This is a genomic window from Cohnella mopanensis, assembly GCF_022352055.1.
Lineage (GTDB): Bacteria > Bacillota > Bacilli > Paenibacillales > Paenibacillaceae > Cohnella > Cohnella mopanensis.
This window is the reverse complement of sequence record NZ_JAKRWM010000012.1, coordinates 1-57,671: the sequence shown is the minus strand read 5'-3', so window position 1 is coordinate 57,671 and position 57,671 is coordinate 1. Positions and strand designations below refer to the sequence as shown.

At 47.7% G+C, this 57,671-nt stretch carries 55 protein-coding genes and 1 pseudogene (1 of these 56 running past the window's edge); 10 read left to right on the top strand and 46 right to left on the bottom strand.

Features of this window, described 5'->3' with window-relative positions; all coding sequences use genetic code 11:
• The 14 genes and pseudogenes from L3D05_RS18170 to L3D05_RS18105 all read right to left on the bottom strand — a co-directional run.
• Positions 1-656: the 5' portion of a cell wall hydrolase gene (locus L3D05_RS18170; protein WP_239617734.1), read on the bottom strand. Its footprint begins 337 nt before the window's first position; only the first 656 of its 993 coding nucleotides appear in the window; its start codon is at positions 654-656; its stop codon lies beyond the left edge, outside the window.
• A 128-nt stretch (positions 657-784) separates the two neighbouring features.
• The gene (spoIIP, locus tag L3D05_RS18165; protein ID WP_239617733.1) at positions 785-1,963 is read right to left on the bottom strand and encodes a stage II sporulation protein P; all 1,179 of its coding nucleotides are present in this window, start codon (positions 1,961-1,963) and stop codon (positions 785-787) included.
• Positions 1,964-2,127: 164 nt separating this feature from the next.
• Positions 2,128-3,009, bottom strand: a pseudogene (gene rpoD, locus L3D05_RS18160) (RNA polymerase sigma factor RpoD); the annotation flags it as partial.
• Between the two features lie 546 nt (positions 3,010-3,555).
• Positions 3,556-4,677, bottom strand: coding sequence for a hypothetical protein (locus tag L3D05_RS18155; protein WP_239617732.1), 1,122 nt, complete (start codon positions 4,675-4,677; stop codon positions 3,556-3,558).
• Between the two features lie 157 nt (positions 4,678-4,834).
• Positions 4,835-5,176 (bottom strand): DUF1801 domain-containing protein, encoded by a 342-nt coding sequence (locus L3D05_RS18150; RefSeq protein WP_239617731.1) that lies wholly within the window; start codon positions 5,174-5,176, stop codon positions 4,835-4,837.
• A 28-nt stretch (positions 5,177-5,204) separates the two neighbouring features.
• Positions 5,205-5,582 (bottom strand): YciI family protein, encoded by a 378-nt coding sequence (locus L3D05_RS18145; RefSeq protein WP_239617730.1) that lies wholly within the window; start codon positions 5,580-5,582, stop codon positions 5,205-5,207.
• A gap of 1 nt (position 5,583) precedes the next feature.
• A complete protein-coding gene (locus tag L3D05_RS18140; RefSeq protein WP_239617807.1) occupies positions 5,584-6,807 on the bottom strand; it encodes an RNA polymerase sigma factor in 1,224 nt (407 codons plus the stop codon).
• Positions 6,808-6,851: 44 nt separating this feature from the next.
• Positions 6,852-7,286, bottom strand: a complete 435-nt coding sequence (locus L3D05_RS18135) for a YciI family protein (RefSeq protein ID WP_239617729.1) — start codon at positions 7,284-7,286, stop codon at positions 6,852-6,854.
• A 92-nt stretch (positions 7,287-7,378) separates the two neighbouring features.
• Positions 7,379-8,194, bottom strand: coding sequence for an alpha/beta fold hydrolase (locus L3D05_RS18130; RefSeq protein ID WP_239617728.1), 816 nt, complete (start codon positions 8,192-8,194; stop codon positions 7,379-7,381).
• A gap of 104 nt (positions 8,195-8,298) precedes the next feature.
• Positions 8,299-9,267, bottom strand: coding sequence for a 5-oxoprolinase subunit C family protein (locus tag L3D05_RS18125; protein ID WP_239617727.1), 969 nt, complete (start codon positions 9,265-9,267; stop codon positions 8,299-8,301).
• Positions 9,255-9,992 (bottom strand): 5-oxoprolinase subunit PxpB, encoded by a 738-nt coding sequence (pxpB, locus tag L3D05_RS18120; protein ID WP_239617726.1) that lies wholly within the window; start codon positions 9,990-9,992, stop codon positions 9,255-9,257. Before pxpB ends, L3D05_RS18125 begins: the two co-directional genes overlap by 13 nt.
• A 215-nt stretch (positions 9,993-10,207) precedes the next feature.
• Positions 10,208-10,417 (bottom strand): DUF6199 family natural product biosynthesis protein, encoded by a 210-nt coding sequence (locus L3D05_RS18115; RefSeq protein ID WP_239617725.1) that lies wholly within the window; start codon positions 10,415-10,417, stop codon positions 10,208-10,210.
• Positions 10,418-10,464: 47 nt separating this feature from the next.
• Positions 10,465-10,992 carry a hypothetical protein gene (locus L3D05_RS18110; protein ID WP_239617724.1) on the bottom strand — a complete coding sequence of 176 codons (528 nt, stop codon included), beginning with the start codon at positions 10,990-10,992 and terminating at the stop codon, positions 10,465-10,467.
• 107 nt (positions 10,993-11,099) lie between these two features.
• A complete protein-coding gene (locus tag L3D05_RS18105; protein ID WP_239617723.1) occupies positions 11,100-11,681 on the bottom strand; it encodes an LOG family protein in 582 nt (193 codons plus the stop codon).
• A gap of 83 nt (positions 11,682-11,764) precedes the next feature.
• Between L3D05_RS18105 and L3D05_RS18100 the strand changes: the two genes are divergently transcribed.
• Entirely contained in the window at positions 11,765-12,082 is a 318-nt protein-coding gene (locus L3D05_RS18100; RefSeq protein ID WP_239617722.1) for a MazG nucleotide pyrophosphohydrolase domain-containing protein, read from the top strand.
• A gap of 71 nt (positions 12,083-12,153) precedes the next feature.
• Positions 12,154-13,020 (top strand): immunoglobulin-like domain-containing protein, encoded by an 867-nt coding sequence (locus tag L3D05_RS18095; RefSeq protein ID WP_239617721.1) that lies wholly within the window; start codon positions 12,154-12,156, stop codon positions 13,018-13,020.
• An 18-nt stretch (positions 13,021-13,038) separates the two neighbouring features.
• Here L3D05_RS18095 and L3D05_RS18090 read toward each other — a convergent pair whose 3' ends face one another.
• From L3D05_RS18090 to L3D05_RS18030, 13 genes are read right to left on the bottom strand one after another with little or no spacing between them, the layout of a single operon-like run.
• Positions 13,039-14,022, bottom strand: a complete 984-nt coding sequence (locus L3D05_RS18090; RefSeq protein WP_239617720.1) for a DUF6005 family protein — start codon at positions 14,020-14,022, stop codon at positions 13,039-13,041.
• A 2-nt stretch (positions 14,023-14,024) separates the two neighbouring features.
• Entirely contained in the window at positions 14,025-15,182 is a 1,158-nt protein-coding gene (locus L3D05_RS18085; protein WP_239617719.1) for an aminoacyl--tRNA ligase-related protein, read from the bottom strand.
• 19 nt (positions 15,183-15,201) lie between these two features.
• Positions 15,202-16,056 (bottom strand): sugar phosphate isomerase/epimerase family protein, encoded by an 855-nt coding sequence (locus L3D05_RS18080; protein ID WP_239617718.1) that lies wholly within the window; start codon positions 16,054-16,056, stop codon positions 15,202-15,204.
• 19 nt (positions 16,057-16,075) lie between these two features.
• Entirely contained in the window at positions 16,076-17,416 is a 1,341-nt protein-coding gene (locus L3D05_RS18075) for an ANL family adenylate-forming protein (protein ID WP_239617717.1), read from the bottom strand.
• 30 nt (positions 17,417-17,446) lie between these two features.
• On the bottom strand, positions 17,447-17,707 hold the full coding sequence (locus tag L3D05_RS18070; RefSeq protein WP_239617716.1) for a phosphopantetheine-binding protein: 261 nt from the start codon (positions 17,705-17,707) through the stop codon (positions 17,447-17,449).
• 1 nt (position 17,708) lies between these two features.
• The gene (locus L3D05_RS18065) at positions 17,709-18,773 is read right to left on the bottom strand and encodes a hypothetical protein (protein WP_239617715.1); all 1,065 of its coding nucleotides are present in this window, start codon (positions 18,771-18,773) and stop codon (positions 17,709-17,711) included.
• A gap of 53 nt (positions 18,774-18,826) precedes the next feature.
• Complete coding sequence (locus L3D05_RS18060) at positions 18,827-20,638, bottom strand: ABC transporter ATP-binding protein (RefSeq protein WP_239617714.1); 1,812 nt, start codon at positions 20,636-20,638, stop codon at positions 18,827-18,829.
• On the bottom strand, positions 20,635-21,612 hold the full coding sequence (locus L3D05_RS18055; RefSeq protein WP_239617713.1) for a DUF6005 family protein: 978 nt from the start codon (positions 21,610-21,612) through the stop codon (positions 20,635-20,637). Before L3D05_RS18055 ends, L3D05_RS18060 begins: the two co-directional genes overlap by 4 nt.
• The gene (locus L3D05_RS18050; protein ID WP_239617712.1) at positions 21,609-21,878 is read right to left on the bottom strand and encodes a phosphopantetheine-binding protein; all 270 of its coding nucleotides are present in this window, start codon (positions 21,876-21,878) and stop codon (positions 21,609-21,611) included. Before L3D05_RS18050 ends, L3D05_RS18055 begins: the two co-directional genes overlap by 4 nt.
• A gap of 24 nt (positions 21,879-21,902) precedes the next feature.
• On the bottom strand, positions 21,903-23,009 hold the full coding sequence (locus tag L3D05_RS18045) for a DegT/DnrJ/EryC1/StrS family aminotransferase (RefSeq protein ID WP_239617711.1): 1,107 nt from the start codon (positions 23,007-23,009) through the stop codon (positions 21,903-21,905).
• Positions 22,978-24,006, bottom strand: a complete 1,029-nt coding sequence (locus L3D05_RS18040) for a Gfo/Idh/MocA family protein (protein WP_239617710.1) — start codon at positions 24,004-24,006, stop codon at positions 22,978-22,980. Before L3D05_RS18040 ends, L3D05_RS18045 begins: the two co-directional genes overlap by 32 nt.
• Before the next feature lie 5 nt (positions 24,007-24,011).
• Positions 24,012-24,281 carry a phosphopantetheine-binding protein gene (locus L3D05_RS18035; RefSeq protein ID WP_239617709.1) on the bottom strand — a complete coding sequence of 90 codons (270 nt, stop codon included), beginning with the start codon at positions 24,279-24,281 and terminating at the stop codon, positions 24,012-24,014.
• Entirely contained in the window at positions 24,282-25,538 is a 1,257-nt protein-coding gene (locus tag L3D05_RS18030; protein WP_239617708.1) for an AMP-binding protein, read from the bottom strand.
• Between the two features lie 160 nt (positions 25,539-25,698).
• Here L3D05_RS18030 and L3D05_RS18025 point away from each other — a divergent pair, with 160 nt between their 5' ends.
• Genes L3D05_RS18025 through L3D05_RS18015 form a run of 3 tightly spaced genes read left to right on the top strand, consistent with a single transcriptional unit; the run spans position 25,699 to position 28,805 of the window.
• Positions 25,699-26,538, top strand: a complete 840-nt coding sequence (locus L3D05_RS18025) for a helix-turn-helix domain-containing protein (protein WP_239617707.1) — start codon at positions 25,699-25,701, stop codon at positions 26,536-26,538.
• Positions 26,504-27,733, top strand: a complete 1,230-nt coding sequence (locus tag L3D05_RS18020) for a macrolide family glycosyltransferase (RefSeq protein ID WP_239617706.1) — start codon at positions 26,504-26,506, stop codon at positions 27,731-27,733. The genes L3D05_RS18025 and L3D05_RS18020 overlap by 35 nt, the downstream gene beginning before the upstream one ends.
• Complete coding sequence (locus tag L3D05_RS18015; protein ID WP_239617705.1) at positions 27,726-28,805, top strand: hypothetical protein; 1,080 nt, start codon at positions 27,726-27,728, stop codon at positions 28,803-28,805. The genes L3D05_RS18020 and L3D05_RS18015 overlap by 8 nt, the downstream gene beginning before the upstream one ends.
• Positions 28,806-28,933: 128 nt before the next feature.
• Here the strand turns inward: L3D05_RS18015 and L3D05_RS18010 are convergent, their stop codons facing one another.
• The 5 genes from L3D05_RS18010 to L3D05_RS17990 form a co-directional block, all read right to left on the bottom strand.
• A complete protein-coding gene (locus L3D05_RS18010; RefSeq protein ID WP_239617704.1) occupies positions 28,934-29,590 on the bottom strand; it encodes a CatB-related O-acetyltransferase in 657 nt (218 codons plus the stop codon).
• A 261-nt stretch (positions 29,591-29,851) separates the two neighbouring features.
• Positions 29,852-30,370 carry a DUF3231 family protein gene (locus tag L3D05_RS18005; protein ID WP_239617703.1) on the bottom strand — a complete coding sequence of 173 codons (519 nt, stop codon included), beginning with the start codon at positions 30,368-30,370 and terminating at the stop codon, positions 29,852-29,854.
• 353 nt (positions 30,371-30,723) lie between these two features.
• Positions 30,724-31,722: a Gfo/Idh/MocA family protein gene (locus L3D05_RS18000; protein WP_239617702.1), complete on the bottom strand. Its 999-nt coding sequence runs from the start codon at positions 31,720-31,722 to the stop codon at positions 30,724-30,726.
• Positions 31,723-31,870: 148 nt separating this feature from the next.
• Positions 31,871-32,716: a class I fructose-bisphosphate aldolase gene (locus L3D05_RS17995; RefSeq protein ID WP_239617701.1), complete on the bottom strand. Its 846-nt coding sequence runs from the start codon at positions 32,714-32,716 to the stop codon at positions 31,871-31,873.
• A 45-nt stretch (positions 32,717-32,761) separates the two neighbouring features.
• Complete coding sequence (locus tag L3D05_RS17990) at positions 32,762-33,958, bottom strand: carbohydrate kinase family protein (protein WP_239617700.1); 1,197 nt, start codon at positions 33,956-33,958, stop codon at positions 32,762-32,764.
• A gap of 69 nt (positions 33,959-34,027) precedes the next feature.
• On the opposite strand from L3D05_RS17990, the gene L3D05_RS17985 reads away from it, so the two are divergent.
• Entirely contained in the window at positions 34,028-34,975 is a 948-nt protein-coding gene (locus L3D05_RS17985; RefSeq protein ID WP_239617699.1) for a helix-turn-helix transcriptional regulator, read from the top strand.
• A 6-nt stretch (positions 34,976-34,981) separates the two neighbouring features.
• Here L3D05_RS17985 and L3D05_RS17980 read toward each other — a convergent pair whose 3' ends face one another.
• Both L3D05_RS17980 and L3D05_RS17975 read right to left on the bottom strand, forming a co-directional pair.
• Positions 34,982-36,016, bottom strand: a complete 1,035-nt coding sequence (locus tag L3D05_RS17980; protein ID WP_239617698.1) for a TIM barrel protein — start codon at positions 36,014-36,016, stop codon at positions 34,982-34,984.
• 250 nt (positions 36,017-36,266) lie between these two features.
• The gene (locus tag L3D05_RS17975; protein ID WP_239617697.1) at positions 36,267-36,770 is read right to left on the bottom strand and encodes a MerR family transcriptional regulator; all 504 of its coding nucleotides are present in this window, start codon (positions 36,768-36,770) and stop codon (positions 36,267-36,269) included.
• Between the two features lie 175 nt (positions 36,771-36,945).
• On the opposite strand from L3D05_RS17975, the gene L3D05_RS17970 reads away from it, so the two are divergent.
• Positions 36,946-37,803 (top strand): SDR family NAD(P)-dependent oxidoreductase, encoded by an 858-nt coding sequence (locus L3D05_RS17970; protein ID WP_239617696.1) that lies wholly within the window; start codon positions 36,946-36,948, stop codon positions 37,801-37,803.
• Between the two features lie 481 nt (positions 37,804-38,284).
• On the opposite strand, the gene L3D05_RS17965 is transcribed toward L3D05_RS17970, so the two are convergent.
• Positions 38,285-38,953 (bottom strand): hypothetical protein, encoded by a 669-nt coding sequence (locus L3D05_RS17965; protein WP_239617695.1) that lies wholly within the window; start codon positions 38,951-38,953, stop codon positions 38,285-38,287.
• Positions 38,954-39,046: 93 nt separating this feature from the next.
• On the opposite strand from L3D05_RS17965, the gene L3D05_RS17960 reads away from it, so the two are divergent.
• Complete coding sequence (locus L3D05_RS17960; protein ID WP_239617694.1) at positions 39,047-39,571, top strand: RNA polymerase sigma factor; 525 nt, start codon at positions 39,047-39,049, stop codon at positions 39,569-39,571.
• Position 39,572: 1 nt separating this feature from the next.
• Positions 39,573-40,325 (top strand): hypothetical protein, encoded by a 753-nt coding sequence (locus L3D05_RS17955; RefSeq protein WP_239617693.1) that lies wholly within the window; start codon positions 39,573-39,575, stop codon positions 40,323-40,325.
• Positions 40,326-40,772: 447 nt separating this feature from the next.
• Here L3D05_RS17955 and L3D05_RS17950 read toward each other — a convergent pair whose 3' ends face one another.
• The 4 genes from L3D05_RS17950 to glmS all read right to left on the bottom strand — a co-directional run bounded on the left by L3D05_RS17950 (position 40,773) and on the right by glmS (position 46,730).
• Positions 40,773-42,467 (bottom strand): KAP family P-loop NTPase fold protein, encoded by a 1,695-nt coding sequence (locus L3D05_RS17950; RefSeq protein WP_239617692.1) that lies wholly within the window; start codon positions 42,465-42,467, stop codon positions 40,773-40,775.
• A gap of 633 nt (positions 42,468-43,100) precedes the next feature.
• Positions 43,101-43,739, bottom strand: a complete 639-nt coding sequence (locus L3D05_RS17945; RefSeq protein WP_239617691.1) for a hypothetical protein — start codon at positions 43,737-43,739, stop codon at positions 43,101-43,103.
• Between the two features lie 797 nt (positions 43,740-44,536).
• Positions 44,537-44,716 carry a helix-turn-helix domain-containing protein gene (locus L3D05_RS26785; RefSeq protein ID WP_369417992.1) on the bottom strand — a complete coding sequence of 60 codons (180 nt, stop codon included), beginning with the start codon at positions 44,714-44,716 and terminating at the stop codon, positions 44,537-44,539.
• A gap of 181 nt (positions 44,717-44,897) precedes the next feature.
• Positions 44,898-46,730: a glutamine--fructose-6-phosphate transaminase (isomerizing) gene (gene glmS / locus L3D05_RS17935; protein WP_239617690.1), complete on the bottom strand. Its 1,833-nt coding sequence runs from the start codon at positions 46,728-46,730 to the stop codon at positions 44,898-44,900.
• Positions 46,731-47,397: 667 nt separating this feature from the next.
• On the opposite strand from glmS, the gene L3D05_RS17930 reads away from it, so the two are divergent.
• A complete protein-coding gene (locus tag L3D05_RS17930) occupies positions 47,398-48,327 on the top strand; it encodes a macrolide 2'-phosphotransferase (protein WP_239617689.1) in 930 nt (309 codons plus the stop codon).
• 139 nt (positions 48,328-48,466) lie between these two features.
• Here L3D05_RS17930 and glmM read toward each other — a convergent pair whose 3' ends face one another.
• From glmM to ppc, 7 genes are all read right to left on the bottom strand, one after another.
• The gene (glmM, locus tag L3D05_RS17925; protein WP_239617688.1) at positions 48,467-49,807 is read right to left on the bottom strand and encodes a phosphoglucosamine mutase; all 1,341 of its coding nucleotides are present in this window, start codon (positions 49,805-49,807) and stop codon (positions 48,467-48,469) included.
• Between the two features lie 25 nt (positions 49,808-49,832).
• Positions 49,833-51,152, bottom strand: a complete 1,320-nt coding sequence (locus tag L3D05_RS17920; RefSeq protein WP_239617687.1) for a CdaR family protein — start codon at positions 51,150-51,152, stop codon at positions 49,833-49,835.
• Entirely contained in the window at positions 51,145-51,975 is an 831-nt protein-coding gene (cdaA, locus tag L3D05_RS17915) for a diadenylate cyclase CdaA (RefSeq protein ID WP_239617686.1), read from the bottom strand. Before cdaA ends, L3D05_RS17920 begins: the two co-directional genes overlap by 8 nt.
• Positions 51,976-52,174: 199 nt before the next feature.
• Positions 52,175-52,789, bottom strand: coding sequence for a zf-HC2 domain-containing protein (locus L3D05_RS17910; RefSeq protein WP_239617685.1), 615 nt, complete (start codon positions 52,787-52,789; stop codon positions 52,175-52,177).
• Positions 52,790-52,891: 102 nt separating this feature from the next.
• On the bottom strand, positions 52,892-53,458 hold the full coding sequence (sigW, locus tag L3D05_RS17905) for an RNA polymerase sigma factor SigW (RefSeq protein WP_239617684.1): 567 nt from the start codon (positions 53,456-53,458) through the stop codon (positions 52,892-52,894).
• Between the two features lie 2 nt (positions 53,459-53,460).
• Positions 53,461-54,390, bottom strand: coding sequence for an EamA family transporter (locus tag L3D05_RS17900; protein WP_239617683.1), 930 nt, complete (start codon positions 54,388-54,390; stop codon positions 53,461-53,463).
• Positions 54,391-54,456: 66 nt separating this feature from the next.
• Positions 54,457-57,249, bottom strand: a complete 2,793-nt coding sequence (ppc, locus tag L3D05_RS17895; RefSeq protein WP_239617682.1) for a phosphoenolpyruvate carboxylase — start codon at positions 57,247-57,249, stop codon at positions 54,457-54,459.
• Between the last annotated feature and the right edge of the window lie 422 nt (positions 57,250-57,671).

Below are 57,671 nucleotides of genomic sequence, written 5' to 3'. Positions count from 1 at the left end.
AGCATGTAATCTTCCTTCGTATACGGTTCTGCTTCGTTATCGAGAATAGAAGGAATGACGACGCGCAGCGATGTTCCAACCTTAATGTCGTCCGCATTGCTCAGCTTGTTGCGCTTTAACAGCGCCTTCAGGCTTATGCCGTGCTGCTCGGTGATCTCCGGCACTCCGTAATCTTCCGTCACGACAGCAGGCTCAACCGTCTCCAGTTCGGCCAACTGCGCTTCCCCATCCCATTTCACTGTTGCATGCAGCAGTTCAGCGACATGGCGAAGCGGAATATAGATTCTGCCTTCCGCCACGAACGGAGCCACGTCCATTCGATAACGGGATTCATTGAAGTATACAACCGGCACTCCGTTGCTCAGGACGATCTTGTCTTTGTTCACGGTCTGGATCGTCACTGCTTCATTATCCTGATCCCACTTGGTCTTCGCGTTCAACAGCTCCGCCAAGTTCGCAATGGGCAGGAACAGCCTCCCATCCGACACCTGAACCGGATCGGCCAGCTTGACCTTTACGTTATTAATTTTAATGGTTACGTTATTTGCCGTCGCAGCTTCCGCTTTGTCTGCGGCAACTACCGGCAATGCGATGCAAAGCAGGAGAAGCATAATGATGAGCATTCGCCCGCGGGTTTGCATACTTCTACAAAGCATAATAACCTCCCGAAAATCGTTCTGCATAATAAATCCACTTTTGAAACCACTGTAAAAATATATCACAACTTTAAGCGCTTGCAGGATTAACATTTTCACACAATTAGGACATCCATCGATAAAACGCCTTATTTTAACGAACTATAATACTCCGCGAACACGTCCGAGAATGCCTCCGCCGCAAGCAAGTTTTCTTCCAGCGTATTGTTCACGCCGCCGAATTCCAACAACAAGCTGCCCGGGGAAATGGATTGGTTATACTCTCCATTTCCTTGATGGGCGCTTTTGGATAGCACGCCGCGAGACAATCCGGGATATTTTTGGTTTAGCCGCTTGTTCAATGCTTCGGCCAACTTTTTGTTTTCCGCATAATTAGGATGAGCGGTTCCGATGACGAACAAAATTCTCGCATAGGCTTTACCGTTGATCGTAACCGTCGTAGTTTTACGGGGCACGTCGGCATCGCGATGAATGTCGAAAAAGTAAGAAAGGCTAGGCTGATCCTCTATCGCCTTTTTGACGCTTTTGCGAGATTCCGAGTAAGAGAGGGAGTAGCTGAGCTTCTGTGCTTTCAGCTTCTCGGTATAGTCTATCTTACTGACGATCGACATAATTCCTCTCTTCTGCAGAACCTCTCCCATATACGTGCCTACCATCGTTATATTCACTGTTGGGTCGTCGTAAGAGGTCCCTTTCTTACTAGCAACGTTTTTCCAAGATTCGCGATTGTGAGTATGGTAGATGTACACTTTCGGCTTCGAGATTTGATCGCCAAGATCGGTTTTGACGACCCAACCGGCTACGTATACGATCTCGCCGCTCGCAAGCGAGACTTGATACCAATCTCCTTCCGTAGCGAGAATCTGGAACGAATCGCCCAGCTTGGCCTTCGCGACAATCTTATTCTCGATCCCAGGCCCGCTTCGCAAATTCGTGTTCTCAACGATGTTAACGAAATGTATGGGATTTTCGATTTTCACGACCCAACTGGCGACATATGCGGTGTCTCCGTTCGAAAGCGATACTTGATGCCAGTCTCCCTCCAAGCCAATGACGGGAAATGTATCGCCTGGCATGGCCTTGCCGACAATCTCATACTCTAGCCCGGGCCCGCTTCGCAGATTCGTAACGTCTACGATATTCACGACGGAATCCGGAAAAACCGAAGTTTTCCGTTCCGTCTGTTCGCTCTGTATATTAACGTCCTGATTAGAAGATTCGATTGGAGCTCCATAGGTAGAACTAAACGCAACGAATAGAAGCGATGCTGAAGCGACTCCGCTCAGCATTATTTTACGTAGGTACAAAGCTGACTCTCTCCCATAACGATAGTGTTTCTTAACATTGTTCGACAGGATTTGAGAGAAAACCTTCTATTCGCCCGAAATTCGTCAGAGGCCGGACAATCGAATGAGTGTCCTTGCATAAGAAAAGAGACGAACCCGAAGGCTCGTCCCCTGTTCCCTGTTCCCTATTCCATAAAGTCCTTTAACTGTTTGCTGCGACTCGGATGCCTTAATTTACGAAGCGCTTTAGCCTCGATTTGCCGGATCCGCTCGCGGGTGACTCCGAATTCCTTGCCTACTTCTTCGAGCGTACGGGAACGGCCGTCATCTAGTCCGAAGCGCAAACGCAGCACGCTCTCTTCCCGATCCGTCAGCGTATCGAGCACGTCCTCCAATTGTTCCTTCAACAGCTCGAACGCTGCGGCATCGGCTGGCGCTAAGGCATCCTGATCCTCGATGAATTCTCCCAGCTTCGAATCGCTTTCTTCCCCGACGGGCGTCTCCAGCGAGATCGGTTCTTGCGAGATCTTCATAATCTCCCGTACTTTATCTAAGCTGAGCTCCATTTCCTTCGCAATTTCTTCCGGTGAAGGCTCGCGGCCAAGAACTTGCAACATTTGTCTGGAAATTCGAATATACTTATTGATCGTCTCCACCATATGAACCGGAATTCGAATCGTTCTGCTTTGATCCGCAATGCTTCGGGTAATCGCCTGACGGATCCACCACGTTGCGTAAGTGCTGAACTTAAATCCTTTCCGGTAATCGAACTTATCTACGGCTTTGATTAAACCCATATTCCCCTCTTGAATAAGATCAAGGAACAACATGCCGCGTCCGACATACCTTCTCGCAATGCTGACGACAAGGCGGAGATTCGCCTCCGTTAATCTCTGCTTGGCCTGCTCATCGCCTTGTTCGATTCTTTGGGCTAAATCGACTTCCTCCTCCGTGGAAAGCAATTGAACGCGCCCGATTTCCTTCAAGTACATGCGAACCGGATCATCCACCTTCACGCCTGGCGGCAAAATGAGATGGTCGTCGTTATAGTGCTCAGTCTGTTGATCATCCGTCATCGCAATTCCTCCTTCCACGTCCTGGGCGAACAATTTGAGACTACAACCCAAGACTACAACCCAAGACTACAACCCATTCCAAATCCATATTGACAATACAATCGGTATGTGGTATATTAAATTTATCTATGCACTTTGTGAATAAAATACCGTATTAGTCATTTTACCAAACCGATCAGCAAAGATCAACCCCTATTTTTTTACGTACAACTAAACATTTTCACTAACGGCACCGATGTGCCTTTTTTTTATGAAAATAGAGCTTCTTTCGTTGGGTTTTCTTGCAAATAAGAACATGACAACGTATTAAGGCTTCGCACCCAAACGGACCCAGGAGCCCTTATTTGTGAGTTTTAGGTCGAAATTGCTTTGTAACGGACACAGATGACCTTATTTGCTCGAAATGGCCCTAAAACGCATGGAAATGTGTGAAATAAAGTCTCTGGTGTCCGTTCATTCTAATGTTGTTTAAAAAAGACTCACGATCGCTCGGTCAATAACCGACGTCATCGTGAGTCTTTTCTTCCAACTTAGCTTTTATCGCCCTACTTTAACGGGATTCTCGGGATCCGACAAATCGTAGACGACCGGTCTGGCGTAAACGTATTGTTTCGTCATGGGATCATAGGCATACACCGTGAACGTAAGCTCCGCTTCCGGCAGTCCGCCGGATATGGTAATGGAGCGCTTGCCCGTCGTCATTTCCGTATAATCGAAAGTTTCTTCCCCATCATCCTCATAGGTCCAATAAACGCTATATTGCAGTCGCTGAGCGACAGTCGTATTCGCGGACGCCGCTTCATAAGTCAGCTTATAGTCGAATCCCCCGTCGTCGGACTCAACAGCCTGTATCTTATTCAGCTTAGGCTCCTTGAACACTAATGGCACCGGATCCTTAAGACCGCTGAGCTTCAGCCAGTAGCTTCGAACGGACTCTAGAGTCATCGCCGAAGGAATAGCCTCGTTCTCTATCTCTCCATAGAATCCTTTTCCGTCATCCGTTCGGAGCGAATTCACCATGCTCAACTTGGCGTTCGGAGAACCGAACAAGGCCATGTAATCATCCGCCATAATCTCTGCTGAATCCCAATAATGCGTATACTCGGGTTCCGACGAATCTTCCGAGAATAGGACGGGATATCCCTCAATTCCCCGTATGGACGCCCATTTCGCATTAGAATCGCTAGGCAGCTTATGTTCTTTCGCGATTAGCCAATAGTAAGTAAAATGATGGCCGTATTCATGGCTTAAAGTCGAGGACATACTCTCGACCGTCTTATTGCTGTTGGCGCCATATAGCGTGATTTCCGTCGGCTCGTCCATGACGATATCGGACAGATCATCCTCCGTCCAGGAATAGCTCATATTCGCAATGCCCAGCTCGCCTTCCTTATCTTCCGATGAAAGAATGACTTTACCTAAATAATTAAGCTCCTTGCCGTGCAAGTTCTTCATCAACTCGGCATATAACGCCTTCAGTTTGGACTGATTCCAGTACTTACTGTAGCTTATAAATTCGATTTTCTCGGGAGACACGTACGTGGCTATCGGTTTACCGGAGGCCGCCCATGCCGAAGAACTCGACAATCCGCTGACTAATCCGAAGATCATAGCGGCTAACGCCAACATCATTGTATTTCGATAAATATTCCGTTTCAAAAAAATCCACCTCACACTCAGTGCATAATTGTTTGTCTAGCATTTTATCGACAACAAACATTCGATTAATGATATTTAAGCTAAGAGTAATGAAGCGAAAAGAGAGACGAGCCCATCGGCTCGTCTCTCGGTTCCTGCGTATCCTCGGACACAAAAATTAAAGTGAGCTAGAGGCTTGGCTCACTAATGACGCTATAAGCTCTGAGTCCAACGAGTCCCCTTTACGTAACTTCAGCGTTTTTCTCTCCGCGGGGCCCTCGAACATGCCCTCCGGCAGCTCCAGATTAGCGGCATTAAAGATCGTAAAGCTCACGGCTTCTTTCGATGTCGAGATGACCGCGGCGTATTTGCCGTTTTTCAAGAAATGGGGCTTCTTGTACTGAATACGTTCAAGCACATCCGGTATGGCCTGATGGACAACCTTACGCAAATTAGTGGACAGCTCTATCTGCCATGGTTCATTTAAAGCTTCAATAAAATCGATAACTTCCTGATTCATCACGTATCTCTCCTTTTCGATTTAAATACTAGGATCTAGTAAGGTTATCTAAGTTCTCTTCGAGCCTACGTAATTCGATCTCAAACTCGCCGCGGCCCGCTGGAACCGGCATTTGGAGCGCCCAATTTAGAGCGTCTTCCTCCGTCTTCGCATCGATCAAGGTATATTCTGCAACGAGCTTTTGGTCTACCGGGAAAGGGCCGGCCAAAATCTCCGGATTTTCACCGTACGCTGGATACGATATCCTTATCCCAGCCGAGCTAGGCTGAAGCTCTTCTGTAGCAAGGAGCGCACCGGCTTTGGCCAAAGTCTTCTTGTAAGCAATCATGGCTTCGTTGTATTCTCGGCTGTGATTGACTCTAGCTTCCGAGTAACCCGTCGCCTTGACCATCAACATATATCGCATGTCAATTCCCCTCCTTCTCAACACCCGATTCCGCCGCGCGGTTCAGTAGAAGCGTCCGTTCACGCTCATTCCGGGTCATGGCTGCGGCTCGTTCAAATTCCGTACGCGCCTCATCGTAACGTCCCAGCTTTACCAGAAGATCGCCGCGAACGCTCGGCAGCAGATAATAACCATCTAATGAAGGTTCTGCATTCAGTTCATCGATAAGCTGTAGCCCGAAGGCCGGACCGAACGCCATGGATATGGCGACCGCCCGGTTTAATTCGACGATGGGCGAAGGCGTTACCCTCGATAGCGCTTCGTAAAGAGCAGCTATTCGGATCCAATCCGTCTCCTCTGCTGTCGGCGCCTGTGCATGGCATGATGAAATCGCAGCCTGCAGGGAATACGGACCGAGCGAACGTCCAAGTTTCCTACTTCGCTCTAATGCTGCCAAACCGCGGCGGATCAGCAGTCGATCCCATTGCGACCGGTTCTGATCCATAAGAAGAATGGGTTCTCCCTTGTTGTTTACTCGCGTCTTAAACCGAGAAGATTGAATCTCCATCAAGGCTACCAGACCGTGAACTTCCGGTTCTTGCGAGGCGATCTCGGCAAGAACGCGCCCCAGTCTCAACGCCTCTTGGCATAGCAACGGTCGGATCCAGTCATTACCCGATGTTGCCGAGTATCCTTCATTAAACATAAGATAAATGACCTCTAGCACAGTAGACAGGCGGTCTTGAAGCTCTTCCCCTTCCGGCACCTCGAAAGGAACCTTGTTGGCGCTAAGGGTTTTCTTGGCCCGAACGATCCGCTGCGCAATCGTTGCTTCGGCGGCGAGAAAAGAACGAGCGATCTCATCCGTCGTTAACCCGCATAACAGGCGAAGCGTCAGAGCCACTCTAGCCTCCTGCGACAATACCGGATGGCAGGTCATGAAGATCAGACGGAGAAGATCGTCGCCGATCTCCCCGTCTAATGATTGATCTATTTCTTCCTCTGTATATAAGTAAGTACTATGGGCAACTTCTACGTACTTCTGATCACGCAGCTTGTTCCTTCGCATGAGATCGATCGCGCGTCGCTTCGCCGTTGTCATCAACCAGGCTCCGGGGTTATCTGGAATGCCGGTCTCCGGCCATCGGTCAAGGGCGATTACCAAAGCATCCTGGGCCAGATCCTCAGCGATACCCACGTCTCGTACCATCCGAGTTAATCCCCCTATAAGCTTTGCCGACTCCATTCGCCATATGGCATCAATGGTTCGATGGGTGTGGGATGGCGAACTCACGCTTTTTTCTGCTCTTCAAGCTGTTTGCGAAGATTCACTTCCTTCTCCAGCGATTCCGGATTTTCCATTAGATCCTCTGCCTCAAACACCTGTCTAAGCTCAATCTCTCCCTGACCGAATCCATGGGGGTCAGGCATGCGCAAAGCCCATTCAATGGCTTCTTCCCTGGATTTGACTTCAATCAGCGTATATCCCGCTATCATTTCTTTAGCCTCCGTGAACGGACCGTCGATCACTTTCGGTTTGCCTCCCGGTTCCGGGTATGAAATCCGGATTCCTTTGGAGCTTGGCTGAAGTCCATCGGCAGCGAGCAATACGCCGGCTTTCACTAATTCTTCGTTATACTTCTGCATGGCATCAATAAGCTCCTGGCTTGGTAAATTCCCTGCCTCTGAATCCGTTGTTGCCTTAACGATCATCATAAATCTCATAAAAGGTACCTCCTATTTGTTAATGAAGCTGAGTGCTTCTATTCATACGACGAATCAACTTTGACATAATCGACAACAACCCTAGTTATTTTTTAACGTTTTCCCGAAAAGAAAGATACAAGCTCTTTGGAAATTAGTTTCGTATTAAGTTGCTTCGTATGGCCGAGTCCCTTCTTGCTCATCAATTGCGAATTCGGAAGCGCATTGGACAAAGCTTGAGTACCACGACGCAACGCAATCGGGCTTTCAATACCTTCGAGCACCAACGTTGGCATGTCGACAGTTCTCCACAATTCGGAAGGAAGCGGCTTGCCACCGTTATATCCATCCAGTAAAGCCGCGTCATAAAGGAGCGTATGCGCAACGGCCATAAGCCTGGACCATACGCCTGGCATAATGCGCATCAAGCCGACAACAAAGGAGGGAGCACCCATGCCCTTCGTCATAAAGTACTTGATCGCCTCGGCCCGGCGATTGTCCGCAATCAGCGCCGTTACTTGCTTGAAGAAATTTGCGGGCGGCATGTGCCCCTCCGCATCGACAACGAAAGGCGGCTCGTGCAAAGCCAATTTCGTAATCTTCTTTAACCCCCTTGCCGCTGCCTGTAAGGCAAGAACCGCCCCGGATGACAATCCCCACACATAAGCGGAGCCACCTGCTTCGTCCATAATAGCCTGAAGATCTTCAATTTCCCTTGTTATGTCATAGGGCTGAGTGTCTCCGCTATCTCCCCGTCCGCGACGATCGTAGTTGTATACCGTGAAACGTTCCGACAACAGATTAGCCAGCTGAACTTGTCCAGGAAATTTCCGGTAACTGAATGCGCCCGCTACCAGTATGAGCGCGGGCCCTTGACCAACCTTGTCGTAGGCGATCTTAGTGCCATCTTTTGAAATGGCTGTGTACATTGCAAGTCTCCTTTTGTAGTGATAATAGAAAACCGAGCCTCTATTAAGTCGACGAACGGCAAACGGCAAAATCGACACATCCACAAAAAAAATTTAAAGCACTCCTAACGCAATGCAGGCAGCATTCGATTAAGCAGCTTCAAGCCTGTGATCATTTTCTCCCGCTTCCTATATAGATCTTGCGCATAAGTCACATCCACCGCTTCGAATCGAATTTGATCTCTAGGCTTTTTCTGGGCGACGTAAGGGAGATCCACGCTGATCACGACCCCGATCTTGGTATAGCCACCCGTCGTCTGGCAATCCGCCATCAGGATAATCGGCTGCCCATTCGCTGGAACTTGGATGGAACCGACTGCGATAAAATCGGAAATGATGTCTGCCCCATTCACATGGTTCAATTGTTGTCCCTGTAATCGGTAGCCCATTCTGTCGGATTCATTGGCAACAACATATGGCGTAGAAGTAAATTGATCAAGCGATTGTTCGATAAATGCTTCCGCTTGCGGTCCTGGAATGAATCGTATAGCTCGGTCCTTCCCATAATCGGGAATGGCGTCAGGCCGTAATCTTCTTCCCTCGATATCGTTAAGCTTGAAAAGACAATTGCCAATCGGAACTTCATCGCCACTCTTTAAGGCCCTGCCCTCAACCCCTCCATAATGGCCACGGCTAAACGTCGAACGGCTTCCCATAATCCGAGGCACATTCACTCCGCCGGCAATTGCAACGTAGGCTCTGCATCCCGCAACACAATTACCGAAGCTAAGCTCGTCATCCTTGCCAACGGGAATAGATGTCCACATCTGAACCGGAATGCCATTCAGCGCGGGAGACAAATCCCCGCCAGTAATGGCGATCGCCCCATCTCCAGCAAATCTTAGTTTGGGGCCGATCAATGTAACCTCCAGCGCTGCGTCTTCTTCCTCATTTCCGACCAATAAATTGGCTAAGCGCAAAGACAGAGCGTCCATCGCTCCCGCGGTGGATATGCCAATATTCTGATATCGGTGACGCCCCAAATCTTGGACGGTAGTAAAAAAACCGGGTTTGATTACTTTTACGGATTCCATTCCCGATCCCACTCTCTCTGTCTTTGTTCATCCCAACTTTCAGATTCATCGGCTGAGATGGGCACATATTGAACATAATCCCCCGCCACAAGGACACACGGCTTTTCCCGATAAGGATTAAACATTTCCATCGGAGTCCAACCCAAGAGGTGCCACCCTCCCGGCGAATCGACGGTGTAGATCGTCGTCTGGCTCGTTGCGATTGCTACAGAACCTTTCCTCACCTTAACCCGTGGATTGGAGCGTCTGGGAAGCGCCAACCTCTCGTCAATATCGCCGCAATAAGGCGTCCCGTCTACAAACCCAACCATATAGACGTAATACGGTTTGGATATTAAGGCTTCGATCAATTGTTCCGAGCTTACTCCGGTTCTGGCGGACACCTCTTCCAAATCGGGACTGTACTCTCCTCCGATAACGACGGGGACATGAACCGTTTTGCCTGGCATGGCGTGAGCTTCGGACATCTGATCTTCTAATCCGTGAAGGGTGTCCGCAAGTTTATGGAAAGTGATCCTGAGCGGATCATAACAGATAGCTAAACTATTAAAGGTAACAATCATCTGGACGATCCCCGGAATTTTCCGGCTGCCGATCAGATTCGCAAAGGCTTGTACGCCTCGATTAACCTGAATCGAGATCTTATTCTCGAATTGCACCACCAGCGTACAGTCTCCTAGCGGAACATATCTCAAGTCTTTATGAGAAATAAGCAGCTCAGTCACAGCCGTCACCTCCGGATCATTCCATGTTATTAAACTCGTTAAGTATCTTGATTACATATACGCCATTCAGCGTCATAAATCCCGCTCATTCATTTTTGATTTTCTAGAAGTCCGCCCTGTTTCCTGATTCAGAATGGATACGAAATACAAAAAGACTACCCTCATGTAATAAGGGCAGCCGCCGACGTTGAAGTGAATGAGCTTGTTACGACAAATCAACCAGGAAAAATACCGGAAGTAAGAAGGAAAACACCTGCAACAATAGCAAAGATGCCACCTATTCGAGCCGAAATGAGGGCGGCCGTGCTTGGTTCAGCATTCTTGAATTGCCAACCAACACCCATATACCAAGATATTCTTGGAAAGAATACTCCGACTGCTCCCAATATAATAAATAGAACAGGAATCAACTTGAAGATGAACATGCGCATCAACCTCCTTTAAAATCGCTTTATTGCACTAGCGTTTTCCCTTAGTTATGCGGGTTTAAATCTACAAATACGGATGAATATTCCCGATTATTTATGTTGCGGTACCCCACCAAATATTCAGGTTCGCTTAAAGGAAGGTAAATTGTTTTGATAAGGGTATTGTTCAACTTATTAAAGATTAGACCGTATGTTTTATTTCCCGTGTTGTATCTGATTTCGATGTCCGTATCGCTCGCCTCCATCAAAACAGGATTCGAATTTTCGGGAAATAACTTTAATACCTCCTTGTTGTCGGTGGGTATACGAAGTAGTTCAACGTTTCCGACGGAATCTGGCACACCATATCCATCAAACATTATATTCCATTCCTTTAATTGAAGACGCTCTGCATCTGTGATGTATACATCTTCTTTTAACAAGGTTTCAGTCGTTTGGTTGATTACGTTCATTAACCGTGTCTCATTGTCTGCATAAGCGTTTTTATTTTGTTGCGCCGTGAAGTATTGATATACATTAAAGGCTATCAATACCGTCCCAACAACTAGGATGGCAATACTACCTTTTTTCACATTTTCCCTCCTTGGATAGGAACCCTACTTAATAATACACAAAAAATGGCAACCATGGACGAGAAAACAAAGTCCTTGATTGCCGCTTTTTTTGGGTGTTGCCTAACTTATGTCTGTTGCCTTGTAATATAGGTTTTGATCGCTGGAGGTTCGTAAGAATGAAACATTTGTAACAGATCACTTATATCCTCTGCAGATAATGCCATCCTTCGATATTTCTCCTGTAGAAATCCCTCTTTAACCATATGATCGAAAAGGGCTAACAGCGGATTGAAATATTGATTAACATTTAGGAAACCGCATGGTTTTTGATGAAGTCCTAATTGAGCCCATGTAAAAATTTCAAAAAACTCTTCTAAAGTTCCGGGTCCGCCAGGCAACATTAGGAAGCCATCCGCTAATTCAGCCATTTTTGCTTTTCTTTCATGCATGGATTCCACAACAATCAGTTCCGTTAAACCTTTGTGGGAAATCTCTCTTCCTTCTAAAAATCTAGGCATAACGCCTGTAACATGCCCACCGTTCTTTAAGACCGCATCCGCTACTGCCCCCATGATGCCAACACTAGCTCCACCATAAACAAGACCAATTTTGAGTCTCGCTAATTCTTCACCTAAGCGATTAGCCACCTGCTTATACATGATATTTGACCCTTCGCTCGATCCACAAAATACAGCCAATTTCCTCACTTATTAATCCCCCTTCATACTATATATTGTATCAAACGAATTGATGTATGTTAAACTAAACCGTATAGAAAGGATGAGTAAATGTGGATGTTCGAGAGTTTCAAGAGTGGGTTCGGCAGTACTATGAACAACGGGGATGGTCTGAGCTAGATATCTTCATTCGGATTGGTTTTTTGGCGGAAGAAACGGGCGAGGTGGCTCGTGCTATAAGAGATTTGGAAATCGGCAGAGATCGTCCCGATGAAATATCAGGTTCATATCTGGATAAGAAGCAAGAGTTAACGGAGGAATTAGGCGATGTTCTAGGCAATTTAATTGTTATAGCAAATAAATACAATATTCCACTTGAAGATATTTTTCTTTCTCATCGGAATAAGCTTTCCCATCGGTACTCCGATTAATCGTAACTATTCCCTTAATGAATCGTCTATAGAGTAAGGGGGGATTTGATTTGCGAAAGCTTCTAGTCATTATGGCATTCGGATTTGTTTTGTTAGGATGCGAAAATAAATCAAGCCCACATTTGGAGAGCACTCCTACTGAATTCATAGATACGACTGTCGCTCATTTAACGGATACTGTAGGCAATCTGGATAAGGTATTTTATTCTGACAAGCTCACGCGGGAACAAGCATTATCCGCCGCTCAAGATTACCAACCCATGACAGGAAAATGGTTCGAAGGGGAAAACGGCTTCAATCTCATTACTTCCTACACTTCCGAAGATACGGAGGCAGGAAGTCAGGTAGGAGCGGGTTTAGGCAAGATTCCTGAAGGGCGGTCCGTGCGATTTCAATTGACAAGCCGGGACAAAGACGGACAACGGCTTCAATTGATTACAGAGTACGTGGCTGACAATAAAAACACGATCGATGGACGGCTTGATTTTTCATATATGATCCCAGATCAGCCGAACACAAACTATCTCCTCAGCATAGAAATTGTTTCTCCTGAAGGCGTTGTAGAGGACACAATGATAACTCCCATTTTTGTACCGCCGAATGAGCTCAACGCTCGCCTAACCGTAAAAAAACCGGTTGACGGATCCGGCCAAACAGAGCTAACCCTTTATAATGCCGGTCCAACCGAGCTGTATTTGGGTTATGGCTATGGGATTTATCAAAAAGTGTCTGATGGATGGAAGCTGGTACCCGACGATAGTGCCGTACCGGCAATTGGATTCCGCATGCAACCCGGTGGATCGCACCGGGAGGAAGTGAGGTTTCCCCGGAAGCTTGAGGCCGGAGATTATCTGATCGTAAAACAGTTCGAAGGATACATGACCGACTTATCCGTAAAATTGGCTGCACAATTTAGGATTACGGAGGATGATTCTTAACAACTACGCGGCATCATCTTATTCCGCAGTTGCCGGGTTTCGAAAGGAGGGGCGTTCGCCGCCAAGATTGAATTGCTCCCAGCGTTGATAACGCCGCCACAGCTCACGCTTGATGTGCAATTCCAATTCGCCGATATCGCTCAGATTATCGATCGATAGCGCCAGTCTGCTTCGATTGCCTGAAAAAGCCGTTCGAACGACCGATAAAATAAAAGTATTGAACCTTTTTACCAATAGGGCGACTTGATTGGTGAACTCCTCGTCATCGTCGTCAAACCCTTCGCCAAAATAGCTAAGCGCCTTTCCGTATCCGTTCCATCTTTTGCCGATTACCCCTGCCTGCTCGATTGCCAGATGAAGCGTTTGAAGAGGGTATTCCGCTTCGTTCTGTATCGCCTTGCAAAGGAAAGCTTGCATTTCCGTTATCAAAGCGCTGGCAGCCAAGTTAAACGGCTCGGCGAAATAAGCGGATGCCCTTCTCCTCTCGGGTTCATGCAAGATGAGCGTGTCCACCGAGACGCCCATATTCGACCTCAAGCAATAATAACACTGATAAAGCACCTCTCTTGAAATGGAGCCCTCCCACTGAAAAAAAGAATCGCGCAGATAGATTTGCCCTTCCTGGTCTTGTTCCACGACAACGATATGGGGGCGGTGACGCACCTGATAGCACTGATTCGGATAGTTCAGGTAAAACAAGTCCACCAAAATTATGACGATCCGGGAAGGGCATGCCAACTCCCGTTCCAATGCCGCAAAATTTTCTTTCTTGCTCTTCCCGTGATCGTTCCATTCTATGAGGGCTTTACCGTATAGCTGCTCGAACTGAACGAGCAAGTGATCCGCGTTGACGACATCGGAATAATAATAAATGCCTTTATCGCCAACCTCGAAAGGCGTATCCCAAATACCGAAATACAAAGGCCGATCATCGTAACCGCGCTGCCGAACCGCGTACGACAAACAATCCAACATGCAGTGAATCGGTTGAGCCGTCGTCATGGCTATATCCCTACCGAATTCATACGGTCTTCTAGCGGCCGCTCCAGAAGTTCCTTCGTTTTATTCGGCCATTTCGTATATTCGCCGCCGTAACGGCTCAACAGCGCATAGATCCAACGATCGATTCCGAATGCGACGCAACCCGAGTGCATCGGCTTATCCGCATCGTTCAACACCTCGAAAGGCTTGCACAACGAATCCTCCATATTATTGAACGAGGCAATCGAGAAGGATCCGTTATCTTCGGTATCGACGATCAATTCATACTTCATTTTCCCCATGAGCTGAATCTGTCCTTTTCCCGATTCCTCCGAGAAATAGAACGGATCGCTCGCCGTCTCTATTCGCCCGCGCAAACCGAGCGCTTCGAACAGCGCCCATGCGCTCTCCATGAGTTGCTTCCGCTTCTCTTCGATAAAAGTGGAATCGCCGAATAGAACGATCTCTCTCATACTGAATTCGTTCATCCGGTGTTTGCCTACTCTCCAGACCGCCTCGTGCCGGTAGCAGGTGCCGCGAGCCGTTAACAACAGCGGATTGGATAAACGCTTGTTCGACAACTCCGCGTAGCAATGAAAGCATACGGCAGGGGAAAGCGCGTAGGAGCTAAGCCTGGATACCGCTTCCAAGTCCCCTGTCTCCCGAACCTTGTTTAAGTCTTGCAAGCGATGGGGAAACTCCGACACCATGTGAATATTCTGGGGAAACGTAGGGATATAACTGCATTTCTGTAGCGTTGCCAGCGGGATCATCGACGGATAACTGCGCAATTGCGCATCATGCCGGATCGCCAATTGTTGCAAAATGCGATCGAGCTGCTGGAACAGCGTAACGGCAAGGCCTCTTCGCACGGAGCCGTCGGCGGCGAACAATTCTTCGATCGGCTGCTTCTCCACAATCCGCGGCAAAGCCTTCCCTTCGCTCTGGGTGTATATGCGACTGCCAATGATACGGTTGTAACTTTCTTTCTCCATCAGGTCGTTTATCGTCTCGTCGATGGTCGCTTCATCGGCTTCCGGAAGCAGATCGACGACGATATCCTGCGTATGCGTATCGAGCCGGCAATCCGCGATCCCCTCTATGCTGTACATGAGCTTCGAAAGTAACGATTGTGCTTGCTTCGCGTTAAGCTTGCTTTCGGTCGGATACGATTTAATCATCGCGCATGCTCCTTTTCGGTTATGAATTGATGGAGACGTCTCGCAGAGACTCTTGTTTTTTGAGCCACGCGAGCTCACTCTCCAGGTACCGGAACGGCTGCTCCCCGAACCACTCGATAGAAGCCGTATACGGGCTGTCGTCGCGAACCAATTGCTCGATAATCGCCGAGTAATCGACGACGCCGTCGGAAAGCGCCGTCAGACCGATTCGATCCCCGCTTGGCGAATAGACGTTATTCGGTGCGAATACGTCCAGCCGATTCCGTCCGGATATATTTTTCAGATGATAGTTGACCGTCCATGACTTCAACTCCCGGTAAGCGTCGATCGGGTCGCTGCCCCACTCCCACGCGTGCAGAAAATCGAGGTTGACGCGAAGATGGGCATGGTTCGTTTCCCGCAGCAGGCGCAGCGTGGACGAGAGCGTATCCGCCAACGTATCCGGATGCGTCTCGATGACCAGATAGCTGTCGTGCTCGGAAGCCATTCGGGCAAGCTCCCGCAGTCTTATTATGCATTGCGTCCAAGTTTCGGAATCAGCCATGGCGCTCGGTCGGTTCCCCGCGAAAATCCGAACTTTGCGCGTGCGGAAGGTTTTTGCGAGCGCGAATAACTCGCGCCCCCGCTTAAGCGCGACTTGATCGTCCTCGGAGTAAAGATCGATATAATCGCTGATCATCGAAATCCGAACGCCATCGGCTTCCATTCTATCCAATAGGGACGGAACCTCGTGCTCGCAACGGCGCAAGACGGCCCTCGCATGAATTCCCCACAGTTCGATTCCGGCAAACTCCTGCTCGCGGGCGAATCTAACCAGATCGTGAAAAGAAACGAGCTCGTGCCGGAAGGAGATGGAACATAATGAATATTTCAAACCCGCACCTCCCAACCTTTTAAGCTTGCCGCATTTTTTTATAGCGTTCCGAGAATAGCTCCTTCTCTTGCGTGTAGACCTTCACCGGAATTTGATACTGCTCCAGCTTGCCTTGGCAGAACGCTCTCACTCTTTGCTTCAGCTCTTGGGCGCCGATCGGCAAGTCGGTACGAATGACGGCCGTCACCACGTGACCCAGCAAGGAATTAGGCTCTCCCTTAACGGTGACGTCCCGCACTTCGGGCATCTGAAGCAAAACTCCTTCCACCTCGACCGGATACACTTTCCTTCCGCCTACGTTGATCAATTCGGAGCGCCGGCCGTAGATCCGCAAATATTCTCCTTCAATGCCGACTTGGTCCTGCGTATTAAACCAACCATCTTCATCGAAAGGGTCGGGCGCGTTCAAATAGCCGACCATTGCCGCCTTGGAGCGGATATGAAGGATACCGTCCACGATCTTCGTCTCGACCCCTTCTCCTCCGATCTTCAGCCAAGTCGAGCCTGATTCCTTGGACTTGGCCCGCAAGATGCCGAGCTCCGACAATCCATACGTTTGTCTTAGCTGAACGTCGGGAAACCGAAGGCGCAATTGTTCCAGCGTGTAGTCCGGCATGACCTCGGTGCCATACGTAATGATCTTAAGCGAAGACATATCGTAGGGCTCATAAGCTCCCGTCATCAACAGCAAATTCAGAAAACTCGGCGAAGTAGGCAATAGCTCTACCCTATGCTTCTCGATTAAGGCGCAGATTTCGGAGGGCGACCGGCTGGGCGGCACGATGATGGTGCCTCCGTTAGCCATCGTATGGAACAATGTGTTGATTCCGCCGATGTGGTCGAAAAGCAGGAACGATAGTGTGCGAAAGGTGTCCCTTGGTACTTTATACCGATCGATGAAAGGCGCGAAACGATGTAGAATCGCCTTGGGAGCGCCAGTCGTTCCCGAAGTAAAAAGGATCATGCCGGCCTGCCCCTCCGAGAGGAACCGTTCCAGAAATCCCGTATGGCCGCCCCGCTCGTGCGACTCGATCCGATACTCGTCTCCGTCGAAATGAATCGACCTGTCGACCTGGGCGATATCACCGAACTCCCGAAGCCGATGACGCACGCTTGGCGAAACGGGAACGATCGTATTTCCGTTCCCTGTCAACGCCAGGATCGCGCCGCAGACGGCGGGAGAATAATCTCCTTCTAACAGAACCACTTCTTCGGGTCGGATTCGGAATTGCTCGATGTTGGCTTTCCATCTCTCGTAATCCTTCAATATTGTGCCGAACGTTACGGATTCACCCGAGTAAACCATGGCTTCCCGCTCCGCAAAGCCCGCGATTTTATCAAGAAGCCACTCGATCGTCACCCATCTTTCCTCCTTCGCCAAGGCGGCAGGTTACTGCGATTCTTGTAGAACCATCCGCTCTTGCACGTATTCCCGAAGCAGCCGATACTCGCTTAAGATCGGCTTATTAATTTCATGAACTAGAATCGTAATGTTGAATTCCTCTTCCAAATCGGCAAAGAGGTTGACAATGAGAATGGAATCCAGCGCCAATTCGTTGACAAGGTCGGTATCGGAGACGATTTCTTCCGCCGATATCGTCTTCCTTGTGCTTCGAATCAAAATTTCTTTAAGCCGATCGTCCATACTCATGCTAACGCTCCCCTCTTTCCCTAACCGCATTATGCAGCCATTCCAGAAACTGCAGTTCCACCTTTTTGAGCTCCTCCGTGCGTTGCCTAATCGCAGCGATCGCAGCAGTTGCATCCTGCCCAATCTTGTATTTCAGCAGCAGGAGATTAACCGTGTTCCAAGCTGACAGAATACCATCGATTTGTCGTTGTCCCTCCGCCACCTGGTCGTCGCTCAAGCCGGCCGTGTCCCGATAAGCATTCCAAACCTGCGCACGGAGTCGCCGAATCGAGGATATCGTCTTCGTATTGATGACGATCCAGTCGTTTCTTCGGCGGGGGGTCCACTCCTGAGATCGCGACAAGTCATCTTGAAAGTGCTCCAACGCCCGTATGCCGCCATGGCGATTATTGAACCAGGCCTGCCAAGCTTTCGCCTTCTCCGCTCCGGAGCTATTCTCCGCAAGGATCGGACTCGGCTTGTCCAATCTCCGGTTCCGATAATACGTCAAGTTCCGATCGGTGCAGTAAGCCAAGCAAGATTTCAAATCCGGTTCCGAGAACGGAATCTCCGACTCTTCCAATACGAAATAGTGTATCTCGCCGCTCCCTTGGCGGATGGCGCATGCATGGGCCGCTTCATCCGGACTCAATGAGGCGACCGCGTCGACGACCGGGTCTGTCACGAGATAACGATTCTGCCGTTCGTCCCATCCGTAGAGCAATATCGAGTGCTGGAAGCCGGTCTCCTCCATGCCCAAGTAGGCGGGAGGAAAGAAGGCGAGCCTGGACGCCAAACATAAGCAGATCGCGCTGCGTCCCTGGCGGATAATGCTCCGTAGCGACTCTTCGTCGCCTTTGACGAACGTCATGGTCAGTCCGTAGAAATACTCCAGCGGCAACTGATTGGCCTCTTTGCCGGATAGAAGCGTTTTAAATTGATAGCTTAAGTTCCAATAATCTAGCAAGATCTTGCGATAGTCTTTTCCCCTAATATTCAAATAAGTCAGAACGCAGGAAGTGAAGCATTCCATAAACGCCAAGTTAATATTGTGCTCGTTCCTGACTTCCACGACATGCTGTGCCAATGCTTATCCTCCCTTCTGATCCGCTCCGGCATAGAGCGGTTTACCTGCCATGGCTACAAGCTCCGCAACAATTCCTGCCGCTTCAACAATTCCTTGTAGATCTCGCAGCGAGTTTCCAGCTCTTCATGGGTACCGGAATCGACGATCGTTCCCTGTTCCATCACATAGATGATCCCGGCGGACATGATCGATTCCAACCTGTGCGTGGCGATCAGCACGGTTTTGCCCTTCATGATCCGGAATACCGTAGCGAGCACCTGCTCTTCCGTGTTTCGATCCAGCGCCGATGTCGGTTCGTCGAGGATGAGAATGTCGGGTTTCTTGATGATCGCCCTAGCGATCGCTACTCGCTGTCTTTGTCCGCCGGATAATTGAAAGCCTTGATTATCCAGCCTCGTATATATCCCGTCGGGCAGCCGATCTACGAATGATTTCAAATCCACTTCGCACAGAGCCCCGTACACCTCTTCCTCCGTCGCGTCGAGCTTGCCGAACGCCACGTTATCGAACAACGTCCCTTTGAACAGGAACGACTCCTGCGACACGAAACTGATCTGACGAGAGATCGCTTGACGCGACAGTCCGGACAACGAGCTTCGGCCTATCCGAACATCTCCGGACTCAATCTCCATAAAACCCTGCAAGGTTTTGAACAACGTGGATTTCCCGGAACCGCTCCTTCCGACAAAGGCGGCGATTTGGCCTTTGGCGACTTCGATCGTAACTCCCTTCAAGATGGAGCTCTCTTCATAGGAGACATACAAATCTCGGCACGACACGAAAGGCTGGCGCTCATCGGTCTTTAGTCCATCATTCCCAACTTCCAAGGACGTCGCGGTTTGCGCCGCGGCATCGCGCATCGAATCCTCGCAGGGGACGCTTTCATCTACGCTAACTTGCGACTCGGTCGGGGTTTGAAGAAATTCCTCGATGCGGGACATGGCCGCTTCGCTTCCTAGCAAATCGCTGATCAAGTAATTCATATGCTGAATAGGATTCAATACCGCTTGGATGTACTGAACGGCCGCTACCATCATCCCGACGGTAAATAAGCCATTCATCACTTGCCCGCTGCCGAATCCGTACAACAGAACGACCGTCAGAGCGATGACCAAAGCCCCGCTATTCCCGGACAGTTGTCGGAACAACCCTTCCCGGATGCTTACCTTTACGAGGTCCTTATACATCTTTTCATTGCGCCGTTCCTCCCATGATTCCAATCCGTACGTCCGGATTTCGCGGGAGCCTTGAACGCTTTCGAACAAATAAGAGCCGATCTCCTCGTTGTGATGACGGAGCTTGTTGACGGCGTCCTTCATTGGCCTTCGATATAAACGGGGGACTCCGATCACGAAAGGGATGCTGATCAGGGCTACGATGCCCAAGCGCCATTCCATCACGAAAATAATCGCCAGCGACACGAGCATTTGCAGCCACTGCCCAACCAGCTCCACAGCCAGGACATTGATGAACCTGGACGTCGCCGAGGTGTCCATCCCCATTAGCGCCATATACTTCCCTACGCCGTTCTTCTCGATCTCCGTCAAAGGGATTCGGCGAATGTGCCGCAGTACCGTGCTTCGCAAATCCAGCGTGTTCCGTGCCTCCAAGTAGCGAAATATGCTGAAGCCTGCGACGGTTAGGACCGCGGATAGGATGCTGATCCCGAAAGATGAGCCCAGCAAAGGAAATACCCACTCCGCTTGTCGGCCGATTAACACCTGATCGATAAACCGGGAAATCAGGTACGGCTGCGTTAAATTCAAGAGCAGACACAGCATCGTCAACAGGAAAGCTGCGCTCGTTAACCGCCAACGGGGGTTAATATATCGGATCAGGCGAATGTACATCTTCACGCTGCTCACGGATTCGACACCTCGCCTAACGCCGCTTCGGGTAGCTGGCTTCGCCATTTCGAGAACATTTGAAATAACGATTCCCGCACGCTTATCTCCAACTGGCGAAGATGCCCGGTTTTCACCGAAAACGATGCCAAATCGACAGGCTTATTCTGCATTTGGTAACGTACCAACGTCAGCATTAGATTCTCCCATCCCTTAATCATCTCCGTAATGGCTGAGGTCGTCACGTTGTCCTCGATTCCCAAGCGTTCGCAAAGATATTGGAGGATATATTGGCACCCGCCGAATCGTTTGGCTATAACTCCCGCTTCCTGAACGGAAGCGAACAACGTCTTCGGCGCATGCCCGCCGTTCCCCTCGATCGAAGAGTGAACGAAGCGTTCGACCTCGGCCAATAGCAGTCCGGGCGATAAGTGAAGCTCGGATTCGAATAACCGAATGATCGCGCGTTCATCCGCTTGCCGGAAAGCCCCTGTATCGATCGTCAACCCTCTGCCGAATCCGTCGAAGCCGAACGCCTCCCATAGCTCCCCATTCGACAGGCTGCCGTTCCAATCGAAATAGGGATCTATGACCTGCCATTCCAACCATTGACGCTGCTTCACGATCACGAAATGCGGAGCGTGTTTGGCGCGGTACTGGTAAGAGTACGGCAGATAGAATACATCAACCATAATAATCGAAACTTTCCCGGTAAGCCCGTCTCGCATCCGATTCGTCAAGGCGGAGAAGTTCCCGCGCTTTCCGACAGCCGTATCGTACCAGGACTCCACCGCGTTCCCGTAGAGCATAGAGAATTTGCTATTCCAATCCATCGGATCCACCGAATCGCTGTAATAGGAAATCCCGTTTTCATTTGCCTCGAAGTAAGCATCCCATACTCCAATGTAGAGAGGCCGGAAATCCAATCGGTCGTCTTCCTCTATAACCGAAGCAAAGCAGTCCAACAAGCAGTGGACTTGACTGAACTTCTTCACTTAATCACGCCCAGCTTGTGCATGATTTGTTCTCCGATAACCTTAAGCGTCGCGAAGTTCTCGATCTGCAACTCTTCGTCATCGAAAGCGATATCGTAGTTCAGCTCGATCTGAACGATCATATTAATGATTCGGATCGAATCCATGCCCGCCCCCTGAATAAGTTGATCATCCTTCAGGAGCTGCTCCAGCGCGGGATCTTCGGTTAGCTTTGCGATCGTATGACGCAAAAAGGCGTTGATTTCTTGCTCTTTCGATAAGGACATCGGATTCGCCTCCTATGTGGGTTTTCAAGCAAAAAACGATTTAATTTCGTTCGAAACCAAGGCGACCTCATCCTCCGTCAGCCCTATATGCATAGGCAACGACAGAATCTCGTTCGCGTAACCTTCCGCATTCGGGAAAGAGCCGGCAGCGTAACCAAGAAACGAGTAAGCCGGCGTCAGATGAACGGGAACCGGATATTGCACCGCTGTTAAAATACCCTTTTTCTGCAAGTGCTTCTTCAGCGCCTCGCGTCGCCCGTCGACCAGCCGAATCACATAGAGATGATAGACGTGGCGACTGTCCCGCGATGCTTCAGGAACCGCGACATAATCGAGTCCTTGCAGTCGGATCGCGTATCCGGCCGCGATGTCGCGCCGCTTGGCGGACCATTCGTCCAGATAAGACAGCTTGATTTGCAATGCGCATGCTTGAAGCGAATCCAAGCGGCTGTTAAAACCGGGGATCTCATGCTGGTAACGAATTTCCCCGCCGTGATTTCTAAGTTTGCGCAGCCTGGACAACCATTCGGGGGAGGAGGAGACAACCGCTCCCCCGTCCCCTAAGGCTCCCAAATTTTTATCCGGGTAAAAACTGAAACATCCCATTGTTCCCCAGCTTCCGGCCGCTTTCCCCTCCAAGCTCGCTCCCGCGGCCTGCGCGCAATCCTCGATAATCGCAATGCCTTTCTCCTCTGCCCAAGGCAGCCATTCGCGAAGATCGACCATTCGGCCGTAGAGGTGTACGGGAATAACCGCTTTCGTCCGAGGGGTCGCGCTGGCTTTCACCTGCTCGAAGTCGATGAGATAGGAGTCGTCGCAATCGACGAGCACCGGCCTCGCTCCCGTCTGATGGATGGCGCCGACGGTAGCGATAAACGTGTTCGCCACCGTAATAACCTCATCTCCGGGCCCGATATTAAGCGCTTTCAGAGCCAAGAACAAAGCATCCGTCCCATTGCCGACTCCGACCGCTCCCTCCGTCCCCAGATAAGCCGCGAAAGAGGACTCGAATTGCGCGACGGAGGGTCCGCCGACAAACTGGCCTCCGCGGGCAATCTGCGATACCGATTGAAGCCACTGCTCGCGGATCGTTTCGAATTCAACCTGGGGAGCCGAGAACAAGATTCCCATGTGCCACCTCCTTACTTTGCTGCGCGCAATCACGGATTCGATCCATAACTTCCATCGTCTTAATGGCTTCCTCCAGCGTGACGGCCAGCTTGCCGTCGTTCAGTACGTGATCGGCGAAAGAAGCATAAATGGCAAGCGCCCCCGACTTCGACCGCTCTTCCGGCTTCAACTCGCGGACAACCTTGCCTTTCTCGAATAATAAGGCCTCCCGATCGGATAGGATCTGCAACGTGGCCTGAGAACCACCGATAATCCAGAGCGGCGAAGCCACATTGGAAGCGAAGTTAATGTCCATAGACATGACGACCTGTCGTTCGGTACTCATCACGACATGCACATAATCGTCGACTTCGCCTTGCCGCCAGCGCAAATTTTTCATGCTTGCCTGGACCTCCTCGCACGCTCCGAGTTCCAAATTCAGCAATTGATCGATCAGATGGACGCCCCAATCCAGCAAAGCGCCTCCCCCGTACGCAATCTCGTTTCGCCATTCCGGGCGGAAGGACTTCACGCCGAATACAGCACCTGAACCGAACGTATGGTACCGCCGTTCCACGAACAGAATCTCTCCCAGACTGCCATCTTCGATCGTACTCTTGGCAAGAAGATAGTCGCTGTCGAATCGTCGGTTGTGAAACACGGTCACGCTTTTTCCTTCTTGATCGGCAATGGCCTTCAATTGAATCGCTTCCGCAGCGTCGAGCGTTACCGGCTTCTCTATTAACACATGCTTGCCACGGCGCAAGGCTTGCGCGGCAATCCGATAATGGCTGTTCGGGGGCGTCGCGACTAGGATCGCGTCAACCTCGGAATCCAGCAGGTGCTCCAGTTCGGAAAACACGGAGAACCCTCGCCTAGCCGCTAGTTCCAGACGCTTGGGCGTGACGTCGAAGATCCCGCGGACTTCGAACTCGGGCATATTCTTCAGCAGGGGAAGATGAACCAACTCGACGATTCGGCCGAATCCGACGATCCCTAACTTTACAGTATCCGCCATCTCGCCTATACCGCCGCTTGCCGAAGACCCATAATGAACCCGACTAAAGAGTCGACCGTCAGGAAGGTTTCCGGCTCGACGCCGACTTCGGGCACGACGACATCAAACGCTTCTTCGATATAGACCACCAGCTGAAGAACCATAATCGAATCGATGCACAAGTCTTCGTACAGCCTGTCCGATTGTTGCAGTTGGGGCGGCAGTCCCTCAAGCTCCAAATTTTCTTCCATCACCGTTCTCAGCATGTTCATAATTTCCAAGCGCTGTTGCTCCATTCATGATCTCTCCTTTTCCTGCAATAATTTCCGGCTTACTTTGCCGGAAGGCAACTTCGGTATTTCGCTCACCAGCTCGATGACGCTTGGCACTTTATAAGCCGGGAGTCGCCGCACGCACCATGAACGTACGTCTTGCTCCCCGATAGATGAAGCCGCGACGACAAGCGCCCTGACGGCTTCTCCCCAAACTTTGTGAGCCGTCTTCACGACGACGGTCTCGGAAACGCCGGGCATGGATCCGATCACAGCCTCCACCTCGGAAGGAATGACCTTCAAGCCGGATACATTAATCAGATCGTCCAGCCTTCCAAGCACATGCAAACGGTCGGTCTCCGGGTCTAAATATCCCAGATCTTTCGAACCGATGACGTCCGAGCCGACTATGCTCACCCTAATCTCTCCTTGCCTTTCCACTTCGCGATCGTCAGAACGAATCGACACCGTAAGATGTCCTAGAGGCTTGCCTACGTCCGTATTCGCGGATGGATGCTTGCCTACGGAGATGCAGCCGACTTCCGTACAGCCGTATTGCTGCCATACCTCATCCGTTTGGGCCTTCATGCGGGTCAGCAGCGCCTCCGATGGGGGAGAACCCGAGATGACCACCTTATGGCAGCGAAACTCCTCTTTTCCCAACGTATCCAACACGTGGTATAGAAAAGGCGCCGCGTAGACGATAGGGTCTTTGGCCGTTCGGATCGTATGCAGGGCGAACTTCGGATTTTTGTCCTGCACGATCGTGGGCTGCACTCCCCTAGCCCATGAGGCAAGCGTTCCCGTGATCAGGCCGAACGAATGCGATACGGGGACCAGAATAATCGGCTGCTCATAGGGCGTTTCGCCGAACAAACGATTGTAGTGCTCAACCTCGTCATCGACCCGCTTCCAGGAACGGGCAATCAGCTTGGGAACTCCCGTCGTACCCGAACTGTATTGCAGAACCGAAGGTTCATAGGGGACGGTTGAGACGCTCACAACGATAACCGTCTCCAAATTCCCGTACAGCAGATACGAGCAATCGCCGTTCCTGGCCAATTCGCCGGCTGTTTCTAACGGAGTATCCGCATGAATCAGCAACGCGGAACCTCCGCGATCGCGAAGATAAATCACGGCACCCAACAGTTCAAAGGCATTCTTCAGACAGAGCGCATACCGTTTTCCTTCCGGATTTCGATAAGGCTCCGCTTGTCCCATTCGATCGAACAATAAGCGAAATTCGTTCCCGTCATACTTTCGGTTGTCAATTTCAAGCATAGGAGGTACCTCTTATCAAATAAAACAGAGTATGGTACATTAGTTACTATCCAACAATCCACTCACCTAAAATTTTACTTGGTAGGGTTTTCAAGAACAATCGTCGATTCTTCAGAAATTAGAGGTTTCTTGAGATGTTTGTCATAGGGAGAGATCGATTATGATGCCGCAATTCGAGAAAGCGCTTCCTGCACATTTCATAGACTTTCGTTCCTCTATCAAGGAAGACGCCAGTTCGAACTATCGATTGATCTGGCATACGGACGCAAACGACCAAGCCGTAATTTGCGTTACCCTCGTTGCGCCCCATATTCGCCTTAGAGCAGAGGAACTTCCCCGTCCGCATTGCTGTATTGACTTTTATTCTTCGTTCCTGACATCCATGCAGGGCACCATGCCACAGAAGAGGACGCTGCGAATTTCTGTTTCCTCCTATGCCCACGATATCCTAACCATGCTGTCCTCCCTCGCCCATCAGCCTGCCTTTCGGCAGCGGCAAGTCAGATTTTCCATCGCGATTACTTCATTGCTTGCCGAACTGCTCGACGATCTGCGCAATGAACAGAAACCGGATCCGGCCATACCCAAGAAAGGCCACTCCGAGGGGTTAAGAGGCGCGCGCGCTATACTCTACGCAACCCGATATATGAAAAAGCATATGAGCGATCCTCAGCTATCTTTGCAGGATATCGCAGGTGCCATCGGGTACAATTCCAATTATTTCTGCCGGGAATTCAGCAAAATCTTCTCGGTATCGCCTATTCGGTTCTTAAATCAATTGCGAGTCTATCATACGTTACGGCTTCTGGAGCAGTCGGATATGGGCGTGGGAGCAATCTGCCTATTGGTCGGATTTACGAATCCAAGCCGGTTGTCCAGCATGGTCAAGGCCGCTTCCGGCATGACTCCATTACAGTTCAGGCGTTCCAAAAAAATGCAATCCCTTGCAGAGAAGGAGCCGAGTAATGTCGACCGTATTGTTCCTAAATGGACCGGCTAGCGGCCACGTCTATCCCACTCTGGGCATTGTGGAGGAACTCATCGCGGAAGGGGAACATGTTGTTTACGTATCCAGCGAGGAGTATCGCGAACAGCTTGAGCGGATAGGCGCGACGTTCGTCGCTTATGAAAATTTTCTCCGTCGAGAAGATCCTTTTCTTAGCAATCAAAACTATTTGTCGCTCGTGCTCACCATCCTATCGTCTTATGATATTCTTCTTCCCTGTATCCGAGATTTAGCCCGGCAATATCGTTTCGATTATGTGATCCACGATTCCATGTACGGATGCGGGACGGTAGCAGCCGATTGGCTCGGCATCCCTAATATCGCGACTTGCACTTCGTTTATTCTCGCCGAACGGTTACTAGCGGACAACTCGAGAGAGCAAACGAGGCTACAAGAAAATCTCTTGCTCATGAAAGAGTTCTCTCGTCTATCAAAGAGAATTTGGACTGCCTACTCCATCGATCGAAAAATAGAAATTAACCGTATTTTTTTTAATGAAGGCCAGTTGAATCTCGTATTCACGTCCGAATATTTCCAGCCCCAAAGCGAAACCTTGGCAGCGCATTATCGATTCGTCGGACCTATTCTCTCCGAGCGCCATGAACGATCCCTTCTCCCATTGAAGCAAAGGGAAAAACGGCAGTTGATCTATATTTCAATGGGTACTATGTTCAATAATGTACACGCGTTCTTTCGGATGTGTTTGGAAGCATTAGCTTCCTTGGATATCCTCGCCGTTCTATCCGTTGGCCATCGAATCGACATTAAAGCGCTTGGAAGCATTCCGGATAACATCACGGTAATCCCGTTCATTCCGCAATTGCAGATTCTGAGGGAGGCCGATCTGTTTATCACCCATGGAGGCATGAACAGCGTGAACGAAGCGCTATACAACGGGGTTCCCTTACTGGTCATCCCCATGGCCGCCGATCAGCCGATCGTAGCCGATCGCGTTGCCGCGCTGGGTGCGGGCAAGCAGTTGAACAAAGAGACCTTAACGGCCGAAGAACTGCGGGAGGCCGTTACGGAGCTGCTGCGCGATGAATCCTATCGGATCAACAGCGCCAGAATCGGTACCACCTTGCGGGAGGCCGGAGGGCAGAAGAAAGCGATGGAGCATATTCGGGAGTTCAAAAGGGCTCATGGGATTGGACAACATCCTGTAGATGGAGATGAGGGCATTGGATAAAAAAACGTTGAAAATTCAACCGTACAATGATATCTGGCTCGATTGCATCAATAACAATTTGGTTGCCATGTTGATAGCCGAAGAGGAATCCTTCAAACGAATCACGCTCTACTTGCAAGTGAAATATATCAAAATGGTTTTTGACCAGTACTACAACTCCGCGGAAGCCAAGGAAAAAATGATAACCGAAGGATTCATGACGCCAGGGACCGATTACTCCTTCGACATCATGAACGAGTTGATCGAGATGGAGAAAAGGCATTTTAAGCTCATTCGTTTCCAAGAGTTCATGCAGTTTATCAAAAACGCACTTCGCGAAGATTTCTACATCTTCCTTCAAATTGATCGTTACTTCTATCCGAGCGGCAGGGAATCCGGGGTTACGCATATGGTTCATCCCGTGTTCATCCACGGTTATAATGATGAAGAAGACTACTTCTACGCGATCGAGGACTGCGTAAATCCCGGAATCAACGAATATTACGCTCTCCCCTATAGCGCTGTCAAAAGATCCTTCGAACATTTCGTCCGAAACGACGAAGAAATTGCGGTCACCTTATGCAAAACCCGAAATCGGGACGTATTGGTCAACTTCTTCGAAAATAAAACCATTCCGTTAACGGAAGCCAAGCAAATGGCGACCAGTCTTCTGGAAGATCGGACGATCTATAAGGAAGAGCATGATTTATACTACCATTCCGGATTATCGTCTTTTGATCATTTCGGGAGCGAGTTGGATGAAATCTATAATCGCATTCAAGACAAAAGTATTTTCGGAATACAGCTTTTATCCTTACAGCAAGTCCATAAAAGAAATCAAGAGTTAATACGATTTTTGCAAGAGAACCATTTAGTAGAGACCGGGGATTCGGATAAGCTTATTTCGCTATATACTCAGATTCAAAAAGAATGGGGCATTTTCAAAGGAAAAAGCTACTATATGCTAGAAATGCGGGATGCTTCCGGTCAATCTATTCATCCGGATAATCTCAATGCACTAAAAGATCGACTAAAGGCCATTCGATCCTTAGAAGAAACCGCCGCGCATAACCTGCTGACCCTTTGTCAATAGCAGGCTAAACCAAGGGTTTTCCGCAGCCGGAAGTCGTCTTGCATAAGTATAGAAACAGCGGTAGCCTGGACGAGAAAATAAAGTCCTAGACTACCGCTGCTTTTTATTCAATGAGGTGATTATATGGTTTATGGTTTTATTTCCCTTACATAAAAGTCATATAATTGATTAATAGAAGAACTTGAGAGGATAGGACTGGCTCGTTCAATTTTCTCGCGTTCCCAATCGTACCAACGCATTTCCTTTAACTTTTCGATCTCTTCGTCTGTAAAGCGTTTCTTTATCTCTTTAGCAGGGTTGCCGCCAACTATCGTATAGGCCGGGACATCTTTTACAACAACCGATCCTGCCGCAACAATGGCACCTTCACCTATTTTCACGCCGGGCATAATCATTGCATTCATGCCAATCCAAGCATCACTTTCGATGATTGTATCCCCTTTTGGTTCGTAAGAGGTTTCAATCTGCTCCACAAACGGATACACGGTAATCCATTCAGGATGATGATTGTGATTTCCGCCCATTAAAATAATTACTCCGCTTGCAATGCATACGTAATTTCCTATAACCAATTTATCTAAATGCCAACCATAGTCTTCGATGGGGTTAAATAACTTTCTTGATTTTTCATCTCCCCAAAGGTATCTGACGCACCCGTCTTCAAAATCGTGATTATCGTAATAACCAGAGTAGTAGGAGTAGTCCCCTACTTCAATCATTGGGTTGGTGACAATATCCTTTAGATACTTAATTTCAGACCAGTGGTTAAATCGTTGTTGTTTCATTCTTTTCCCTCGCTTCTAAGTAATAGATATCATTTTCTACTTAGAAGCTTAATGCAGTAGCAACATTCTTAAACCTTTTCAAACGACGAACCATCGTCCTCATCCTTTTCCTTTTGGATGGGGACATTGTAACAATCGAATCATTTGTTCGTCAAATCATACCCCTAATAATTCAAATAACCCGCTAGCACTAAGCTAAGCGAGTTACTTTTGTAAGTTTTACATCGACCCGATCTTAAGTTGTTTTGCCATTTTCATCGTTTAAACTGTAACTGTTTCTGGTCTCTTGACAAGTAATGGAGGAGGAACTAACCAACCTTTATCCTTAAGCATTCTAAGGGTTTTACCACCAAGTACCGTTTTTGCGGCAGCATATTTTGCAAACAATGCGCCGATATCTTCGCGAATGCACATTGCCATTGCTTGTGTGCAAGCAACAAGACCCATTGCTGTGTCGGCAGATATCGCAGCAGCAATTTCCTGATCAGCTAAACGAGCACCCACAGGAATATCTTCGAGATTGGCTTTTGGTCTGTCAGCCATTATTGGAGCAGGAGCTATTCCATTCGCATTAAGTATCTCATCCAGTTCTTTTACTTCTTGTTTTGCTTGATCAATGTAGTCTTCAATCAATTCCCTTAGGTCCTTGTCACCGGTGTGATTTAAATAGGCTTGATAAAAAGAAATCGCTCCTTTAGCTGCAGTAGAAGCTGTCCATACACTGGATACTTCACCGAAATGCATTGGCTCATCTTTTGGGTTACCGCTTAGAATTCCCATGAAAAAGTTGCCCCCTTTGTTGTAGAATCAAGTGTATTTTGTCCATCATTTAGCCCCTTATCCTATTTGCGCGATCACTTTTTATTCCAGATGAGGTCAGCTCGAATCAGTGCAGGACTCTGTCTTGATCCACTTAAATCATGTATATTTTATCCCCAAAAATGCCAGTAAGATCACAGATCAACAATTACGTTTTGTGCCGGCTTCTTGTTTCGGAGAAGGACGGGGTATAGACTGCAAGGAGAGCTTCTGGGAAAGTTTGAATGGGAATAAACTATCTTGCTTATTAGTTGCGAACAGCCAAGGACTTAAAGATAAGTCCTTGGCTGCCACCGCGCAGATCGCATGATAATCTACCAATTCATCGAAATGGTTTGTCCGGTTCGCTCCGATTCGAGCGCGGCCGTGAAGAGACGATGACTGTCGGCCGCCTCTTCAGGCAAGGCGCAATGGAAGGATTGTGTCATCGCTTTGCCATTCGCCACTTCGTCACAGAATGCAGCCCACATTTGAAGAATGGAATCGGAAAAACCGAATTCGAAAATGCCTCCTGTGATCGTTTCGTAAGATGACCTGTAAGGAATATCCACGACATGCCAGGCCTGCTGACCGCCCGGTACATACGGCAGAGAGGCTACCTGTTTCGGGTTCTTGGTCGAGAATTCAGCAGAAAACTCGGTACCTTGAATTCGAATAAACCATGTGTTGGCATGTCCGGGCGCGATCCGTTTCATGGATAGCAGCATCGGAAAACTCGAGTCTTCTTGTTTAACGTTGCATGCGAGTATCGCGTTATCCCACGTTTCGCAAGGAGCCGTCCCTCCTTTTCCATCCGGTCGTTCGTTCACGATCTTGGACAACAATGCCCTTACGCTGGTCGGCTTCCAGCCGAATCGAAGCGGGAGATGCAGCACGTGCAATCCCAAGTCGCCCATGCATCCGTACTCGCCGTTCGTTGCGACCCGCCGCTTCCAGTTAATCGGTTTCGTCGGATCCAAATCGCTCGAATGCCAGAAGCCAGCCTCTACTTCGATGATCTTGCCAAAACGCCCTTCCTTCACCCACTGAACGATCTGTTGAGCTCCAGGGTAAAACGGGAACTCTGAGGAACTGCGCACAATGACCTCCGGATGAGCGTCGATAACCGCTTGAATGGCACGGTTGGCTTCAAGATCAATGCCGAACGGCTTCTCGCCAAGCAAATGCTTGCCTGACTTAATGATATCGATGTAGATCTGGGCATGCAGGTTATGAGGAACCGCGCAATATACGGCATCAACGGACCCCTCCGCGAGCATATCTTGATAATCGGTAAATGCGCGCTCGACGGAAGGCAATGATCCTTGAACCACTGTGTAGCCGCCGGATTGGCATCACATACCGCAACGATGCGCGGCTCGAAGTCTACATTCGTAAGATGGCACCACCGGGCTGCCGCGCTGGCGAACTCCTTGCCCATCAAACCGCAACCGATCACCCCGAAACGAATCGCCTTTCTGCTCATTGCGCCAGTTCTCCCTTCAGAATGCTAAGCGCTTGCTCTGCCGTAGCGCCGTAATGGACAATTTGCATCAATGCTGAAGTCATCCTCGCCGGGGTCGGATGCTGGATGACATTCCGTCCATATACGATTCCGGATGCTCCCTGATTCATCAGTTCTACCGTTCGGTTAATGATTTCCTCGTCGCTCGCTCTTCCGCCCCCGCGTACAAGAACAGGAATACCTGAAGCAACTTCAATGACCTTGTGGTATTCCTGAACGTTGTCGCACGGGTCGGCTTTAATGACATCGGCGCCGAGTTCGACGGCTTGACGGACCAAAGGTACGATTTTCTGAATATCGCCATCCACCATATATCCGCCCTTCACTTCGTTCGGAAGCATGACGAGCGGCTCAACCATGAGTGTCATGCCGTACTTGTCGCATTCCGTCTTGAGCAGCGCGATATTGCGAACGCATTGATGATGAAGCTCAGGTTGGCCTGGAAGAAGAAGCAAGTTCACGCACACGGCGACTGCGTCGAGGACGACAGCTTGTTCGACAGCATTGCTCACCAATTCGCTGAACAAGAATTGCGGCAACTCCGTTCCATAGATATTGGCGGCATCGGTCCGCAGTACAAGTCCGGGTTTTTGTTTACCAGGGATCTCTTGCAGCAAGCGCGCTTGGCCGGAACTGAGTTGAACGCAATCCGGATTTGCCGCAACGATGGTTTGAACCGCTTTCTTCATATCTTCGATACTCGAAAGAAACGAATACTCATTGAAAAATCCATGGTCGATGGCAACATCGAAACACTTTCCTTGCTCGCTAAACATCCGATTTTGACGCGGTTTACGATACATATAATTCCCTCCTGTTTAATAGCAGCAACATACTATAAACTCGCACTAATCTCTTGGCCTCTGATAAACCATGACATTTGGATTTGGGATTGGCTTAAATTCTGAGAGATACGGCTTCGGGACGTACTGGAGCCAACCTACCGATATTCGCTCCTGTACTGCTTCCCACGGTAAAATACCGCTAGTCGCATCTGGCTGCTCCACGTTGCACGCACCGATGCCCACGGCTCCGATGAGCACTTCTTCCGGGGACAACCGTTGAGCAAAACCCGCAAGAAAACCCGCGATCGTGCAGTCGCCGGCTCCCGTCGTGCCTGCAACACCAACTTGGAAACAAGGAATATATAGCTCGCGATTTGCCCATTTATCCTTATTTAGAGGTGCATATTTACCGGTTTGAGATAATCTCGCTTCGTCAGCGGTAGTTCTCATATAGAGACCGTGCTCGCCCAATTTCAAGACGACGACAGCCGCTCCCATTTGAACCAGCTCCGACGAAAGATCTCTGAGCAGATCTCCGTCCACTTGTTCGATCAGCCGGTCGCTTCCATGTTGCTCCAGCATCGCCTCATATTGATCTCTCCTCAGCATGAACAGAATTTCTTCTATGCTTGGAAAGAATAAGTCCACATACGGCAACACTTTTTTTAATATAGGGTTCCAATCCAATTGTCCTGCCGTGGAATCCGGGTCCGGCTTTGCCAGATCAAGCGAAGTGGTGACACCCGCATTTTTCGCCTTTCGCATGAGTCGAATCGTTTCTGCGCCGTCATTCTGATACATTTGACGCATAAGCGGCGGATAACCGAAATGAAACAACCCCGCGCTCGCCAGCGTTGACGTCTTGACGTCTTCGGAATTGAATGTATCGTTCGCCCCCGTGCAATGAAGAAACATGCGATCGGTATCCGGCGGACTGATGACAATGGAATACGAGGTGGATTCGTCTTCGGCGATAATCATCCCGTTTCCTAAGTCGGCATGTTCTTTGCGAAAGATGGAGAGAATCGCCTCACCTAAGATGTCGTTCCCGATTTTGCCCATCAATTGCACGGGAATGCCAATCCGATGCAACGCAAGTCCCGTATTCGCAACGGCTCCTCCCGTGGCAAGAACAGCTTGCCCGACGTCAACAAGCTTTCCCGGCACCATCTGAAATCCTCGGCCTTGAACGGCGGGAATGATGTCCAGACATACATGACCACCTACGATAAGAGGATAAGGTACGGAAATTTTCGTCACTGTAGTGCCTCCACTTATGAGTTTTCATGCTAAACTTATCCTAATGTCTCGTCTGCTTGGAGGATTCCCATGGACAATGAATATGAAATCGTGAAGCATCCAAGAATCAAATACCTGAATCCGTTTCTCGTAAATTTAACCTATCGCAATTCGCACCTGCACAACGATTTTGAGCTGTGTTTATTGCTCGAGGGCCAATTGACGGTTAACTCCAAGAAAGAACATCATCATCTGACCAAACAATCCATTATTTTATTTAATCCCATACAACCTCATGAACTGAGCGCTGATCAGGGTGGCGCATTAATTTTATCTTTACAAATTTCTCCGAAATTTTGCGGACAATATTTCCCGTCATTAGCGAATGTCGTATTCGACAAATCCAATTTGACCGAGTTTCTTCCAAGCGAACAATTACAACTGGTATATTCCTTGCTTATTCAGTTGTCATTCGATTATTTTGATAAGAAACTCGGCTATGAGTTCATGAATATCAGCTTACTCAACCAATTATTCTATCAATTGCTGCATACAGTGCCCTATCGACTTATCAGCGAGGAAGAGCGCGCGCATAACTTGCAACGACTTCACCGAGTCAACCGCATCGTAAACTTTATTGAAGAAAATTACGCCGGTAAATTACTGCTTTCGACGATCGCGGAAAGTGAGAACCTCTCGCTGACCTATATGTCGCACTTTTTCAAAGAAAATTTGAATACGACTTTCCAGCAGTATTTAAATCAGATACGTTTTGAGAAAGCAAAGCAACTCATCGTGCAAACCAATATGAAGTTAATCGACATTTGCCTCGAATGCGGATTCTCGGATGCCCGTTACTTAAATAACCTCTTTCTCAAACATTTCGGATGTACGCCGAAGCAGTATAAAGAGAGAGAACTTCCGTTGAATTCAGATCATCCGATTCCGAACCTATCGAGCGATCAATATTTTTACACGGATCAAGCGAGTCTGGAAATCTTGAGCAAGTACAAGCAAAGATCGATTGTCGGTTTATAGACAACCTTACTCGATGCCCATCAGCAAATTCATGACATACATTTCAAGTCCTTCGAAGTCGCGCGTTTCCACGCATTTCTTTTGGAACTCGTAATCGAAACGGCTTACCTTGTCTTCCAAGGCTTTCACGATTTTCAAACTATTCTCTAGATGTTTATAGCTGTCCTTATCTACTGTCGTCCGCATAGCCTTAACGTCGAGGCCGACATACTCGCCGTTTGAACCGTAGTTATTTTCTTTCAGAATCTTGATTTGATTAAAAGCCTGACGAAGATTCTCTACGCCGAAGCTTTTGTCTTGGTCAAATTTCAAGCCGTTCTGATCATTCAGGTGAACGCCCCATAGTTTGTTCAATGCCATCGCGAACCCCATTTCATGAGAGGGATCTAGGCCGGCCAATACGGCGTGCGCCGACTCCACGAGTCCGCCAACTCTCGAAGGATCAATCGTCGCAGCGGACACTGCCAGAACGTGGCCCATCGTGCCGCAAATGCTTCTGTCGATCGGTTCATTCGGCTTAGGCTCGATTAACACTTTGATATTATTGTCGTAGCTGAGCATTTTATTGATCGCGTCAACCAGTTGCTTAGTTGCTTCTACCGGACTTTTACTTTCTGCGCAGAGCGTACCTTCCCGGGCCAACCACAATACGATCTTGTCGCACCCCAATTCATTAGCAATGTCGATCGAGCGGTACGAGCGCCACAGCGCGAACTCTCTGTCTTTCTCGGAGGTCGACATATATCCTCCGTCAATCGTATGCGGATCCATCCACAATCGCGGTGCAACGAACTCGGCGACAAGATTATATTTATCTAGCAGCGCTCTCATCTTTCTTGCTTCTAATTTGATTTCCTCATCGCTTAGTTCGTTCATGCCGGGCACTGCATCATCATCGTGAAATTGAATCGCGCTGAATCCCATATCGGCGAATGTTTTCATTTTTTCTTCAATATCAATCTCGCTTCTCACCGCAGGACCGTAAGTATCCGCCCCGTTGTGAACGTTCCAAGGTCCTACCGAAAATTTGAATGTGGACATTCTTCCATCTCCCTGTATCAAATTAATATCCTACGCTTCAAATATAGTCCGGGCTTCTTGCGCAGACATGCACAACTTTACGATCTAGCCCCTACTAATTTACGATTGGGATAAGCACATAAAAAAGAGATGCGATGTACTTTGCTCCATCGCATCTCTTATCGTGACCGATTACAACTCAATGAACGAGTTATCGGGACTTGCAGCGAACATAGTTTGTACGAGGAAGTAGCCGCTTATTGCGAGCTTATCATACGGAGGCAGGTGACTTGCCCGCTTTGGCTGACACGGAAAAATAACTCATCTCAACGGGTGAGACGGGCTTTGGTTTCGGTTCTCCCATTCTTTTCTCTAATAAGCCATCTAGACCCTCATCCGAGCAGTCCCGTCGGTATCTCCCCTCCTCCAGCTTCATGTCGATAAAATCGACGACCTGCTGCAGCGAGGCGATTTGGCTGACAATATTTTTCCGGTGGCTCCTTAAGAGTTCCACCAGTTCGGGATATTCCGCGGGATCGGTATCGGCGGAGACTGCCAAAAATGGCCTCATTTCCTCTAGCGGCATCCCCGTTTTTTTCATGCATGCTATCAACCGGATCATATTGATGCCCTCCTGTCGGTAGATGCGGTGCCCGTTGTCCTTCCGCTCTGCACGAGGCAGCAGCGCGATCTTTTCGTAATAACGGATCGTATCCTCAGTAATTCCGGTTTCCTCGGCGGTTTGCTTTATCGTAAAGGATTGCTCTTCCTTCATCCTGTTCCCTCCCGGAGATTGTTTTTTGTGCATTATACATCTTGGAGCTAGCTCCAAGTCAAGTCTCTTATCCTTAGGAAAAAACTTTGTTTTCGCGCCTTGACTTGGAGTCGACTTCAAGTTATAGAATGTGAGCTATCAGAGCAAATATCCCGATATCAGGAGGAGATGCACAATGAACATGAACCCACGTGAACATATCGCATTGATTACAGGCGCAAGCGCCGGGATCGGGTTGGAATTAACCCGAAAATTGCTGTCGGAGGACTGGCAGGTGGTTGCTTTGAACCGTTCCGACTTTCCGGCGGACGATATGCGCATCCAAAATGCGGTCAAGAGTGGATCGCTTCGAATTTATAAAATAGATGATCTTGCCGATTATGCCAGCTTGAGACTTACTTTAGAAGATATCAAAAGCAAAGAGCAACGGATCGATATTTTGTTCAATAACGCCGGAGGCTCCTTTCCCAAGCTGAGCTATTCGAAACAAGGACGCGAGAAGCATTATGAGCTGTTGACGGTCGTTCCGTATATTATTCTGATGGAGTTGAAGGAGCTCCTAAAAATCGGTCGCTTAAAAACGGTGATCAACACCTCATCTTCAGCGCTAAAATTTACGAAAAAGTTTGCTATCGAAATCCTGGAACGTCCCCAAACCTTCCGCAAGCTGATTGGTCCTTACGCCACTTCAAAGCTAGCTCTTTCGCTGTGGACTCAGGCCATCGCGTCACAGCTTGCCAAGGACGACATCAAGATCCGAAGCGTTGACCCAGGTGGCAACAATACGCTAAGGAAAGGGAAACAATCCGGACTACCCCTTTTGGTTGAAATATTAATGAAGCTATTTTTCTCACCGCCTACTCACGGCGCCAACAAGCTGTATGAAGGGGCTCTCGGGGAACACCGGAATAAGAATGGCGTGTTTTTGCTGAAAGGCCAGGTTGCGGAATTAAAATTTAAAGACCAAGCGCTGAAAGTTCTGGAAAGGATTCAAGCGATTTATGAACACGAATTTTTGCAACATAAATTTTAACCTTGCGGCTGTATTAAACTGCCCGTTAATGTATCCGCAGAGGGCTTCGTTTTATCCTGCTCGATCTCACTCAATCTTCCTTGGGATGCCCCAATTTTCCGAGAATTCTATTTGGTTCATTTTATGCCTCTTCCTAATACCCTTCACTTTAATACCGATTGTCTCCATCCTATACACCTCACTAATAAAAATGGTCGTCCTGAAAATGACTTTTCAGAACGACCTAGGATGTACTTGCTTATTCAATTGAAACAACTTTATTGTATTTATTTTCGAAAAACAAAAATTTATTGATGTTTCTTGACAATAAAGTTGTTTAGAAATCGATTTGTATCGTTTTCTTTTCAAATAAGATTTCAAAATAAAGTCCCCTGACCTTGCATTGAAACTTTAATCCGAAAGAAGGCACTTTATTCAAAGTATCCTTCCTCCGGATCACGGTTTCGTTTAGAAAAAGGAATTTAAAATATTTAATTTAAGATCAATTCCAGAAAGTAATACTGTAAGCTCCCATCACATACGGACAGTCATTATAATTATGTTGAAACACTCCGTTGAATCCCCACTTTGATTTAACGCCTACATTATAACCACTAACACCAGTTACGATGCCAGAGTGATCTGCTGCACCGTAATCCACTTTACTTCCGGCTTGTCCCGTTCCACTGGTATAACTACCATCTGTCCTATATGAACTTGCGCTATTCATCCAATGAGTGTTAGACGTACTTGTTGAGTACCATGCATATGAGTGACAATTATAACTAGGATTCTGAGTACTCACAACGGTTGCATTTGGATACGCTGCTACCAATGCAGCTTGACTCGCCGTTGCCTGAGCCGACGTTATACCATGATCTGCCCAAGTTAGATCTTTAAACGTTGACACACTAGTACCTTTAGGGGTTTTTACAGAACTGTTAGTAAAGTATGGAGTAACGACACTATTTGAACTTATAAGACTTTGAGAACTAACACTTTCAATCAAAACTTCAACATATAGTCCTTGAGCAATTACTTTATTATCTGTTGTTTTTAAAGCGCCTATCTTATTCTGGAATTGTTCCAGTTCAAATATTGCGTCAGTTCTTTTTGTTAGTTCTTGTAAACCGTTAAAGGCACTGTAGACTGCATTGAATCCTTCTTGCACAGTGTTAAACGCAGTCAAAATTAATTGAACGGATTAATAATAAGAATTGTCTAATATATGAGGGGGGTGAATGTTATCTCGGAATTTGATTACTTGAAGCATTTATCAGATGGACATCCAAAGAACGAAATTATACAACATATTGCGGAAAAGTATGGGAACGACTTATGGAATTATGCATTCTCGATTGTGGGCAAACCAGAGATCGCGGACGACATCCTTCAGGACGTTTTTATCAAGATACTTGAAAAACTGCAGACATTCCGGGGTGGTTCATCAATGAAAACGTGGCTGCTCAGCATAACAAGGAACACAGCCTACAATAGCAGATCAAAATGGCTTATCAGGAAAACCTTTTCAATCGATAAATGGTCAGATCAACATTCCTATCCATCTGCCGAGACAGAAGCCATTGAACAAATCGAGATGAATAATGCCTGGAAAATTGTAATGAAATTGCCTGTGAAGTACCGTGAAGTGTTGGTGTTATTTGTTCATCACGACATGTCACAAAAGGAGATCGCTCAGACAATCGGTGTGCCCGAGGGGACGATTAAATCACGTCTTCATTATGCGAGGCTTAAGTTTTCAAAACATTATTATAGAGGAGTGGAATGATATGACGGACTACCGCATGGATATTGAAAGAGGATTGAAGCAATCACTTGTTAATAATGCCAGATTGCAAAAGATCGTAAGGAGGATAGATTTTGATCGCCACAATAAGTTAGCAACGCGGCTTCCAGTTAAGAAAATCCATTTGGTTGCTGCAGCAATAATCATTGTCGGGTTTATACCTTTTGGCATATCCTTCAATCCACCAGTTACTAATACACTTAGCAGATCAATTTCAGAAACCATTACACCAACGGAAGTTCTACCATTAGTATTTTCAATTGATGTTAATGGGAACTATACAGGTTTTTCAAATCTGCCAAAGAACTATACCGTTGAAGAAGCTAAGAAAGACGGATATATTGTTGAGCAAGATTCAGTAGTGATTGCAAACAATGAAGTATGGGCTAGCTTTGTCGAAACCGCAGCGCAAGGCAACAATACTGCTGTTCGTATGGTTAGTTTCTTAACAGAAGACAACTCGAGTCCTTTCTTTCGTGATTTATTCTTCAGTGATGGTTATTACTCTCTATTTGATAGCAGCTCTGACAAACAAGATATGCAGCGGTATTCGCATCTAGTAACATTAGAAGGGCAATTTGGAAACCCATTAAAAAATACTCAGATTGTTGTATTAACAGATGACAATGCTTTAAGTTTCAATGTTGTATTGAAAACTTTAATTACAAGCAATATGGATTATAAACAAAGTGTTTCACCGTATAGGTTGGTATGGTTCAATGAAAGCGAAAAATAGTCGTTTGATGTTGTTGTACCATAAAGGAAAAGGCTTCCTACTCCATTTAACCTTAATACCGATAGTCTCCATAATAACAAACCCACTTATTAAAAATGGTCGCCCCAAAGTATTATCTTTGGAACGACCAAGTTGTTGCTTTACTTCTTTAAAGCTTTCTAGATACCAACTCTGATGTAAAGATTCAAAGATACCGATGCGGGGTCTTGTACGAAGAAAATAAAGTATTAGACTGGAGTTGTTGATTTGACGCGGATTTTGAATTTATGAATCGTCAGCTTTTGAAAAATAAGTTTTAGACTGACTTTTGTAATTATAACTTCAAATAGCTTGCAACAGAAAATAAAGTGTTAGACTGGAGAAGATTCATTGTACGTTGCGTAAGCATCCCCTGTAAAACCAATAAAGTAGAAAGATAATTGGTCATGCATTCGGTCTTCGAAATTCTTACAAGGTTAAGCTTTTTCGAATCAGGTAGTCTGAAGCGATAATTACTTCAATCTTCATATCCAAATATGTCTTTAAATGACGAATGGTTTGTTCGTCTTTTGCCTTGCTGCTAATCAAAAATAATGGATACATCTGTTTAAACTCCATATATTTATATTGCTCATAGTATATCGACTTGTTAATATTATCCACAAAAAATTTTGCTGCCCTAGGATTGAAATAATATACAAAGAACCATTTTATATACTCTAAATATGTAATTTTATGTTTTAAATCTCCAAAACGAGTCACCACATTTTCCTTTGATAACACCAGTAAATTAATGATCCTTTTTATCTCACGAGGAGTGACATCTATAACTTTTGCTATTTCATTAATCAGCCTAGCTATAGTTTGTTTCTCTTCCTCGTTAAAAAAGATTAATTCAGATCCAAGTAACGTTTCTATAAAGTGATTATAGTTGGAATGCCTATTTAGATGAACAGGGATCGATATATATTTTTTCAAATAGTCGCGGCCAAATGCGATTTTATCTTCTCGAGTTGCACTATCTTTTAAAATGAATTGATTATTGTTGGCTAATGCTAATGCGACTACTTCTTCATTCATTGAAATTAGTTTAATAATGGAATCTGATGCAATAAATAATTGAAGAGCTGAGAAAAACTCAACAATCGTTTTTTCTGAGCATCTATCTAGTTCATCTACTACAAGAATAATATTCTCATTCTTCTTTAGCCAGATCTTAAGAAGATCGTCTAATGATTGTTTTACTTCTTCCCGAGTTCCCAATTTCGCCTTGTAGTCAGGAATAAGCATGTGCTGTAGCACTTTTGACGACAGTGGTTTAATGATAAATAATACTTTTTTAATGAACGGAACAATTAATTGTACAAATGTTGTAATAAATAATCCTGTAGCAAAAAGGTTGATGGACAATTTACTTTCTTCTATAAATTCAATGGTTGAGTCGTATTTACCAAAAAACAATACACAAACAACTATGTTTAATACTAGCAATATTGCCGAAAGTATGTATGGCAATTTACTGATTTTAGGTGAGAAGAATAAATTTCTAAATGCAAATGCGATCCTTCCTTTAATTCCTTTTTCTGCATCGTATTTCATATACATTTCTTTGAGGATAGCGTACCATATCAATTTATGGTCATCGTATTCAGTCGGATTAAATTCCACTATATAAGATTTGTTGTATTCACTTATAGTTGAATCATTCTTGGCAATTTTTTTATTAATCTCATCTAAATTGTTCTGAATTAATCGAACAAAAGTAGATTTTCCGCGACCCCACTTCCCATATATTCCAATAGCTAATGGTGCAACAGTCTGTTTATTGGCAATTAACCGTGCTATGACATTAGCTTGTGAAGACCTCCCTAATAAATCTACTTCGCTTTCTTTATCGATGATTGCCGATTGCGATTTAATTACACTATCAAAGTTAGCGATTTTCTTTTCATTGTCTTCTTCAATTTCAATTCTTCTTATTTCTGCCTTTAGTTTGTCTTCCTTACGTTGAAGTTTATCTACATCTGCATACGGGTCTCTATCCTCTTCATACTCATCATGCTCATCTGGCTCTCCGTTAAGATGCCACAATAATGAATCTTTCTGACTTGTTACATCTGTAAGTTCTTCAGCAAGCCTTCTTTTTTGTTCATCACGATTCATCTTGCACCACCTATTCTAATTTAATCTATCAGATTTAATTTTATAATGAAGGGTTACAATATTCCTGCTTTGGGTTAATAAGCGTTAACTTCACACCATTGACTCAATCAATCAAATCTCAGACCTTGTAACACATAATGTTCGTGTTCGTCGCCTAAACCGCAAATGTCGTGTTTTACTAGCCTTACCGGAAGAAACGTGGTGAACGCATAAAACTAGAACAATTACAGTCATTTATCCTTAAAACAATCATCCAACCAAGACATTAAAGAATATTTAAAATCCGTACAAAGGGAGCCATCTCCAATACCAGGGAACAATCTAAAATTATTAGAATAAACCATTTTAATAACTAGATCATTTTCGTGATCCACTAATCTGTTACGTAGGGCTGGGAGTAATAAACCAAGTAATAGACTAGCAATGCAGTAATGACGAGGTTTTAGAGGGGTTTTTCCTTAAAAACTTTGATAAAAAGCACTATATTCACATGATCAATCTAGCGCCTACAACATCAGTAGCTACCTCTTTTATCGCCTAAGAATCAATCTTGGAATTATAAAAAATAGACTATGTTAAACCTTGGAATGTAGATACCTAATTTCTTTACACCTTGGAAGTTCCTTCTCATAATCACTGGCCACGAACCTTTGAAATCCTTATATCACGATTTCTTAACCTTTCTCTCACATCCTCTCTCGTACCTACCATACCCATATTTAAGCAATAATCTATAGGGAACGTGTTTACCAACTGATTCTCAAGATTTCCGGATAGCAGAGGGTAATTAATAAAATCACACTCAGGACAAGGACGTACAAATACTCTCGTAGTGTCTAAAGCCCTAAAGCAGTCTATCGCCAGTGAATACACTCCGATAGCCCCTGCAAGACGATCCAGTGGGATTTGGCTGCCCCAATGTTCCTTTATTCTTCGTTTTATATCGTGAGCTATCCCAATATAAGCTTGACAATAATCGTCCAAAACCATAATGTAGAATCCTTTGATCTCGTTTACAGAATTGAGATCAGTGATTTCGTCAAAGGCATATGAATCTACTAACTTACGCAATTCCTCATTAAATTTATCCCAAAACAGGGAGTTGAAGTATTTCATATTAAGATCGAAATTGGTAGATGCCTTCTCCCACTTATCCCATAATTCCTCATGGGAGGGGGTAATATCTTTATTCCTTACCTTAATGTAATTATCAGCAGTTAGTTTAAATCCACCGTCTTTATTGCGTAGCTTTATCCCAAAATGCGTGGTCATTTATATTCCGTCCTCCTAGTTCTGTCCCTTAAATAAACCCAACTTAACAACATTATTAATTGAAGATGCTGGGTAATAAACGCAGGGAACCCGCTCTAAACCCTTAACCCTGTAGTTACCCCCTAAAACACATGCTTTACACAGTGGACTAAAATCAGAACTTTCAAATTAAAAAGTCCACCACAAGAGAATCAGTCTACAACTTTATTTTCCTAGTCTAATACTTTATTTTTCCTGCCCTATTGCTTAATGATACCGCCCGATCGATCCCGCGGCGACCTCATGATGTTTGTGTTGAACTATCGTACCCGTTAGTGGAATAAACTGCGATGATCATGACTTGATGGTCTTGGATTTCCACATTCGATATAATCCAACAACTAAAAAGCTAAAAGCAATAATTTCTATAATTCTAGGAAGTAGACTAGTCCAAGCAACTAATTCGCCAATAGTCATTCCCATGGGAGTGTTACCGCCATCCAATGAATCAATGTATTTATGAATAAAAGGGGAATAAATATAAGGTAATATTTGAAGGACAATTAAGATGAGAAAGCAATAAAAGCCTGCTATAAAGGAATGTTTCCTACATTGTATAAGTCCAAATATAAGCAAAGCTAAAAATATAACAGCAAGGCAAATGATCATAAATTTAAGCAAAATAACACCTCCAGAACAAATATGTATTACCATATTGTTCATTATAGCCTTTAAGAATCCTGCCCGTTAGTTTAATGATAAGACCGCAGTATCTTGGTTACTTAGTCTTGCAATTGTGATTGTGAAATTTTCTGTGGTTACTCAATATGTAAAAGCCAATTTAGATCAACACTAAACTGTTTTCTAAGTTGAATCAATGTATCCGCAGAGGGTTTCGTTTTATCCTGCTCGATCTCACTCAATCTTCCTTGGGATATCCCAATTTTCTCTGAAAATTCAATTTGGTTCATTTTATGCTTCTTTCGAATACCCCTCATCTTAAGGCCGATTGTCTCCACCTAATTTACCTCACTAATAAAAATGGTCGTCCTGAAAATGACTTTTCAGAACGACCTAGAATGTACTAGCTTTTTCAATTGAAACAACACTTTAGTTTATTTTTGAAGAACTTAACTTTATTGTAATTAATCACCAATTCTCTGAACAATTCAATTCAACCTACTCCACAGTAACGCTCTTAGCCAAGTTCCGAGGCTTATCAACATCATGCCCAAGAGCTAGCGAAGCGTAATAGGAAAGCAATTGTAGCGGGACAACGGACAACGCAGGAGTCAGCAACGGCAAAGTGCGAGGAATTGCGAATTGGCGATCTACGGACTTAGCCACTTCTACCTCATGCCCTTCGTTGATGATGCCGAGAACGTCGGCTCCGCGGGCTTTCGTTTCTTTAATGTTGCTAAGCATTTTCTCGTACAGATCCTCTTGCGTGAGAAGTGCGATTACCGGCGTGCCTTCTTCGATCAGCGCCAGCGTACCATGCTTGAGCTCTCCAGCCGCATACGCCTCGGAGTGGATATACGAAATCTCTTTCAGCTTCAGCGAGCCTTCCATCGCAACCGCATAGTCGACGCCGCGGCCGATGAAGAACAGGCTGCTGTGATGAGAGATCGATTCCGCCACTTCCTTGATCACTTCCGCTTGCGCGAGAATTTTCTCTACTTGCTCCGGCAACGCCTGCATTGCAGCAAGAACGTTGGCAACCGCAGCATCGTCTTGCGTACCGATCGTTTGTGCCCAGTACAGTCCGAACAGGAAGAAAGCAATCAGCTGAGACGAGTAAGCTTTCGTAGAAGCAACCGCGATCTCAGGCCCCGCCAAAGTGATAATGACATCGTCCGCTTCGCGAGCGACCGAGCTGCCCACTACGTTCGTGATCGCGAGTACGCGAGCACCGCAACGTTGCGCTTCGCGAAGTGCCGCCAGCGTATCCGCCGTTTCGCCGGATTGGCTCACGACGATGACAAGCGTTTCCGGAGTGATAATTGGCGAACGATAGCGATACTCGGAAGCGACATCGGTCTCGACCGGAATGCGAACCAAGTTCTCGATTACGTTTTTCCCGACAAGTCCTGCATGCAGTGCCGTACCGCACGCTACGATGTGAACCCGATTAATGCCTTTCAGCTGCTCGGCCGTCATCTTCAGTTCAGCCAGATCTACGGAACGGCCATCTTCGCTAATGCGACCGAGCATCGTATCGCGATAAGCTTTAGGCTGCTCGTGAATCTCCTTGAGCATGAAGTGATCGAAGCCCGCTTTCTCCGCGGTCATCAAATCCCAATCGACGTGGAAAATCTCTTTCGAGATAAAATTGCCTTCAATGGTGAGCAGTTCTACGCCATCACGCGTCAGAACGGCCATTTCACCGTCGTTGAGAATGTAAATATCGCGCGTATGCTCCAGAATCGCCGGAATGTCCGAAGCGATATATTTCTCCCCTTCGCCCACGCCGATGATGAGCGGACTTGCGTAACGCACGGCCACCAGACAATCCGGCTCATGCTCCGTCAGTACGCCAAGCGCGAACGCTCCGCGCATTTTCTTAACCGCACGCTGTACCGCCTTCACGATATCGCCGTCATATTCGACGGAGATCAGATGCGAAATAATTTCCGTATCCGTCTCGGACAGAAATTTATGGCCTGCTTGCACCAGTTCTTCTTTAAGCTCTAGGTAGTTCTCGATAATCCCGTTGTGCACGACGGAAAATTTTAACGTATTGTCCGTATGCGGATGGGAATTCACGTCCGACGGTTTACCGTGCGTAGCCCAGCGGGTATGGCCGATTCCGACCGTACCGAGCAACGGCTCTTCGCTTAGACGATTTTCCAAGTTGACCAATCGGCCTACCGTTTTCGTGACTTCCAAGCCTTGCTCTGTTTGAACCGCGATTCCAGCCGAGTCATAGCCCCGGTATTCCAACTTCTTAAGCCCTTCCAGCAAGATGGGCTGCGACTCTCTAAATCCGATATATCCAACGATTCCGCACATATTTATATAAGCCTCCGTTTTGGTTTCTCAGGTTTATTCCGAGAGGACCGCAACCAAGCCGAATGAGCGGCACAAGCCGTATTTGAATAAGGGGTTTCCGCTCTCCCCCAACCATCCCACGTTATGCCCCTCGCGCGACCGGTTACAGGCCGCCGGACATTTCTCAATGGTTCATCGTGACTCTTGATCATCGTATCGGATTTTTGTTCGCCCGGTTGCCCTGAGCGTTTTGTACTCCGATTATCGGCTTCAATGATAAGCCGGAAGGTCCCCGCCGAATATTCCGAACACCTTCACCTCGTCAACTTGCCTCCTGCAAGGTCGCCACGCCAAAGTTTGCCGCTCGGATCAGCTTTCCCGTTCCTGATCGTTGCCCTTCCGCGTTACTCCAAGATTCAACAAGTTCTGGCGCTATTCTTGCTTATTCTCCACTACCCTGCCCTTCTATTTTAGAATCTATTCCTTATCTTATTCGTTTTGCAATTGTCTTGCAACCATTCCGCCTTTATTTCCTCGGAAATGACATTCTTCTACATGGTGTTTTCTCGCACAATCGGCAGTTTATTTGAATGCGCACGGACTCGAATGTTATAGTGGGGATGGACTCAAGCCCTGTCATAGATGCCGTCATTGTAGGCTATAAGTGGAATTGGAGAGGTGATTTCAAATGGCCGTAAATACTCACATTGAACGTATATTGGATTTAGCTCGGCAAAATGGATTAATCATCGAGACAGCTAGCTTAGAAATAAACGAATCCGGGCTCGATTTCCTAGCTTTATTCGGTCAAGCGGACGATGGCGAGGCGTGGGTCATTCGTGAACCTAGACGATCGGATGTCGTCGTATCAGCGGCGTACGAGAGGAATGTGCTTAAGCTTATTAAAGGAAACCTTCCTGTCGCCGTCCCCGATTGGAAAATCTGTACGCCGGAGTTGATCGCTTATCCGCTGTTGCCAGGTTCCCCTGCCGCTACCCTGAACCCGGAAGCGAGAAACTACGATTGGGTCATTGACCCGCAATCGCCCAACGCCTTGTTCGTTGATTCGCTTGCGCAAGCGCTAGCCGCTTTGCATGGAATCGATCACGAGGCCGCGACCGAGGCAGGCATAAGGGTGAAAAATCCTAGAGAAGTTAGACGCACATTATCGAACAAAATGGATGAAATCCACCGCATCTTCGGAGTATCCGAGACACTATGGCAGCGATGGCAAGCTTGGTTGGCTGAAGACAGCTATTGGCCGACTCATTCCTCGCTCGTTCACGGCGACCTTCATCCTGGGCATATCGTTGTGGACTCAGACGGCCAAGTAACCGGCTTGCTTGATTGGACCGAGGCGGAAGTCGCCGATCCCGCTACCGACTTTACGATTTATTACGCTACGTTCGGAGAGTCCGGCTTGACGGTTTTACTGGAAAGTTATGAGCAAGCCGGCGGCAAAGTGTGGACCCGAATGAAGGACCATATTATCGAATTAATGGCAGCTTACCCGGTCCTCATCGCCAGCTTCGCCATGAAATCCGGCCTAGAGGAATATCTCGTAATGGCACGGCACGCCCTCGGAGTGAACGAGTTCGGCGAGGAGCTCCCTTCATAAAGAGTCACGCAAACAAACAAGCTCCCGTTCTTAGTAGCGGGAGCTTGTTTAATGCGATTAATATTCCATTATAGAGTGATGCGATACCGTTATCAGCACTTCTCAGCATTCCCTGCTCCCAGCGCCACCCGTCAACGCATTAAACCAATTCCGCCTTCACGACATCGACAATCGCCGCTACGTGGCGCTCGATCTCTTCCCGCTCCGGCCCTTCGGCCATAACGCGGATCAGCGCTTCCGTCCCCGATGGACGCACAAGCACGCGCCCGTTGTCCCCCAGAGCCGCTTCCGCCGTAGCTACGGCATCGGCGATCGCCGTATTTCCCGGATAGCGGGATTTATCCGCCACCCGAACGTTCACGAGCACTTGCGGATACTTGCGCATCATTTGCTTCAACTCGCCAAGACTGCGACCCGAGCCGACTACCGTGTCGAGGAGCTGTAGTCCCGTCAGAATTCCGTCTCCCGTCGTGCTGTAGTCGAGGAAGATAACGTGACCCGACTGTTCTCCGCCGAGGTTGTAGCCCCCGTTAACCATCTCTTCCATTACGTAACGATCGCCTACCGCGGTCTTAGCCGTGCGTAAGCCAAGCGTTTCCGCTGCTTTGAAGAAGCCGATGTTCGCCATAACCGTCGTGACGACCGTATCATGCGCCAGTCGACCGGATTTACGCAAAGCGTCGCCGCAAATACAGAGGATATAGTCGCCGTCTACTTCTTCGCCGTTCTCGTCGATCGCGATGAGCCGATCCGCGTCTCCGTCGAAGGCTAGCCCAAGATCCGCGCCATGCTCCTTCACTTTCGCCGCAAGCATCTCCGGATGCGTGGAGCCTACGCCCTCGTTGATGTTCAAACCGTTAGGCTCTGCCCCGTAAGCGAACACCTCAGCGCCAAGTGCGCGGAATACTTCCGGCGCAAGCTCGTATGCCGAACCGTTCGCGCAATCCAGCACAAGCTTAACGCCCGCGAAGGAGTTTCCGACGGTCATTTTTAAGTAATCCATATATTGCGACTTGGCTTCGAGATTCGTCGTTACTGATCCGATACCCCCGCCAACAGGCCGCGGCAAAGTATCTTCTTCGGCATCCATCAATCGTTCGATTTCCGCTTCCGTCTCGTCTAGTAGCTTGAACCCGTCTCCGCCGAAAAATTTAATGCCGTTATCCGCGACCGGATTATGCGAAGCCGAGATCATAACTCCCGCATCCGCTCCCAATACGCGGGTTAAGTAAGCGACCGCCGGCGTGCTTACGACGCCTAGCTTCACGACGTCCGCCCCGATAGATAGCAATCCCGCGGTTAATGCGCTTTCCAGCATCGGTCCGGAGATTCGCGTATCGCATCCGATTAACACTTTAGGACGCTCAGCTTTTCCCGCCAATACGACTCCGCCGCAACGTCCGATTTTATAAGCTAATTCTGGCGTGAGCTCCTGATTAGCGACTCCGCGCACGCCATCTGTTCCGAAATATTTCCCCATAACTGCTACTCTACCCCTTCGTCTCTTACTGGGGAAACGATCCCTGATCCCCGTCTTGGTCTACGATGATGCCGCCTATGGCATCTTCGCCATCGGTACCCGTCTGGGTTGCCGCTGCTTCGTCCTGTATTTCTACGGTAATGCTCTTCGTCCCGCCTGCCTGCTCCATGAACCGCTCGAGATTGACGATTAACGGAATGTTATAGATCCCCGGCCCTCGTCCGCTCAGATCGGCAATCACGTCAACATCTCCGGGACTCAACTTATCCAAGATAGCGGGAGCCGCTTGAATCGTAATATCCGCTTTGCCCGTCGAAGGGTCAGTGATCTTGGCGATTAATCCCTCGCCTAATCCGCGTAACGAAATCGTCAGCCCTTCAAGGGTTCTAGTCGCTGACAGCAGAAGTTCGATGTTGATACTGACTTCCGCAGGCGATATTTCGATAATCGGTGGCGTGATCTGCAGCGGGATCGTCACCTTCCCGGATTTCTTCAGATCTTCCAACTTCACGTCGACTTCAATGAATTCAATTTTATCCAGAGCTTCCTGCGGTCCATATACCGTCACTTGTTCCACTTCCGGCTTGAAGGAAGCAATGCTTACTCCAGCCTGCGTGTGACCGATAAGCTTGAACTGCAACGGAACCGTCTTGAACGGATTCGTGATCGGCACTTCCACTTCAAGCACAGCAGGATCGATAATCGCTCCTTCAATCACATTGCCATCCTTGTCGTAAGCCGCTAACTTCACGCTCTTGTTCTTGATCGTTTCCTTATCGCCATCGATCGCGATTGTCGCCCCGACGCGTTCAACGCTAGATAATTGACTTTTAGGCAAGGTAAGATGAACCCGATTGCTTGGCTTAATGATCGGCGTTCCTACCTTATACCCCTTGGCCGGATTACCTTTCGTCTTAATATCAACCTCGAATTCTTTGACCTGCAGCGCCTCTATGCTGACTTCCACCGTGGAAGGAGACATGGAGACCACAGAGATGCCTCTCGGCAAATTTTCTTCCAATTGCAGTGTATGCAGGCCTTCGCCCACGGTTCTTAGATCGACTTTCAATTGATAATCTTTCGTCTGCGCAGCCTTCAGATCGCTTCTCGTTCCTTTGACCGTGAGGTTGACCTTTAGCGGCTCCATGCCGATCAGAACGTAATTTCTTTCATCTAATCCGTAAGGCTGTACGACAACGTCATTGATCACTTTCGTGTCATACAGGGATGACACGTTATTAGGCGTCGTATCATTCGGATCGAAATGGACGACGGCCCACATAAGTATGCCAAGCGCAAGAGCGACCAACTTCGCTGCGGTAGGGTTATTTAACCATCTATCCACGGTCGCCACCGCCCTTTCGCTTCCAGAAAGCCCACTCCGTGGTCTTGGATTTGAATTGCGGACGCAATTCCGCGAAAAGCTTGGAGATGAGAGACTCTTCCTTAATGTCGCGTACGATTTGGCCGTTAATGGCAAGAGATATTTGTCCCGTCTCTTCCGATACGGTAACGCTAATCGCGTCGCACACCTCGGTTACGCCGATCGCCGCGCGATGGCGAGTGCCCAGTTCCTTACTGATGAACGGATTCTCGGATAGAGGCAAATAACAGCCTGCCGCCATAATCTGGCTGCCGCGAATAATAACCGCTCCGTCATGCAATGGCGTATTCGGGATAAATACGTTGCTAAGAAGCTCAGAGCTAAGCTTCGACTCCATCTTGATGCCCGACTCGATATAATCATTCAGTCCCGTATTACGCTCAAACACGATCAGAGCCCCGATTTTACGTTGCGCCAAATAATTAACGGATCTAATGACCTCGTTAATTCGTTGGCTAACATCCTGCTCTTCTGAAGATGAACGAGAAAACAGCTTACCCCGGCCAAGTTGCTCGAGTGCTCTTCTGAGTTCAGGTTGAAAAATGATCAGAACCGTAACGACGCCGAACGTAAACATCTGGTTCATGAGCCACTTCAGCGTATACAAATTCAGCCATGTACTCAATGCCCAAGTTATGACAAGCAAGAATATCCCTTTAAGCAATTGAACTGCCCGGGTGCCTCTTACCATCTTAATAAGTACGTAAACGATGTAACTCACGATTAATACATCGACGATGTCTTTAATCGAATTTTTAAATGTCAGCCCGGCAAAATAGTCCAAGACGCGACCCCCCCGTCCCGGCGCTGGAATAGTTTCGACGAATATTGTCGGATATCAGCATTGCTTCTATACTTATATCTTTCTCTACTGTGCCCCAGAAATCCTGTTATTTACACAAAAAAACCTCTCTTTGGTCCAGAGAGGTTTTTCTGTTCGTTTCGGAACGATTTCACGTAATGTGTCAACCCTTGTCGAATCCTTACGATCCGTAAGCCAACGTCCCGAAAAATGAACTCACCTTATACCAGAACCAATCTACCGCTCGATCGATCGTCTTGATCTCCCCCGCGATATGCGCGGTCGAAGCTAGTGCCGTGACATGGCCGTCTATGACGGTCAGATTGCCATCCAGATCGCCTAGCACTTGAACATCGCCGTTAACGACCGTTAGATCTCCCGATACTTTCTGGCCTTCCGGCACGATGACCTTCTTACCTTCGATGACGACATGCTCCAGATCAGGTCCGGAAATGGACAATTCCTGGCTTTGGTTCCACATCGACACGAAGCTAGATAACATGACAACCATGAATATCGCGGCTGCCGATACCGCCGGATGACGACGAACCCACGATGTCCATGCCGAAGGGCGGCGCGAGCGAGGAAGCGACTTCATGATTCGATCGCTTAGTTCGTCCGGCGCCTTCTCTATAGGTAAAGCCTTAACGAGCGAATCGGTTCGCTCTAACGATTCATAACGGGTATAGCACGATGGACATTCGCTCAGATGCAGTTGCAGCTGTTTCGTATCCTCGCGTGCCAAGTCCCCATCCAGATAATCATGCATATACATGACGGCGACGTTGCACTTCATATCAGCCATCCCTTCCTTCAACGGTGACTTAGTCCCGCATCGATGCTTCTATACAGTACGTGCGGCGAAGCGGAGCGGTTTCACTTATTTTTGTTGAAACGATTACAGCTTGTGCTCCAGTTTCTTCCTAAGGAATTCTCGACCTCGGTGTACTCGGGTCTTCACGGTCGTTACAGGCATTTCCAGCACGTCCGCTATCTCCTGCAAGCTCAATTCTTGCAAATACCGCAAAATCATAACGGATTTATACTTCACCGGCAACGTCGCAATCGCTTCATGTATAAGCCTTTGAGTCTCGGAGAGAAGAAGCTCGCTCTCGGGTGTTCGATCATCGCTTGGAAGCATCGCGTACCCGTCTAACCCCTCATGGTCCGACGATTCCGCGTCGAGGGAGTATATGGGTTTTCTTTTTCTAAGCCGGTCAATGCACAGGTTGGTAGCGATTCTATATATCCACGTGGAAAATTTCTGATTCTCATCGTATCGGTCTAAATTTTTGTATACTCTTAAGAACGTTTCCTGTACGACATCCTCGGCCTCTTGGCGATTACTCGTCATCCGGTAGGCGAGGTGATACAACTTATCCTTGTACATATCCACTATCTCCGCGAACGCACGCTGATCCCCTTTACGGGCTAGACGCGCCAGACGCGTTTCTGCTGGCTTCAAAGTTACGACTCACCTTCCTTTCCGGCTGCGTTAGGCCCCGAAGACTTGCGTTGTGCGTACATAATACCTGCTATGATCAAGATAATGCCGGTTCCCTGCCCTAACGTAAGAGGCTCGTCCAAGAGAATAAAAGCCGCCACGACAGCTGCCGGGAGCTCCATCGATCCGAGTAACGCGGCTAATCCGCTTCCCACCTTGGGAATCCCGTAGTTAAAGCAGAAAAAGGGGAACGCAGTACCAAGAAAGCCAAGCAGTAACCCCCAACCGATCAAAGGGGCGCTGAAGCTATCGATGATTACGCTATAGGATTGCAATATCATGATGAAAATAAGCGAAGCCGTCGACATAACCGCCGATTTGGCGATGGGGTCCAACTGCTGGGGAAGAAATCCGGTTAAGAAGAAAAAGAGGCTGTACGTAATGGCGGACAGTAGTCCGAAGAGAACGCCTAACCCGTCAATATCGCTAAAATCCTTCTCTAGAAGCCCAACGGCAAGTATAGTTCCGATCGCTATGCAGAGAACGGCAACCCATTCCTGACGTGTCGGCCATTTGCGTTTGCGAATGCTTTCTAGCAGAATCGTAATCCACGTAAACTGAAAAAGCAAGACAATCCCCAAAGAAGCATCCAAACGCGACAAAGCTTCATTGTAAAATACGGTCGTAAGCGACAATCCGACGATTCCAATTAATCCGAGCTTGAGCCAAGCTCTCCAGGTCTCGGTCAAAGCTTGCGCCTGCCTGCTTAATCGAGTAACGCCGAGCGCTAGCCACAGCAATACCGCACCGAAGAGCACTTGTTGAAAGGTGAGCTGCTTAACGCCCCATCCATCGATAACGGCTATTTTGAATACCACCGCTACTAGGCCATAACTCGCTGCGCCGGCAAGGACGAGTATTATCGCAAGCAATGGCTTCTTCGTTCCGTTCATGTAAGACCTACTTTCTTACGCAAAAGGGCCCGGTTAGCGCACCGGGCCCTCATTCATTCAATTAGATCAGCCCGTATTGCGGAGTCCTGCCGCGATTCCGTTGATCGTTAAGAGCACTTCGCGAAGAAGATCGGCATCATCCTCGTTCTGAGCCCGCAAGCTACGCAACTCAGTCAATAATTGAACCTGCATATAGCTTAACGGATCAACGTACGGGTTACGAAGGCGAATCGACTCTTGAATAACTGGCACGTTATCCAAAATTTCCTCTTGCCCCGTAATCGTCAGTATCATTTCCTTCGTCTTCGCGTATTCTTCTTCGATCTGCGAGAAGATACGATCCTTGATCGTGCCGTCTTCGATCATGCCTGCATACTGGCGGGCAATCATAAGATCCGCTTTGCCCAGCGCCATCTGAAGGTTGTCGACGAGGGAGCTGAAGAACGAATAATCGCGATACATCGTGCGGAGAGTCTCAAGACGAGCAGCATCGCCATTCACGTATGTTTGGAATGCCGTTCCGGCAGCATACCATGCTGGCAGCAAGTAACGGCTTTGAGTCCATGCGAATACCCATGGAATCGCGCGCAAATCTTCGAAGCGGTCGCTGCCTTTCCGTTTGGAAGGACGGGAGCCGATATTCAGCTCGCCCACTTCCGGAAGAGGAGTCGATTCTTTGAAGAACGTCATGAAATCCGGATCGCGGAAAATCAGATCTTGGTACTTGGTTTGCGCATCGATCGAAATGCCGCGCATAATCTCTTCCCACTGCGTCTCGATCGAGCTTTCTTGCGAAGGATAGCGGGACAAGTAAGCTCCCGTGATCAGTGCTCCAGTCGCTTGTTCCAAGCTTCTGTAAGCAATACCCTTCATGGAATAACGGGAAGAAAGAACTTCGCCTTGCTCCGTAATCTTAATTCCTCCACCAATCGTGTGCGGCGGTTGAGCCAGAATACTGCGATTAAGCGGCATTCCTCCGCGGCCAAGCGCGCCTCCGCGACCATGGAAAAATTTCAAACGAACGTTGTGTGCTTTAGCCGTTTTGGTCAAGTCGTTAAGCGCAACCCGAAGCTCCCAGTTCGCCGTTACCATTCCGCCGTCTTTGTTGCTGTCGGAATAGCCGAGCATGATCTCATGTAGATCGCCCATGGCTCTCAAGCATTCGCGATAGACCGGAAGATTAAACAACGTGTCCATAATAGCCGGAGCTTCATGCAAATCATCGATGGTCTCGAACAACGGCGCAGCCTGTAACGTACAAGTAATCGAACCGTCTTCGTTATGACGGAACAATCCTGCCACTTTAGCGAATACCATTACCTCTAGGATATCGCTAGCCGCTTCGGACATGCTGATCAAATAGCTGGTGATGCAGCCCGTACCGAACTCTTGTTGCGCGTTATAAATCGTATGGTATACGTTGAGGCACTCTTTGCTGGAGTCGCTCAATTCGATCGATTCAATCGACAATGGCTTAGCGCTTTCCAGCAAACCGTTCAGAATCCCGATTTTCTCTTGCTCGGATAGTTGTGCGTAGTTTTCCGTCACACCCGTCTTCGCGAGCAATTCGGTCATCGTGTTCTCGTGTTCTTTGCTATGCTGGCGCACATCAAGAGCCGCTAGGTGGAAGCCGAACAGCTCCACTTGGCGAATAAACTTCTTCAAATAAGAGTTCGCCACATAATCCGCAAAATGATGGCGAAGGCTGCGGTCGAGAATCTCGATATCCGTCGTAAGATCAGCAACCGTATGATAACGCTGCTTAGTCCCTTTGAATTCGTCTTCTCTCATGTTCTGCAGCTTCTGCAGCATGTATCTTAACTTCACCCGGTAAGGCTCTTTATCATTCGTCCAAGCTTCTACCGTACGAAGCTCTACATTAGCGCTATCTTCGCGGATAGAGGCAAGAAGCTCTTCCGTTACGTCTACGATCGTCGTACTGAAGCTCAGCTGACGGCCGATCGCGCGAATGATATTCTCGTACTTATAGATAACGAGGTTCCGTTGCATATGCAGTGTTTTCCAAGTAATGTCCGAAGTAACCGATGGATTGCCGTCACGGTCTCCGCCAATCCATGAACCGAACCTCAAGTAGGTTGGAACATGCCATGACTCTTCCGGATAATACTTCTCAAGACAACGCTCCAGTTCCTCGTATACGTCAGGAAGAACTTCGAATAACGTTTCGTGGAAGTAGTACATTCCATTCCGTACTTCGTCAAGAACCGTAGGCTTACGATCGCGTAACTCGTCGGTTTGCCACAAGGTCAATACTTCGTTAAGCAGCTTCTCGCGCAGCTTTTCACGTTCGCGATAAGTTAGGGTTGGATTATCCAACTCCATAACCTCGTCCGCGATCCGTTTGTGGATATCGAGTACGTCCCTGCGAGTCGCTTCCGTCGGATGTGCCGTAATAACCAGCTCAAGCGAGATGTCGATAAGCATATCCCGTACTTCATCAACGGACAGCTTCTTTTCTTTCAAGTCTTGAATTACGCTCTCGATCGATCCAGGCTGAACCGCCTCGCCCGTCGAGCGTTCGTAATCGCGTTTGCGGCGGATCCGGTGATTCTGCTCAGCGATGTTGACCAGTTGGAAGTAGATAGCGAATGCCCGAATAACCTGATGCCTAATATCAGGCTCCAAAGTTTTAACGGTGTTAATGAATCCTTCGTACAACTCCGGTAAATATTCGGCCCTTAGAGCCTTGCTCATTTCCCGAATTTTCTCAACATGTTCTAACAGTTCCCGACCACCCTGATGCACGAGCACTTCGCCAAGAATATTACCTAGAAAGCGCACATCTCTTCGCAGCAGATGATTGGACGGAGAACGTTGACTTGTAGCCAGTTCCGTCATCTCTTTCACTCCAAACGTTGCATTTCATCTATAAAAACCCTTCTTACTATGATACTACAATGAACGTTGAAAATCTTCTTTTTCTTCATCATTTAGTCATAATTCTTAGGTTTCAACCTACTGGCAGTTTGTGTAAGTAATTAATAAATCCGTTACTTCCGCTAATCGTCCCCCCATAACCTTAATGAAGGAGTGAGTAGGAATGAATAGAAAAACCTTTCCGCTTAAAGAATATCTGGTCATCCTCACGTTAGCGACTGTCATTAAGAAGGAACGTGAATAGAAGGTATTAGCGTAATCATGAAATAGTATTCTCTTTATTTTGCCGCAAATGCAACAAAAAAAGCCCTTTCGATAAGGGCTTTAAACGTTTGTCATATGGAGCGGGTGATGGGAATCGAACCCACGCTATCAGCTTGGAA

What these genes read in the sequence shown, in the direction of transcription:
- L3D05_RS18150 (WP_239617731.1), bottom strand. Translation starts at nt 5,176, where the DNA reads ATGAATCAGGAAGTTATCGATTTTATTGAAGCTTTAAATGAACCATGG.
- L3D05_RS18145 (WP_239617730.1), bottom strand. Translation starts at nt 5,582, where the DNA reads ATGCGATATATGTTGATGGTCAAGGCGACGGGTTACTCGGAAGCTAGA.
- L3D05_RS18140 (WP_239617807.1), bottom strand. Translation starts at nt 6,807, where the DNA reads ATGGAGTCGGCAAAGCTTATAGGGGGATTAACTCGGATGGTACGAGAC.
- L3D05_RS18135 (WP_239617729.1), bottom strand. Translation starts at nt 7,286, where the DNA reads ATGAGATTTATGATGATCGTTAAGGCAACAACGGATTCAGAGGCAGGG.
- L3D05_RS18130 (WP_239617728.1), bottom strand. Translation starts at nt 8,194, where the DNA reads ATGTACACAGCCATTTCAAAAGATGGCACTAAGATCGCCTACGACAAG.
- L3D05_RS18125 (WP_239617727.1), bottom strand. Translation starts at nt 9,267, where the DNA reads ATGGAATCCGTAAAAGTAATCAAACCCGGTTTTTTTACTACCGTCCAA.
- L3D05_RS18115 (WP_239617725.1), bottom strand. Translation starts at nt 10,417, where the DNA reads ATGTTCATCTTCAAGTTGATTCCTGTTCTATTTATTATATTGGGAGCA.
- L3D05_RS18095 (WP_239617721.1), top strand. Translation starts at nt 12,154, where the DNA reads ATGGCATTCGGATTTGTTTTGTTAGGATGCGAAAATAAATCAAGCCCA.
- L3D05_RS18090 (WP_239617720.1), bottom strand. Translation starts at nt 14,022, where the DNA reads ATGACGACGGCTCAACCGATTCACTGCATGTTGGATTGTTTGTCGTAC.
- L3D05_RS18085 (WP_239617719.1), bottom strand. Translation starts at nt 15,182, where the DNA reads ATGATTAAATCGTATCCGACCGAAAGCAAGCTTAACGCGAAGCAAGCA.
- L3D05_RS18070 (WP_239617716.1), bottom strand. Translation starts at nt 17,707, where the DNA reads ATGAGTATGGACGATCGGCTTAAAGAAATTTTGATTCGAAGCACAAGG.
- L3D05_RS18050 (WP_239617712.1), bottom strand. Translation starts at nt 21,878, where the DNA reads ATGTCCTTATCGAAAGAGCAAGAAATCAACGCCTTTTTGCGTCATACG.
- L3D05_RS18045 (WP_239617711.1), bottom strand. Translation starts at nt 23,009, where the DNA reads ATGGGAATCTTGTTCTCGGCTCCCCAGGTTGAATTCGAAACGATCCGC.
- L3D05_RS18040 (WP_239617710.1), bottom strand. Translation starts at nt 24,006, where the DNA reads ATGGCGGATACTGTAAAGTTAGGGATCGTCGGATTCGGCCGAATCGTC.
- L3D05_RS18035 (WP_239617709.1), bottom strand. Translation starts at nt 24,281, where the DNA reads ATGGAGCAACAGCGCTTGGAAATTATGAACATGCTGAGAACGGTGATG.
- L3D05_RS18030 (WP_239617708.1), bottom strand. Translation starts at nt 25,538, where the DNA reads ATGCTTGAAATTGACAACCGAAAGTATGACGGGAACGAATTTCGCTTA.
- L3D05_RS18025 (WP_239617707.1), top strand. Translation starts at nt 25,699, where the DNA reads ATGATGCCGCAATTCGAGAAAGCGCTTCCTGCACATTTCATAGACTTT.
- L3D05_RS18020 (WP_239617706.1), top strand. Translation starts at nt 26,504, where the DNA reads ATGTCGACCGTATTGTTCCTAAATGGACCGGCTAGCGGCCACGTCTAT.
- L3D05_RS18010 (WP_239617704.1), bottom strand. Translation starts at nt 29,590, where the DNA reads ATGAAACAACAACGATTTAACCACTGGTCTGAAATTAAGTATCTAAAG.
- L3D05_RS18005 (WP_239617703.1), bottom strand. Translation starts at nt 30,370, where the DNA reads ATGGGAATTCTAAGCGGTAACCCAAAAGATGAGCCAATGCATTTCGGT.
- L3D05_RS17995 (WP_239617701.1), bottom strand. Translation starts at nt 32,716, where the DNA reads ATGTATCGTAAACCGCGTCAAAATCGGATGTTTAGCGAGCAAGGAAAG.
- L3D05_RS17985 (WP_239617699.1), top strand. Translation starts at nt 34,028, where the DNA reads ATGGACAATGAATATGAAATCGTGAAGCATCCAAGAATCAAATACCTG.
- L3D05_RS17980 (WP_239617698.1), bottom strand. Translation starts at nt 36,016, where the DNA reads ATGTCCACATTCAAATTTTCGGTAGGACCTTGGAACGTTCACAACGGG.
- L3D05_RS17975 (WP_239617697.1), bottom strand. Translation starts at nt 36,770, where the DNA reads ATGAAGGAAGAGCAATCCTTTACGATAAAGCAAACCGCCGAGGAAACC.
- L3D05_RS17970 (WP_239617696.1), top strand. Translation starts at nt 36,946, where the DNA reads ATGAACATGAACCCACGTGAACATATCGCATTGATTACAGGCGCAAGC.
- L3D05_RS17955 (WP_239617693.1), top strand. Translation starts at nt 39,573, where the DNA reads ATGACGGACTACCGCATGGATATTGAAAGAGGATTGAAGCAATCACTT.
- L3D05_RS17950 (WP_239617692.1), bottom strand. Translation starts at nt 42,467, where the DNA reads ATGAATCGTGATGAACAAAAAAGAAGGCTTGCTGAAGAACTTACAGAT.
- L3D05_RS17945 (WP_239617691.1), bottom strand. Translation starts at nt 43,739, where the DNA reads ATGACCACGCATTTTGGGATAAAGCTACGCAATAAAGACGGTGGATTT.
- L3D05_RS26785 (WP_369417992.1), bottom strand. Translation starts at nt 44,716, where the DNA reads ATGAGGGGTATTCGAAAGAAGCATAAAATGAACCAAATTGAATTTTCA.
- glmS (WP_239617690.1), bottom strand. Translation starts at nt 46,730, where the DNA reads ATGTGCGGAATCGTTGGATATATCGGATTTAGAGAGTCGCAGCCCATC.
- L3D05_RS17930 (WP_239617689.1), top strand. Translation starts at nt 47,398, where the DNA reads ATGGCCGTAAATACTCACATTGAACGTATATTGGATTTAGCTCGGCAA.
- glmM (WP_239617688.1), bottom strand. Translation starts at nt 49,807, where the DNA reads ATGGGGAAATATTTCGGAACAGATGGCGTGCGCGGAGTCGCTAATCAG.
- L3D05_RS17910 (WP_239617685.1), bottom strand. Translation starts at nt 52,789, where the DNA reads ATGAAGTGCAACGTCGCCGTCATGTATATGCATGATTATCTGGATGGG.
- L3D05_RS17900 (WP_239617683.1), bottom strand. Translation starts at nt 54,390, where the DNA reads ATGAACGGAACGAAGAAGCCATTGCTTGCGATAATACTCGTCCTTGCC.
- ppc (WP_239617682.1), bottom strand. Translation starts at nt 57,249, where the DNA reads ATGACGGAACTGGCTACAAGTCAACGTTCTCCGTCCAATCATCTGCTG.